Genomic DNA, 57,671 nt, shown 5'->3' on the forward strand with positions numbered 1-57,671 from the left:
ACAGGTATACCGAAGAAGCCACTGCGGACGGGAAGTAATACTTCTCCTGCATGATTTCTATCGAAACACCCCATTTCGGTACGATCTGCTCGTTGCCTTGCTTGATGGTTACATCCGAAGTGACCGAGTCTATCAGGTTTCCGTCCTTGGCATCGTAGTGGTAAACCACCCAGCTTGCCGTATCGATTCCTTTGTACTCTGCTGCTGCTGTTCCATTTCCGGATACACCTGTATAGTCGCGGAATTCACAACGGAAGTATCCTCCTACCACGTTCAGCGGGTCGATTACTTTGACGTTGATCGGGCCCCCGTTGTAATCGTATTCCAATTCGCCTAAGAATCCGTTGGATACAATCGCATTCTCTGATGCCGTTGTCAACTGCAACTCACGACCTCCGTTTCCGGTTCCGTCCAAACGCGTGATGCGAGGCGTAATTCCATAGGAAGCCAGGTGCATAGTTCCCATTGCTTCCGGAGCAGGATCGTGCGGAATCAATTCCAGGGTTTTCACTTCTCCGATTGCCGCTTTCCGGCTCGCTAAAAAGGGCTTTTTCTGACCATCCAACGCACTCGGATCGGTTGGATCATAGGTTTTGTAATTGTTATAGGCATACGAAATCGCCATGTAGTAATAGCGCTTAAAATTGACCAGACGACGATCGCTGGTCGCAAACAAATCTTCCGTCACCCGAAACGAATGCTTGATTCCTTCGTCCGATCCTTTTACTTTTTCAACCGGGAACGAAGCCTGCAGGTTCTCATCAAACTCAAAGTTGACCAGACGTTTCACTCCGTCTTTTATATCGACCTGTGCCACCAAACGCGCTTTGGTAGGATCTTCCAAATCCGAAACGCTCACATTGGATTTGTTCAACTGATAGATCATATATCCCTGAAAACGGTAATGCTTGTCCGAATTTGGGTCGGAAGATGCAATAAACGGATCAAATTCCTCGTAATCTTCGTTCTTATTGTTGGATGCCGAATTATTGGACAAATACAGAATCAATTCGTTTTTTAACTCCTGACCGGTCAAATCCGGAGCATGCGGTCCTTCCAATACGCGGAAGCAATTCTCAAACAAAGCCTGCGCCTTGTCGTCTGCAATTCTCAAGGCTTTCACCGATTCGAACGGATCTCCGCCGGCAGCTCTTGCCCATACCATCCCGACTGTAATGTTATTCACGGCTCCGGGTTTCAGGATAAACGGTCCGGCAGATTGCAGGAAGCGGCGGTCGTAAGGTAAGTTATTCGCCGTTTGCTCCGTCCAGGCTGGCTGTGGAACTCCGCCCGTACCCCATCCGAGAGGATCGGTATCATCGGGAAACATGAAATCGCAGGGAACATTCGGGTTCACGGTCGGATCTGAAATGTGTCCGTTTCCTCCGTAATAAAACGGTGTGTTGTCTTTCCATCGTCCCTGGAGAAAAGCGTAATAATCCGTCGCAGTTGTGGGGTCGGTTTGGTTCGGATTGGCTCCCGCTCCTACATTGATATAATACAGGAAACGGCGCATTCCGTAGCGTTCGTTGTCTATGATTCCATCTCCGTAACCGATTCCGTTCAGTGCTTCTCCCGGCCCGATTCCGTAGGCATTATCCATCGAATCATTGTCCTGGTAAGGTCCTTCAAAGAAATCAACCCCGGCAGCCGGAGGAGTGAGTCCATAACCGTAATACCCCTGGTTATCGGCATCCATCGCGTCGCCGTTGTAGAAATATCCCAAACCGCGGTTTACGTCGCATCCCACGTAATCATCATACGGATCGCCCAAAGCACCATCGACAAAAACCCCGAAATAGGTATTGTACAAGGTCTGCGTTCCGCGGTTGATCAATTCGTAATTGTAGAAGGTCATGTTATTCACCTCATCGTTGGTCGCAAATGCAAAAGCCTGCGCGCGGATTTCCATCCCGATCGGCTCTCCCTGTGATTCCGTGTGGATATTTCCCTTATCGTTCATCACCCACCACATGTTGTAATCTCCGTAAAGAGAGACTCTGCGGTCGGTTTTACAATCTTTGGTTCCGTTGATATCATACCACGGATAATCTCCTTCTTCCCACTCGTAATTTCCGTCTTCATCCCGGTCGAAAAAAGGCGCCAGGTTGTAGTCCTGTCCTTTTGAAACATCACCGTGAGCCGGCCAGTTTTTGATAAAATCAGGTACTTTGTAATTCGGGAAATTGGCATCCTGCAGACTGGTTCCGTTTTGCTGATCCAACACACCGGCATTGTACCAGGCATCAAATTGCTTCACCAAATCTTTACTGGTGATGAAATGATTGTCGTATTTCAGGCATTCAGCCGGATCAATGTCTGCAGTAATATTGGTCAAAGGCCCGGTCCAGTAGTCTTGTCCGGCACGATAACGCAAAGCCGCCAGTTTTAACTGTCCGTTCACATCCGTTCCTCCGAGCCACAGTGCCGAAGTGAAGAAACACATGATTTTGGAGTTCTTGGGAATCTCATATTGCGAGAGATTTTGTCCCGGAATCTGCCACAAATTCCCGGCCGTATGGATCATTGCGCGGACATTATTGTACTCCATCATCGAGCTTTTGTTTGCCGGCGCGCAATTGGCTGCTTTTGTTAAAATCGTCTTTTTGATTTTCTCTTCGTCCTTATAAACCTGGGAAAAGAGGGTATGAACCCCGAAGAGAAAACATAAAACCAATCGAAATTGCATGTTTTTCATAAATAGTTGCGAGTGAATATACTCAAAAATCGAGAGCTAAAAAAAGCATAGGACAAGAGAAACAACAATCCTTGTCCTATGCTCATCTAACCGACTATGGGTACCTATGTTATGTAGCTCGTAGCAGCAAGCTACTTCGGAAGGTTAACGAAAACTAACTTACCTAAAACTAACCTATTATGAAACAACACCTTCCGAATGTAAATTTGGTTTGTCCTCCAACATCAGATTTTTTCTATTTTTCTGATAGAACAAAAGTAAACCCCGGAAGGCTTTCCCGAAATACCCGAAAAGGTTGTTTTTGATTACTCGTTACAGGGTAAGATTTATCACGAAAATGGTTGTTTTAGATCCCGAATTCAACACAGCAACGCATTGAATTTCTTTATTTTAAGAAATATGCTTATCCGGACATCTCATTTTATGCCTTACATCGGTTCCGGTAAGTGTTCACTTTTCCCGCAGATTACGCAGAGGAACGCGGAACTTACCGCATAAAAAGGCGATCTTGCAATCAAGCACATGGCGTCTGGAGGTCCTGCCTCCGCCAGTCTGAATGCTCTTACCGTTTCCAGGAAACCACTTTCTCAAAATCGATGAGCAGCTGATAGATGGCATTGAACTTACTGAAGCTTAATTCTTCGTAGGTATCGTACACATCGTGGTAGTGTTTGTTTGGTCCCATGGTATACATAAAGAATGCCGGAACTCCCTTTTGCGTAAAGAAGTAATGATCCGAATTAGCCGCAGCTCCGCGGGATGCAATTTTCGGAAGGTACTGCTGCTTTTCATTGATCGATTTCAATACTTCGAACTGCTCCGGGAACAAGGTTGCATTCACCACAGTAGCTCCTTCTTCTCCACTCCCCATAATATCGAGGTTAAACAGGAATTCAATGTTTTCGAGCGGAAAAAGCGGATGTTCCGTATAGTATTTACTCCCCAGCAAGCCTGCCTCTTCTCCGGCAAAAGCGATAAAAACCACGTTCACATTGGAAGGATTCTTTACGTAGTAACGGGCCATTTCCAGTAACAGAGCCGTTCCGGAAGCATTGTCATTTCCACCCGGGAAATAGGCTTCCTGTCCCATCTGCCCCAAATGATCATAATGTGCGCTGAATACAAAGTATTTCTTCGATTTCTTTTTCGCCGGAACGTAAGCAATGACGTTTCTCGCCGTGTGGTTAATCGTTTTCGCATCGACCTTGATCTGGAAATTCCAACTGTCCTGCGAGCAGTCCAATGCACTTGATTGCACCTGGATCAATGGATAGCGCTGTTGTTGCTGACTGACGCTCCAGGTGAATTTGGTATTCAGAATTTCGATCACCGGCATGGAACCTCCGAGTTCTTCCGCCAGTTTTTGCGCCATTTTCAAGGTATCTCCTTTCCACTGGTCATACTGGAATGCAAACCCGACGGTTGCTTTTGAGCCGCTCATGGCAGCTTCGCTGATTTTATTTTTGATGAGTTTTCCGTTAAACAAATCCCGCGTTTGAATCTTGTACACTTTCAAACTGTCTTTATAGACCATCGGGCAGGCAGGATCCACTACAAATTCTTTTCCGGGAATGAGTTGCTTACCGTTTACGGCGCATTCCATGCGGTTTGAAAAGACATTTACCTTGAATTGAAACGGTTGAAACGGCGATCCTTTCAGGAATTTACAGCCCATTTTTTCAAATTCCTGCGCCAGGAAAGCGGCAGCAATGGAATCTCCCCCGTTTACGTAACCACGTCCGTGGAATTCCGGGGAACACAATTTCTGAGCGGTTTGGCGGCCTTGTTCCACCTGGGCAAATCCCAGGAATGGCAGTAATAGGAGGAAAGACAGTATTTTATGCATATTTACGCTCTACTTTTTGAACCAGTTCAATTGCCAGCTGGCTGTCAACATCCCAGTGGTACTTTGTTGCATAACTGCTCACCAAAGATCTTGCCGTATCTTTCGATTGAATACCTTCCAATTGATCGATCAGCTGATTAAATTCTTCATTCGATCCGCCGAACAATTCCTGGATGATCTGCAAACGCTCATTGAATCCGAAAGCTCCTTTCAAAGTATCCAGACGCACCGTCATCAGGCGAGCAGCCAGCGTCCCGTCGTTGGAATCCAGTTTTCCGTAGATCGGGTGCAGGTTCCCCAGGTTTTCAATCGGTTTTTCAGCAACCGGCACGGGTGTTGGTTCTGGCTTCACTTCCTGAACAATCACCGGCTCCGGGATAATGATTTCTTCTTCCTCGATTTCCGGTTCTTCGTCCACCACTTCTTCTGCGAGATCAAAAGCCAGTTCCGGCTCTTCCTCCTCTTCCTCTTCAGTCATCCCGAACAAGTCAAACGAAGGTTCCTCTTCGTGGTGATGAGTTACCACCCGCTCCGGATGCACTTCTTCTACTTCCAGTTCGATTACCGGTTCTTCCTTCTGCGTATTGATTCCTGAAATAGCTGGTTCGGAAACCGGATTCCCGTAAACTTTTGTTTCATACGCTTTGTAGCGCAAAACAATAGCGCGCTCATTCAATTGATTCGTTGCCGCAGCGAAAGTTTCCAACTCACCGAGAGTCGCTTCCCCCGATTTGATTTTTCCAAACAGCGCTGCAATTTCTTCGATTAATGCGTGCATTTCCATATTTTCAGTATTTCGGAATTTTTCAACATTTGACAAAACTTGTACACTTGGGCTGGTTTTAGACCCGGGAAATAACAATTTTTGCAGTATAAAATTACAATTCGTGAAAAGCACTTTTTTTTCTTCTTCGAAATAGTTGTTTAAAGTGAATTGTTGATAACCTGAAAAAATGATGTTTTTAGAGCAAATTCCTTCTGAGGCAAGACAAAACGGTTGGATTGAAGTCATATGTGGTTCGATGTTTTCCGGAAAAACGGAAGAATTGATCCGACGATTAAAACGCGTTGAATTTGCCCAACAGAAATTGCTGCTTTTCAAACCCGCTATCGATAACCGCTACCACGAAGAACAGGTTGTGAGCCACAAAGGGTCTTCCCTCGAAGCCATTCCTGTTGCCGACTCATCCGACATTCTCAAACACTGGAAGAAAGAGCGCGTTGTGGCAATCGACGAAGCCCAGTTTTTTGACTCAGGACTGACCGCTATCTGCAACGACCTGGCGAAACACGGAGTTCGTGTGATCGTTGCCGGATTGGATATGGATTACCTGGGTCAACCGTTCGGTCCCATGCCGAATCTGCTCTGTATGGCAGAATATGTCACAAAAGTGCACGCCATTTGCGTTTCATGTGGTAACTTAGCACAATACTCACATCGGACAACGAAAGATGAAGGTCAGGTGCTGGTCGGAGCCGTCGAAAAGTACGAACCTTTATGCCGGAGTTGCTACAATAAAATTGAGCATTGAGACTAAATTATTCGATCGAACAATGTACTGAGATCTTTGAAGCGGAAACGCGGGGTTCTCATCCGGAAATCGTTACTCATGTTTACTTCGACTCCCGAAAAATCCAGCAGGCAAACGGAGCTCTTTTCTTTGCCCTGAGCGGAAGCTCCCGGTCGGGAAGTGAATTCACGGAACAGGCTTACCAACAGGGAATCCGGATGTTTGTGATTCCAAAAAGCAGCACCATTACCTTTCACACGGATGCGGTTTATTTTCTCGTAACAGATCCGTTGGCAGCATTGCAAAAACTGGCGGCTTATCACCGGAAACGCTTTACTTATCCGGTGGTAGCCATTACGGGAAGCGTAGGAAAAACCACGTTCAAAGAATGGATTTTCCACTGCATTTCGGATAAATTCAAAGTCGTTCGCAGCCCGAAGAGTTTCAATTCACAGATCGGAGTAGCACTTTCATTGCTGGAAATGCACGAAAATGCGTCCATTGCGTTTATCGAAGCTGGGATTTCGAAACCCGGAGAAATGAAAATCCTCCGGGACATGATTGCTCCTGACTTTGGTATTTTTACCGCTTTCGGAAAAGCTCACCGCGAGAATTTCGCAAATATCGAAGAACATTTACTGGAAAAGTGGGTGTTGTTCCGCGAATGCAGACAAGCTTTCATTCCATACACCTTTGCAGATTTGGAAAACAGGCTTCCCGGAAATTTCCAGGTTTGCCCGTCCTATGAAAATCATCGTTTCCCTGCGGGATATAGCGGTATGCTTGGCGTTTTGAAAACCTTCCTGGCCTACCTGCAATTTGAACCGGAGGAAATCAAAGAACGCATTGAGTCGCTGCCGACCCTGGCTTTGCGGATGGAAGTGTTTGAAGGAATCAACCACAATACAATCATCAACGACACCTACAACCTTGACCTGGATGCACTCAGCGAGGCATTGATCTACCAACGGCAGCTAGCTCCCGAAAAAAAACGGATTGTGGTCATTGGGTTATCCGAAAAACATGCGCACGAACGACTCGAAATCGAACGCCTGATTCAAAGTTTTGACCCGGATGAATTTCATTTTATCCCGGAAGGAAAGGCCATTCCGTGGGAAGATTTTCACGACTCGGTAGTTTTGGTCAAAGCACACCGTGACCGCGCATTCGAATACGAAGTAGCACGTGGAAAAGCGCTGAAACACCGGACCATTGTGGAAATCAACCTGAGTGCAATCAAACACAATATTGCTTTTTACCAGTCACGTCTGCCGAAAGGAGTGAATATCCTGGCAATGGTCAAGGCTTCGTCCTATGGCTCGGGAGCCGACAAAGTTGCTCCGGCCTTGCAGCAAAGCGGCATCCGGAATTTCGGGGTGGCTTTTGCCGATGAAGGAGTGGAACTGCGCAAAGCAGGAATCGGAATTGCCTCTTCGATCGTGGTGATGAACCCGGATCCGGAACACAGCGATCTCATCATTGAGTACCGCCTGGAACCGGCCATTTATTCGTTTGAGCAACTGGACGAATTCATTACGGCGCTCATCCACAAACAAATTTCCAATTATCCGATCCACCTCAAATTCGACACCGGGATGCACCGTTTGGGCTTTTCACCGAAAGACAAAGAACGCGTACTAGCGATTATTCATTCACAGCCCGAGGTCAGAATCCAGGGAATCTATTCCCACCTGGCAGATGCCGACAACCCGGTTCACAGTGAGTTCACGAAAAAACAGTTGGAAACATTCGAATCGATTGTTTCCTATTTCAGAAATCACAGTTCCGATTCGTTCCGGGCGCACGTCCTGAATTCGGAAGGCTCTCTGAGATACCCGGAGCACTGCTACGACATGATCCGTTTGGGGATTTCGATGTACGGCTACACGGAAAACACCGAATTGAAACCGTTTTTTGAACCCGCAGTTTCCTGGTATAGTTCCATTTCACAGATCAAATCCGTTCCGAAAGGCGATTTTATCGGGTACGGATGCAGCTACGAAGCCATGGAAGACATGAAGATCGCAATTGTACCGGTAGGTTATGCAGATGGATTCAGACGCAGTTTAAGCAACGGTCAGGGTGCTGTTTCCATTCACGGGATCAGTTGTCCGGTAGTGGGGCGCGTTTGCATGGACATGATCATGGTGGATGTCAGTTCGGTGGATGCGAAAATAAACGATCCTGTTGAAATCATCGGGCAAAATCAACCCATGGAAGTATTTGCCAAAGCGATGGACACCATTCCGTATGAAGTGATGACCGGATTATCGCGAAGAATGCACCGGGTGTATATTGAGGAGTAAGTTTCCCGCAGATGGCGCAGATCGTCACACCATGTATCTAATTCAGAGACAAGGGCATTATCTTTCATAAATTCTCAATCCGCTTGCCTGGAAAATCTTTTTGAAGCCATCAATCTGCTGGTGCGACAGGTGTAACTCCCATGGAATGCGGAAGGTTTCAGAACCGACGCATTCAAAGCAAAGTTCAATACATCCAAGTAATTTTTGCCCGCGATAGAACAAAATTGCATTTCTGGGCTGATAACACATCGAGCGGCCTCCACCCAATTCTATCTCATTATTAAGCAAAACACCTACGATCTGTTTTTCCAAAACCGAGTCAGCAACCAATCTTTTCTGAACAAGATCCAAATCAATTCGATCATTCGCAATCATACTTATGAAATCCGACGTGATAATCGTATCTGTGATTTTTCCTTTACGATCGGAAATAATACGCATAGAAACTGTTTTCCTGATTTCGACCAATTCTACCCGGTCGACCTTTTGAAAAAACTGTTCTATCGCAGCAGAATCAATTGGAATGGTATGTTGTGCCTGATTCCAAAACGGGATCATTATAAAAAGTAAAATATGCAGTTGTTTCATAAATAACCTTTGCGTCCTTCGCCTCTTTTTGGTTCATTCGAGTCTAACGGACTATATGTTCTATCTATGTGGTTAAAATTACTCTTTCCGGTAAAAAATCGCTTCTACCCGGCGGTTCAACGATTTGTTTACTTCTGATATTTCGGGAACCAGTTGTTTCCTGTTACTGAATCCTGCTGCCGTCATCCGTTTGTGGTCCACACCGCTTTCAATCAAATAACTCAATACAGCATAGGCACGTTTTTCAGACAAGGGCATATCATCGGCGCAGCAAACGTGTCCATGCAACTTCAATAACAAGGTCGTATCTTCCAGCATGATGTTTCGCAATTGTTCCAGGTTCGCTTGTGATTCCGGGAGAAAATCTGCTCTTCCGCCAACAAAATTGATATTCAGATTGAGTGGTTTATTGAGTTCAAATGCCAGTTTTGGCGCTTCCTTTATTTCCGGTTTTCCGTAGAACAGGATGTCAACCCGGCGGTTCAATTCATCGGGAACAGCCCGGAATCCGGAAGTTTCGTTTGCATTGAGGATTTCTATTTTCAGGGAACGCAATCCCGTTTTCTGCAACACCCGCTTCAAAGCACTGATCCGCGCTGCCGCCAACATCGTATTTCTTGTTTGTGTTCCAATGGAGTCTGTATATCCGACCAAGCGAATATGCGCAACCTTCGAAAGGTCTATTCCATTCAGTTGACTCAGCAAAGCGGCTTCATCCAATACTTCGAAACGATTGTAATCAAACAAAATACTGACAGAATCTGTACGGGCTTCATTCTGAGCATGACTCAGACATACACAGAGATTCAATAAGATAACGAGTCCGATTCTTTTCATAAGCGGTTTTCGGGTAGAACGCTTACGTGTTATTTCGTTACATCCACTTTGGAAATCCAGCGCTGTGCAGCCTCAAAATCGGAGAAGGTTTTCATCGGGATCGGCGGCTTTTTCATTCCGTAGATCAGGTTGATGATAAACCCGGTCAGTTTGTTAGGAGCAATCATCGCCATAGCAGCATAGGTCAAAGGAAGTTCTTTTGCAGCCAGTTCCCGCGTGGGCTTATCCGGAACCGCAGATTTTGCAATGGAGATAATCAGTTTCACCGGCTTGTTATTGTTCAGTGATTTGACCAGCGCCACATTGGAAGCAATGGTTTCCACCGTACGATTCGTTGGTTTCGATGCCGCGTAAATCGTATCTGCATCGATCCGCCAGTACGTTGCCAGTTCGGATTCCCCGACCGGCGGGCCTTGGGTCAATTCTTCTAATGTCATATTCTGTCTGTTCGCAATGAACACAAAACTATACAGACTTTTCATTACATGCAAAGTGATCGCCCGCAGACTTTTATGCAGCCGAAACTATTCGTCAAACACAAAGTCCGATTCGCTCGTGCTATTTCTCAATGGCGAGCAGCAAGCGTTTCCGCCAGCTTCCCCAGCGAAAGTGACCGATTTTTCCACTTTGATGCACCACCCGATGACACGGGATCAGTAACGCAATCGGATTTGCTCCAACAGCCGTTCCTACAGCTCGCGAAGCATTCAAATCTCCCAGATGCTGTGCAATGACTCCGTAGGTTGTTAATTCGGATTTCGGCAGGTTTGCCAGTTCATTCCACACACTCACCTGGAACGGGCTTGCTTTTACGGAAACCGGAAGCACCGGGATGGTTTCTTTTTGCACGAAGTAATTCATCAATGCCTGGTAAGCAAGCAGGTTCAATTCCGTTTGCTCCTCTCTCAATTCGGCTTTGGGATAGGTTTTCTTCAAACGGGTCAGTCCGTGGTCTGTGTCCTCAAAAGTAACCTGGCAGATTCCGAATTCGTGGCTGGCAATGAAAACCGTTCCGAGAAAATAGGGAAAAACGGAATAGGTGATTTCTTCAACTGTTTCCGTTAGGATTTGAATATCCAGGTCGAAAGAGGGTATTGACTTTGCCGAATTTTCTTCCACTACATCGAAAATGGAAATCTGGGCGGGTTGGTGAACCTGGGCCAGGGAAGGCGAAAAAGCATCTTTCACAAAACGTAAGGGGTCTTTCCCGAGATATTCCTGGAACAGGTGCTGGGTTTCCCATTCTCCCAGTTCCACCCGTTTGGACAAATCGGAGAGTGAAATTCCAAGCTGCTGGGAGTCGAGCATCCACCTCAGGGTACTGAAAAGCAATTCCATCCGTTGAAATTGATATGAAAAATCGGTTTCCATTCCGGGGCGAAAGTTAGGGAAAAAGACGACAATTGTCGATATTTTAATTATCAAACAGTTAATTTCTTATCAAAAGAAGGTTGTTGACTACCTGTTGAAAGAAAAATCCCGGCCTCGAAACGGGAACCGGGATTTTTCAGTTTACTTCTTCACGCAGCAGAAATGCTCCCGTAAAGGAATACTGCCAAAAAGAAAAAGGAGTCCCGACTTCTGTCAGGACTCCCCCCCTTTTACTCGGTTTTCCCCGAGTTGCCCGATGATTTAGGTTTTACGTCAGGCTTTGTTATCTTCTGAACGACCTCGGTTTTCTTTTCCGGGTCCATCATTTCCATGAGTTTCAATCCCAGGAGTCCGTCTATTGCGGATCCTCCCTGCTGTCCGTTTCCTCCGATAAGTACATCCGGGATCAATTTGATTTTTCCTTTGGACAACTCTTCGGTGATCTTGAAGCGGGTAAAGTTTTCTCCTCCAAGCGCAGTTACGGCCAGTTCGTACGCTTCTGCGGTGGATTTACCCACTGCGAGGATTTTACTTGCTTCCGCAGCACCCGTTTTGGAAATCATTTCGGATTCTGCATCTGCTTTCAGTTTGATTGCTTCGGACTCTGCTTTTGCACGGGCTCTCGTTGCGTCTGCCTCAGCTAAAGCTCGCATTTTCGTAGCTTCTGCTTCCGCGTTCACTGCCAGTTTCACTCCCGCTGCGTCCCCTTCGGCTTTCTTCACCGCTGCATTTGCAGTGCGTTCCGCGATCTCCACACTTTGCTGTGCCTTTACGATGTCTTTCTGCATGTCGGCAATGGCGGTTTCTTTCTCCATCCCCTGGCGTGTTTCCTGTGCCTGTTTCTGGGTTTCGTAAGTCACCTTCTGCTCTTCGGCGATCTTACGATCCGTGAGGGTTTTCATCAGTGATTCCGGCGGCACGATGTCTCCGATCAGCGTATCTACCGCGTTCACGTTGTATTCGTCCAACACTTTCTTGATGTGTTCTTTTGCTGAATCCTGGCGTTCCTTACGGGTTGTGAGGAAGGCAATCACGTCGCTGTCCTGTGCCGAGTTCCGGAAGTAGTTACCAATCGTCGGTTCCAGTACCTGTGTTACCAGGTTCACCATGTTTCCGAAACGCGCAATGACTTTCGGAGCTTCTGTTGTAGGTACGTGGATGATCTGCGACACGTCGAGGTTGAACGGGAAACCGTCTTTCGAACGCACGGTGATCGTAGACAGGTTTTTATCCAGGTTGTGCGACTCGCTTCGTGCCTGTGCCCAGTTGAGTACCAGGTTGGTTGTAGGAACCAGCTCCACTTTCATCGTGTACTTGTTCACCGGGTATTTCCCCGGGCCAAAAGGTTCCGACCAAACCCCTTTGCTTCCTTTTTCCACGATGTTTCCGTGTTTGAAATCCGTTCCTGTCAGGTCTTTTCCGTCATGCCCGATGTACGAAATAACCACTCCCACATATCCGATCGGAATTTCTGTCATCGGGGTTTCTTCTACCTGGAGTGCCCACGGGTTCAGGTTGTAGGATCCTGCCAGAATGACTGTTGGCTGCAAACCGCGATTTCCTCCATTTTCCAGGAATTTATCGAAATCCTGAAAGTTGTTATGTCCCGTAACAGCTTTTCCTGCAATTTCACCGTGTTCGATCGGTAAGCCGTCCAGGGTTGTTACGATCCCTACCATGCTTTCGCGAATGCGTACCATATCTGTAATCGATATTTGGAACAACATCGTGTTGATACGGTATGAACCTGCAGTGATGTAGTTGGTTTGACGACCTCGCTGTCCGTTGTTTCTCAGGAACATGTCCGCATCCTGGAAGTTGTCGCATTCCACTCTTCGTCCGAGGATGTTCCCTGTCGGGATTTCAGCACCGTCTTTTGACAAAACCAGTCCGATCTTTCCTTCCGGAATCACGGTAAACTGTTCCATCGTGATTTCATACTGCCATACCCACATTCCGAAGTACAATCCCGGAGCAAGAGTTTTCGCCTGGAAACCTGCTTCCCCGTTTGTTGCAACGATTCGTCCGTCAGGAAGCTCTTTATTTTCGCCGAACAAGACGAACTTTTTGGTCACTAACCCGATCCGGTCTTCCGGAACGATCACCATTCCGAAGAGGAATCTCAAAATAAATTTGTAGAGGATTAAGCAAATCACGATTAATCCGATCCACCAATAACTAAGTAATAGTTCTTTCATAGTTTCTATTGTTTAAGTAAAAGTTTGGCACGCTACTTGCCGTTATCAAAGTTAAAAGAAACAGCTTTCAAAACTCCCGGTCGGATCCATTTTTCCCGCGCATATAAACCTGTGTCAGAAGCTTATGCACCGAATCCGGATTCCGAGCCGGGAGCGCCGTTGGCGGCAGGTTGACAGAACGAATTGCTACGCCGAATGGCAAAAAATCCGTTTGGTCAAACTGCCTTGATTTGTTTCTACTACATGATGATTCACTTCAGTATCGTACGATCCGCCGCTGCGGACGAACGTTTCTATTCCGATAGGAAGCTTGAGGGAAGTGGCCGGATTCCGGTGGGCTGTATCGCGAATGTGACATTCACGGAGTAAATGTATATATCTTGCAATATCCCAACCGGATTTTAGGATATTTTGACACTTAAGCCTGTATTTTTTTCACCGGGAAAATGAGCCTCAAAGGCCTGAAAAATTGGGCACTGAACACTGTTAATTAAAACTTTTCACCTTCCGGCAGATTTTGTGATTATTTTTTAATTCGTCCAATTGAAAAGATGTCTTTTCCGGTCGTTTTGGGGTTCTGGACTATGAAATGAATGCTCTTACAAAGGTGATACAAGCGATTTCAGAGAATAAAATAACTCAAGCAGTGAAATGCTTCAAAAACCGGGAATAAACAAAAAAGGCCCTCATTTCTGAGAGCCTTTTCAATGTTATTCTATGGAATCTGCAACTGCAGGAATGCTTGTTGCATTCTCACCAGCGTAGCTGATTCTTATCCGTTCAATGCTTCCGCACCACCTACGATCTCGAGGATTTCGTTGGTAATTGCCGCCTGACGCGCTTTGTTGTAGCTCAGTTTTAAGCTTCGCTGCAATTCTTTCGCGTTATCAGTTGCTTTGTGCATGGCAGTCATACGCGCACCGTGTTCAGCAGCGTGTGAGTCCAATAAAGCTTTGAACAATTGAATTTTCAATGTCTTCGGGATCAATTCTTCTACGATCTCTTCTTTGGAAGGTTCGAAGATGTAGTCTCCTACCTGCTTATCGCTTTCCTGTGCAGTCGGAACAATCGGCAGTAATTGTTCTTCTTTCACTTCCTGTGAAGCAGCGTTGATGAATGAGTTATAGATTACAACTACTTTATCGTACTTCTTTTCCAGGAATGCCTTCATTGCAAAATCAGCAACTACAGACACGTTGTCAAATGATAAGTCAGCGAAGATATCTTCAGCAATGGCCGTTCCGGATGTATTGAAGTACATATCGGAGCGTTTGAATGCATCTTTTGCCTTCTTTCCAAGACATAGCAAACTCACGTTGGAGTTTGGATATTCTCCGGTGATCGCCAAATTCACACGTTTGATTACGTTGTTGTTGAAACCACCACACAATCCGCGATTGGATGTTACAGCGATGATCAACACGTTTTCAACCGGGCGGGATGCTGCTAATGCATTTTCTGAAATATCCAGAGAAGCTGTCAAATTACCCAAAATTTCCTGCAACTTTTCAGCATAAGGGCGCATTTGAGTAATCGCATCCTGAGCACGCTTTAACTTCGCAGCAGAAACCATTTTCATCGCAGATGTAATCTGCATAGTAGATCCTACTGAAGTAATTCGATTTCGTATTTCCTTTAAACTTGGCATAATTCTAATTTAGAATTGAAAAGTGACCTCGACTCCGCTCGGTCAACTTTTCAATTTTCAATTCTTAATTAATATTTTGAAGCGATTTCTTTCGCAACTTTTCCTAGTACGTCTGTATCAGCGTCTTCGTATTTCCCTGCTTTCAGGCGAACCAATACATCTGAATGTTTTGCTTCCAGGAAGTCCAGGTATTCTTTTTCGAACTCTTTCACTTTGCTTACAGGAACGTTTTGCATCAATCCTTTTGTACCCACGTAGATGATTGCAATTTGCTTCTCTACCGGGTAAGGATCTCCTTCGCGCTGTTTCAAAATCTCGAGGTTACGAGCACCTTTGTCCAATACGGATTTTGTAGCTGCATCCAAATCAGAACCGAACTTAGCGAACGCTTCCAATTCGCGGTACTGAGCCTGATCCAGTTTCAATGTACCTGCTACTTTCTTCATGGATTTAATTTGCGCGTTACCTCCTACACGTGATACGGAGATACCTACGTTGATCGCCGGACGGATACCTGCGTTGAACAAGTCACCTTCCAGGAAGATCTGTCCATCAGTAATCGAAATTACGTTTGTAGGGATGTATGCAGAAACGTCACCAGCTTGTGTTTCGATGATCGGCAATGCAGTCAATGAACCACCACCTTTCACGATTCCTTTCAATGATTCAGGAAGGTCGTTCATCTGAGCAGCGATCTTGTCATCAGCGATGATTTTAGCCGCACGTTCCAACAAACGGGAGTGAAGGTAGAATACGTCACCTGGGTAAGCCTCGCGACCCGGAGGACGACGCAATAACAGGGAAACCTCACGGTAAGCAACTGCTTGCTTGGAAAGGTCATCGAATACGATCAATGCAGGACGTCCTGAATCACGGAAGAACTCACCGATTGCAGCACCCGTCATTGGAGCGTAGAACTGCATAGGAGCCGGATCAGAAGCATTTGCAGCAACGATTACCGTGTAAGCCATTGCACCTGCATCTTCCAATTTCTTATAGATTCCCGCAACTGTAGAACCTTTCTGACCTACTGCAACGTAGATACAGAAAACCGGTTCACCGCGGTCGAAAAATTCTTTTTGATTGATAATCGCGTCAATCGCAACCGTTGTTTTTCCTGTCTGACGGTCACCAATGATCAACTCACGTTGTCCACGTCCGATCGGAATCATCGCATCTACTGCTTTGATACCTGTCTGAAGCGGTTCCGTTACCGGCTGACGGAAGATAACTCCCGGAGCTTTACGCTCGATCGGCATTTCGTACAATTGACCAGCGATCGGTCCTTTTCCGTCGATTGGCTCTCCGATCGTGTTTACAACGCGACCAACCATTCCGTCACCAACGTTAACAGAAGCAATGCGGTTCAGACGTTTTACCGTGTCACCTTCTTTTACAGAAGAAGAACGACCCAACAATACGACCCCTACGTTATCTTCTTCGAGGTTCAATGCGATTCCTTGCAAACCACCATCGAACTCAACCAATTCACCGTATTGAACTCCTTTCAATCCGTAAACGCGAGCGATACCGTCACCGATTTGTAAAACTGTACCTACTTCTTGCAACTCAGCTTCCGAACGGAATCCTGATAACTGCTCTCTTAAAATTGCAGAAACTTCTGCTGGTTTAACATCTGCCATGTTTATCCTTTTTTATATTGAAGAGTTACCTCTTACTAACTTGTTAAACGTTGTTTCAATTTATTGATTTGAGATGCTACGGAAGCATCAATCTGGTTGTCACCCATACGAACGATAAATCCTCCGATCAAGTCCGGATCGATTTTTTCCGTCAGTTCAACGGTTCCGGAAGTGGAAGCCTGCACTTTGGAAACAATCTCGTTTTTCACTTTGTCATCCAGTTTTTGCGCACTGATCAAAGTAACCGGGATAATTCCCTGGTGTTCTTTCAAAATGGCATCAAAGGATGCTGCAATCTGTGGTAAATATGCCTCACGGCCATTTTTCACGATCAATTCAACGAACGAAGCTGTTGCTTTATCGAACTGATCAAATACCGCGTTCAATACAGCAATCTTTTTGTCTGCTTTCACGACCGGACTTTCAAGCATCAGCTCCAGGTCGCGGTTTTCAGCGCAAACAGTTGCCATGTACTTCATATCTGCCGCGATAGCCTCTACTTTGTTTTGCTCGATCGCTAAATCCAACAAAGCCTGTGCGTAACGGGAAGCTGATTTCGAACTCTTCATTTCTATCGATTAGTTCAAGTTAATATCACCTGCCATTTTCTCTGCCAACGCTTTTTGCTTCTCATCGGAAGACAATTCTCCACGGATGATTTTTTCAGCGATCTCCAAAGAGATTGCAGCAACCTGCGTTTTCAATTCTGCAATTGCAGCTGTTTTCTCCGAATTGATTGTTGCACGCGCTGACTCAACGATTTTGTTTGCTTCTGCTTTTGCAGTATTCTTCGCATCCTCTACCATTTTCACAGCTGTTTCTTTTGCATCTTTCACAATTGCATCACGCTCCGCTTTTGCTTCTTTCAACAAGTTTTCATTCTGAGCCTGCAATGCACGCATTTCTGCTTGTGTTTTTTCAGCCAATTCCAATGCATCGGTGATTTTCTGTGCACGTGCATTCACGGATGTCAAAATCGGTTTCCAAATAAATTTGGTCAAGATGAACAACAAAAGCAAGAATACCAATCCTGTCCAAAATATTAAGCCTAAATCCGGTGTAATTAAACCCATTGTATTTCTTATTTAGTTTGAATTTTTTCCAATTTAAAAAAGAGCTTGCCGCAACCAACCGTTACAGCAAGCCTTTACAATTACTTCGCGTTTCCTAGTAGACCAACTACTACACCGAAAAGAGCAACCCCTTCGATCAACGCCGCAGCGATAATCATCGCTGTTTGAATTTTTCCAGAAGCTTCAGGCTGGCGTGCGATAGCGTCCATTGCTGAACCACCGATTTTACCAATTCCCAATCCTGCACCTAAAACTGCAAGACCTGCTCCGATTGCTGCGATACTTCCGTACATCTGTATATGTATTAAAAAATTACTAATTAATGGTGCGCTTCTTCCACTGCTGCTCCGATAAACAATGCTGACAGCATGGTAAACAGGAACGCCTGCAAGAACGCTACTAACAACTCCAAAACCGAGATAAACAATGCCATCGGAACGGATAGTGCTCCCCAAGCCATGTTCTGATTAATGAAGATGATTGAAATCAATGCCAATACAATGATGTGACCTGCTGTCATGTTCGCAAACAAACGAACCATCAATGCGAAAGGCTTTGTAAAGATCCCTACGATTTCAATTGGAATCAGGATGATCAATACCGGCCATGGAACTCCCGGCATTGCAAAGATGTGTCCCCAGTAGTTTTTGTTTCCGGAGAACAACGTCACCAACAAGGTTGCAACAGCCAGCAACAAGGTCACTGAAATGTTACCTGTCAGGTTTGCTCCACCAGGAATGATCGGAACCAATCCCAACAAGTTGTTGATGAAGATAAAGAAGAAGATCGTCAACAAGTAAGGAACGTATTTTTTGTATTTGTGCTTGTCGATGTTTTCTTTCGCGATATTGTCCTGAACCATGACGATCAATACTTCCAGGTATTTTGCCAATCCTCTAGGAGCTACCGATCCGTTTTTCTTATAGAAACGTGCTACGCTTGACAGGATCAACAGGATCAAAACCGCCCCGAAGAACAAAGACAATACGTTTTTGGTAATCGAAAAATCCAATGGTTTGATCGCTCCATGAACGTGTCCATCTTCGAAAGACAGCTCTCCGTTTTGCATCTTGTAGATTTTCTCGTGGTACATTGCGTAACCAGCTGCAGGACCAACTCCTTTCACGTAATCTACTGCTGCGTTTGTCTTGTGATCAAGAGAAGACGCATGCTCTCCGTGGTAAAAATGCCTGGAAGAAAACGTTTTCAATCCACCATCAATCAAAATAACCGGAAGGTAAACGGAAGTACTGTTGTGATGTCCTCCCCATAAGTGCCACTCGTGTGCATCCGAGATGTGATGCATGATCATTTCTCCTACCTCAAACTCTTCTTCAGGAATCGTTTCTTTGTGATTAGCGTAAGAAGGGGTTAAAACGAGCATTGCTGCTACTAAGGTAAAAAATCGTTTTGCACTGAGAATTAATGACATCGCGTATTATTATTTAGATAAAACCCTAAATTTTGGCGCAAAGGTAGTTAATCTTTCAGAAACACCAAGAAAAAATTGAAAACAAATGCGTTTTTACCACATTCATGGTAAGCAAAAGTTGGTTCGTGAAAAGAAATGATTTTCAAGCGGTTGTTTTGAGGGGATTTCGGGGAAGGGAAACGGGTTGGGGTGCGTTGATCAGAAAGGTAGCAGGCCTATTTTTTCCACACCATTTTACAAATTTACAAAATGGTGTGGAAAGTCCGGTTTCACTGGGCAAATAGATACAACTTGTCCCGCCACTGCGGGATGTCTATCCATCTTTTTTAGTTAGTTCTTTCGCACTTTCACCAGCATCCAAAGCGCCTGAACAACCAGCATCGCCAGGAAGAAGCTCATGAAGTACCAAACGAATTCCTGGAACGATTCTTTCCAGACATACTTAACGATCAGTACGAAAAACAACACAAGGATCATCTGGATAGCTGTACCCAAAATAAAACGCTGTGCCTGGGATTCTGCACTGGCATTTTTCCCCGACATCATAATGGCAGTGCTTCCGGCGAAGATCCCCAACAAACCGACAATTCCCGCCAAATGATTAGCAGGAATGACCCAGTTCGATTTCATCCCGATCATCACCAGGTAGACCAAAGCAATCACTATCAGGCTCGCAAAAGCCCCGATTCGTTTATTCATCTTCTTTTTCTTTTGACATATTGATCACTTCCCGGATGATGAGATACATAGCCGCCGCAACTCCTGTGAGCGTGCAGATCAACGTGTACATATTTCCTCCGGGATTGTATTTTCCGTCCAGCCAAACTCCTAAAAAAGCAGCTCCGGCAATGATTGCTCCCATCTGGATGGCAGCTCCGCTGAACCGGACGTAGTTCTTAATCTGTTTTTTCGGCTTATCATCCATAACCTCACTTATTTGAATCAATAGTTCTCGTCAAAGAACAGCTGGTACTCATCGAGTTTTCCAGTATCAAATAAGGTAAGCAAATTTTTCTCGGAAATAAACAAAATTTTCATTTTTTGCATATCCAGCAGGTGATTTCGGGTGCGCTTGTAGAAGGAAACATAAGACCCCGCTTCTAGTTCATCCTTGAATGGTTTCACCAGGATCACGTTGTCGTTTTTCAGCACTTTGGAAGTCACATTCAAACGAAGCTTGCTGTAATACTCTTTGTTGAAGTCCACCACCCGCGTTTTCGCCACCACGTTGTTGATTTTGTCCGTCAGGAAGATCATCACCAGCATCGGTTCGCCTTCTGAACGGGTGTAAATGCTTTTCTTCTCAAAATTTACCGGTTCATTTGCAGAATATCCCCCCAGGATGATTCGCTTCATTTCTTCGGCCTTCGCAGACTCCGGTGTTTTCGGGTAAAGTGCAATCAGGGTATCCAGGGTAGGCAGAACGGATTTTTTATCCTCGTACATTTTTGCCTGTGCCATTGCTTTCAGCAGCAGGTATTTGCTTCTGTACGGATTGTCTTTCTCTTCTGCCAGAACAGTGTTCGCCTTCGCAACAACCGGGTAATACAAACCTCTTTCGAAACGATCCAAATCGACCAGGTAAGCTTCCTGCGTGAGCTTTTCCCGTTCTTTCTTCTTGATGAAGTAATCCGGATCTCTCAGGTAACCTGCATAATCGGATGTCGGGTAATTGATCAGAATATATTCCTTCTGCTCCACCGCAGCCTGGTCTTCCGGATTGTGCAATTTATAAATCTGATATGCCGCCATGAGCTTCATATCGCTGTTAAAGTCTTTTTCCAGCATCGTGCGATACTGCTTTTCCGCAAGGGTTGTTTCATTCAACTGCTCGCTGTAAATCCCTCCGGCATCGAAGTAGGCATTCATCATTCTTACACGGGATGCCTGCAAAGCAGAGTCGGACAACGGTAGTTTGGCAACCAGCATTTCCGGCGTCAGTGAATCCAGTACTGTTGCGCCGTTATCAACCGGAGCTTTGGCAGCCGTGGAACTGGTGTCGGATTCATCCGAAAAGCCTGCAAACACAATTTTCTCGGATCGCCTCCAATCGTCCTCGTTTTCACGTTGTCCCCACTGCCGTCTGAATTCCTCGAATCCTTCGTTTTTCGTTTTGTCGTTATTCCAGTAGAATTTATTTCCACCTCCGCTGGCAGCCGCTTTTTTACTTTGGGCCTCCTGCAGTGCAGCCAAACGGATTGCATCCTGGCGCTGGCGTTCTTCTTCGTCTTTCTTCAGTTTTTTGATCACTCCTTCGGCAAATTCCAATTGTTCGGAAGGTGTCAGCTTTGCAATACGCTGCACACTGTCTTCGTACTGAGCCGTTTCGATTGCTGCAACCAGGCTCTGAAGCTTGGATGCTTTATTCTGGATTGCTTCGTAATTCGGGTATGTTTCCGGGATCACTTTTGCACAGCTGTCGTAGTATTTCTGTGCATTCAGGTAATCCTTCTTTGAAAAGCTCATGTCTCCCAGCTTTTCATAAGCCATCCCTTTCTGACGGTTATTTGCAGTGGAGTAAAATGCCGATTTGGTATAGTTTGTCTTCGCGCCTTCTTCGTTGGATTCAATCTGATCCATTTTCCCCAGCGTAAAGTAAATCTGGTCTTTGAACTCCGCATTTTTTGTATCACGAAGCATTTTTTTCAGGTTCTTACGCACCTTGTCTCCACCGGCATTCAATGCATTTTTCAAACTTGCATTGAAGCTCATTTCATAACCTGCATTGTATTTCAATACGCGTTGATAATGGTAAGCAGCTTTTGCGCGGTCTCCCGTCGTTTCGTATAACTGTCCGAGGATGAAGTTCACACGCGCTTTGTCTTTGGATTTTTTCGCGTACTTCAATGCTTTGGTCAATGCTTTGATTTCTCCGTCGATGTCTTTTCGCTTCTCACAAAAAACAGCACGGGTAATCGACACATCGTAACGCAGTTTTTTCGGAAATTTCGCAGGTTCTTTATCTTTCGCCTTCTTGCTCTTTTTCTTTTTAGACTTGGATTTCGATTTCGAGGATTTCGCTCCTTTCGGACTTTTTGAATCTCCATTTTCCATGGATTCCTGTGCTTTCTCCAGGCTGGTCAGTGCAAAATTCGCTTCGGTAAATTTGCCTTGCTCCATGTAGGTTCTTGCCATCCACATTTCTGCGATGTATGCTGATTTGTCTGATGCAAAAAACTTCTTGGTGTATTCGAAATTCTTGAAAGCCAGGTCGTAATCGCGGCGGTAGAAGTTTGCAATCCCGATCGTAATCCAGTTTTCGTCGATCCAGCGGTTGTGTTCTTCTTTTTTAGCAGATGGTTTTTCCATCGACGGCATGGCGTGGCGCTGGATGACCTTGGTACATTTGGAAATGGCGGTATCAATCGGGGCATACATATTTTTCACCTCGTCGTCACTAGGCAGAACCAGGATCGGAAGTACGGAATAGTAATCCTCTTTTTTGTTTTCGCGATAGGTTTTCATCGCTCCTTCCAGCAAGTCATTTGCATTGAAGTAGCCGTTATAGTGTGCCGTTGTACCGTGATACGCCCTGCTCAGCAAGGTGTTCTTCTCGGTAGAACATGCCCATATCAGGGATATGATTCCCAGGTAGATACAAATATGTAATTTCTTCATTCGAATGAATAATCTGCGCCGATGTGATTTAAGATTAACTTACAAATGACAAATATATTGTTTTGAAGAACAAAACAATTCCAAATCCGGTAATTAGATCGCGGGTTGTGGTAAAAAAAGAGGTTTGGGGGCGGTTTTGAGGTAGTCATTTTCCGGATCACCATTTGTACAAAATACGGATAGACATCCCGCAGTGGCGGGACAAGTTGTATCTATTTGCCCAGTGACAGCAAGGGTTTCAGGAAATTCCCAATCCTCTTTTCCCTTTCAGGGTTTCACCACCGGCGCTTTGTCGCCATATTTCTGATGAATTTCCAGGATTTGTTTTGCATCATCGGCATCAATCCCCAAACTGTCAGCAATCTCTTTAGCACGCAGTACCTGGTCTACGGTCAACCCGGTGCTGTCCGTTTCGCTATGCAATGCATTTTTCAGGAAGATCGTGCTTTCTCCCAGAGCCGGAACGGTTTTCGTTGAAACGTTCTTCACCGGTTCATAAAGCAGGGAATTGGCTTTCGTTTTCTGTGGGAAGAAGTTGCTTTTTTCGTCGTAAGACTCGACCAATACTAACAGCACACTCACAATGTAAAGCGACTTAAGCGTGGCAAAGATTACTCCTAAAAACTTATTCAACGGTGACAGTTGAACCACTTTGATCATTTTCTCGACCATTTTTCCACCGAAGTAGATCATGGCTCCCACTCCGAGGAATGTGAGCGTGAAAGCAACAACCGGCAGGTACTCAGAATCCCAGTTAAAGGAAGTTTTCAGCCAATTGGCGGTGTAATCGGAGAAATGAATTCCCACATAAATACCCACCAGGATGGCCAGCAACGTAAACAATTCAATGATAAAACCGTGCTTGAAGCCTTTGTATGCTCCGTAAAGAATCGGGATGAGAATCAGGATGTCCAGGAAATTCATGTTCCAAAATTGGGAAATTCCGATTCGGAATCATGGAGAATGATCAGAAAGATACAAACGTCGGGTTGTTTATTCACGAAGCTGAAGCTATCCGTTTGGGAACGATACAATCCTGACAATCTACTCCGTTACTGTCCCGATCACCCGACAGGATAAAGCGGAAAAAGAAAGGGGCACAATACATTGCGCCCCATCCGTTCTATTCCATTCTGTTTCATTACCCCATATTGGTAAAAATTTGCTGTACGTCGTCGTCGTCGTCGAATTTATCCAGCATTTTTTCGATATCGGCCAATTGCTCTTCGGTAAATTCAACCGGTGTTGTCGGGAAACGCTCCAAATTCGATTTCAGAACTTCAATGCCACGCTCTTCCAATGCAGAACCAATGGTTCCGAAAGCTGTATAATCTCCGTAAATAAAGATTCGGTCATCTGTTACCTCAATTTCTTCACACCCGGCATCGATCAATTCCAATTCCAGTTCCTCCGGATCGAAAGCACCTGTATTTTCCAATTCGAATACTGACTTTCTGTTGAACATGAATTCCAGCTGCCCGTTCGGAACAACTCCACCACCGGCTTTATTGAAGTAAGATTTCACATTGGCAACCGTACGCGTAGGGTTATCGGTTGCACACTCCACGTATACCAATACTCCGTGCGGCCCTTTACCTTCGTAATCTACCTGGGAGAAAGAAGCAATATCTTTTTGGTTGGCTCTTTTGATAGCCGCCTCAATATTGTCTTTCGGCATGTTCTCTGCCTTGGCATTCTGAATAGCAGTCCGCAACTTGGCATTTGTAGCAGGATCCTGTCCTCCTTCTTTTGCTGCCATCGTAATGGCTTTACCAAGTTTCGGGAACAATTTGGACATTTTTCCCCAACGTTTTTCTTTCGCTGCTCTGCGATATTCAAATGCTCTTCCCATTTCAAGTGTTTTATATTGTCGCAAAAATAATCAAAGAAGTTTTAATTGAAAATGCGTCCCGATAATTATCAGAAGGAAAATTGAACAGATGCTGGTGGATGAGGGGAATTAAGACCTGGAGAGACAAGACGCTGAGAGACATGACTGCAAGAGTCAGGACTGAAAATGGAGCGTGTGAATGTGTTGAGACAACAACTCACAGTTCTTGAAGTCTTGACTCTCCCCATCGAAAAGTCCTGCCTCCAATAGTCGCGATTCCTTTTTAACTTCTCACTTTTCAATTTTACCTTATCATAAAGTTAATATATTTACAAAATGAACCTCAGAACGATCATTTTTATGGTTTTAAGCCTGATCTCGTTCGCTACAAGCGCGCAGGACAGTGCGTTCCATCGTCCGGGGTTTCAAACCAAAACCAGTCTGGTCTATTATTATTTCTGGGAGGAAAACGACGACGGCAGCATCTCCCCTTCCTGCATTTACACTCCTTTCAGTTTAAACCGGGTAGTTCTGATTGATCCGGTAAAATCCTCCAAAACCTGTAAACTCAGCGATTCCCTTTTCATGCATGAAGTGGAATCAGTCGGAAGGAGCTACCAGCAAAACAAGGCGGTTTTCACCAAACACAAACAACATCACACCTTTCGGTTCAACGTAAGCTGGCCGGAAAAACCGCAAACGGTCGTCTATATCAAACGAAAAGGCCAGTGGGCCAGTTACCCGATGTCGCTCGTACTGTATTTTGATGCCGATGAATCCGGGAACACACGTTTCAAACAAGCCGCTTCTGAGATTTATTTCGGAACAAATCCCGGAATTCCGATTGTGTACAGTACCTACCGGGTTTATTCTTTCTTTCAACATGATCACCCCGAAAAAACAAAACCTGTATACCAGCACCTGCTTGCTTTTACAGGCGAAGAGTTGAGTGCTCAACTCACAGGTAACCTGATTCCTGAAGCAAAACGCTACCTGGTGTTTGTGAACGGCTACCGCGGACCGAAGTTCGACAAGGAAGAGAGCCGCAATGAAGTTTATATGAACGACCGCACCAATTACTGGTTCAAAATCGACGACCGGTTCATTCAGCGTCTGCATCCCGACACGAGTTTTTACCTCGACGGGAGCTTTTCCGTAAAGACTTCCAATCATTACTCCAAACTGAAATTCGGCTGGAGCTACATCCGTTCCATCCATGCAAAACCGGGCAAAAAATCCGCCCGGAAATATTCCCGGCTGAATCAAAAAAGCAACACGGCGGGTTTTGATTACCGCTATCAAAAAGGCATCACCGCAGGAAAAGCGTTTCTGAATCAGATTCAAAACACTCCGAAAAGCTACCTCGTCAAAGACACCATCGATTTGGTATGTCACAGCATGGGTTATGCCTATACACTGGGGTTGATCGAAACCATCAAAGAGCATGTGGTTCTGGGAAAAATTTACCTGATTGCTCCTGAAAACGGCGGTTACAAAGGGATGGATTGGAATTTGTTTGAAGAAGCCTGGCAATACGGCGCCAACCTGGGAGAAAAAATACAGGATCCGCTGAGCTACCAGGACGGTGTTGCTCCTCAAACGGCTGTTTATGGAATCCTTGCCCAACAGTCCGCCCATGTCGGGAGAATCTTCTCGCCTGCCGGCTGGCCCAATAAACATTTTGTGCATTCACACATGGTCTACAGCTACGACTGGATGTTCGACCGCATTCAAAAAGGACAAGCGGGATACATTCATTAATTCCCAATTGCAAATGCCGAATTACGAATTAACTGTTTTTAGGGAAGTCTTATCACTTTTACATGCTCCGTTCTCCATTAAGAAAGACTAAATCCGTAATTTTGCATTTATGGATTACGCATTGGAATTACGTTACCAAAACCTCATGAAACAATTGGAACCGACTTTCGGCCCGGGCATGGATCTGCAGGCTGTTTTGTTCCTGATCGGCGTGGAGGAATTGGGAGTAGGATATAAAAAATTTAAAAAGCACGAGAAAACCGATTTGATGCACGTGGCAGTCTGCACCCTGCTGGAGCCATACGGGTACTATGCGTTCAAAGGAAGAGATCCCGAAAACTGGCCTCATTTTGATTTTGTTAAAGAACTTCCTCCGCTGAATGAAACGGAGCAGCAGGCTTTTATGAAGGAAGCCATTGTGGAATACTTTGAACACCACGGGTACTCTACCAAAAATGTACAACCTTGATTTAGGCAATAGTGAACAGGCAATAATAACTAGTTAAGAAGTTAGCGGATTATTCACTCTGCTACTAACAGCTATTGACTAATCACTAATGGCTATTGACTAATTAACTATATTTGTTCCACTTTAAATAAAAACTATGGATTTTTGGGTTCGCGCAGCTCAGCTGATTTTATCTCTTTCATTGCTTATCGTATTGCATGAGTTTGGGCATTATCTGCCTGCTAAATGGTTCAATACGAAAGTCGAAAAATTCTACCTGTTCTTCAACCCGTATTTTTCTGTCTTTAAGAAGAAAATCGGAGATACAGAATGGGGATTGGGATGGATTCCACTGGGAGGTTACGTGAAAATTGCCGGAATGGTAGACGAATCTATGGACAAAGAGCAACTGGCACAACCGGTTCAACCGTGGGAGTTCCGTGCGAAACCGGCATGGCAGCGCCTGATCATTATGCTGGGCGGGATCATCGTCAACATCATTGTTTGTTTCGTGATTTACATCATGGTACTGGCTGTTTGGGGCGAAGAAAAAATCGACCAGACTAAAATGGTAAACGGTGTTTCTGTGAATCCGTATATGGAGCAGTTCGGTTTCCGCCAGGGAGACAGAATTCTGACTGTTGACGGCGAAAAATTAGACGAATTACAGCAACTGGGTGGTGAGATCCTGATCTTCAACAAACGTCATTTTAAAGTACAGCACCAGGACGGAAAAATTGAAACGATTGTCCTTCCGGAAGATATCGGAAATAAAATCTGGGAAAACGGTGCGGAAAAGAACACGTTCGGCTTCCGTTTCTTCATGCCTAAAGTAGACAGCGTTTCTAAAAAATTGGCTGCAGGACGAATCGGGATCAAACCGGGAGACCAAATCCTGAAGGTGAACAATCAGACAATTACATTCTACGATGAGTTCCAGTCGCAAATGTATCACAACAAAGGGAAGAAAGTTTCCCTGACCTTGCTGAGCGATGGAAAAGAAATCGGGAAAGAAGCTTTGATCAACGGAGAAGGAAAACTGGGGGTGAATTTCGACGAGAATGATTTCCACGCAAGTTCGGATACCAATGCCGTGTATACACAAAACTATTCGTTCGGAGAAGCATTTGTTTCCGGGTTCGGGAAAGGACTTCGCACGATGTACATGAACGTGGCACAGTTTAAATACGTGGCAACTGCCAAAGGAGCTAAATCGGTGGGAGGTGTCGGTTCGATCGGGAAATTGTTCCCTGCAACCTGGAACTGGCAGGCTTTCTGGACGCTGACGGCGTTTTTGTCTATGATGCTGGCGATTATGAACCTGCTTCCGATTCCTGCACTGGACGGAGGACACGTGATGTTCCTGATTTATGAAATGATTACGGGAAGAGCTCCGGGACAGAAGTTCATGGAATACGCACAATATGTCGGTTTCTTCCTCTTATTAGGATTGATCCTGTATGCGAACGGTAAGGATTTGATCGGGGCGATTACGGGGTAGAAAAGGTTCAATGTATTCAAACGGACTCTGTTTCAAACTATTGAACTTTTCAATTCGTTGAACTTCCGAAGAAAATTAAATTTCAGGAAATACATAAACGGTGGCATAAGTCGAAAGATTTATGCCATTTTTGTAGTGATAAAAAATATGCACATGAGACAATTACTATTATCTATTTTATTCCTTGCGACTGTTGGAGCCTCCGTAGCACAAACCAAGGGACAGATTTCCTACTCCATGGATTTTTCCAGTGACAATCCGGAAATGGCTGCTGCGCTCCCAATGATGCAGGGTTCTACGATGGAACTTTATTTCATGCCCGGAAAATCAAAAGTTGACATGGTTATGGGAGCTTTCATGAAAATGAATACCATCGTTGATGTCAAAGCTGACCAGGGATTGATGCTGATGGAAATGATGGGCAACAAGATGGCTACCGAATTGAAGAAAATTTCTGCTAAAGCAACTGAGAACAAAGAAGAGCCTAAAGTAGAAACAACTTCCGAGACAAAAGACATTATCGGTTTCAAATGTACCAAAACCATCGTTCGCGATGCTGATGGCGGAGAAACCATTATCTGGGTTGCCAAAGATTTGAAGGCTGTTCTTGCAGGACAAAAACAGTTCACTGCAAAAGGAATCGACGGAGCTCCACTGGAATTTTCGACTGAGAAAAACGGGATGACCATCCATTTCATTGCAACGAAGTACACTGAAAACGTTGACAAGAAAATCTTCAGTTTGAAAGTTCCGGAAGGATACACTGTGATGACAGAAGAAGAATTGAAAAACCTGGGAATGTAATTCCTGTTCCTGAAGAAATAAGAAACCCCGGATATTCTCCGGGGTTTTGTTTTTTGTATACGTTCTTGCAAATCACGTGGATTTCCGCAGAACGTTCAAAATGGTTACAACCCGGCTCTTTGCATCTTTTCTTTTTTGTTTGAAACGCTGAGAAGTAAAGAGCGCAAAGGTTTGATCACGTTTTTTAAATATTCTTCAGTTTCATCAATTTCTTGCTAAACGTTCCGGAATTCTTGTGAACCGTCACCATGTAATTGCCCGAAGGTTTTCCGTCGAGCTGAACCGGAACCAGGTGTTCACCCGGCTGGAATTCTTTCGAGCAGACTTCCGATACGAGTGTTCCTGACAGGTCATAGACCCGGATTGTAACGCGTTCATTCGAACAGGTAAATTTGAGCGTTGTCTGATCGGCACATGGATTCGGGAAAAGTGATACGTCGAGCGCTTCCTTGTTTTCATCCAATCCGAGGTTACATGAATCCAGCACCGGGAGAAAGTTGATCGTTTGTTCGAACATTCCCTGGATTTCCTGCGGATCTGCTTCGAACCAATCTTTCAAAATAGACGCGTAGACATCGCGGAAATCAATTTGCATCGGAATACCCGCCTGATCTACGATCGTGTTGGAGATAACCGGATTCGGCCCGATAATGCCAGAACTGACACATCTTCCGAACAAGAACAAGGGTGCTGCATCTCCGTGATCGGTTCCGTCGCTTGCATTGGATGCAATCTGGCGACCGAATTCGGAGAAAGTCATTCCGGCAACCCGGCTTTCGATCCCCAATAAATGTAAATCGTTTTGGAAGGCAGCTACCGCTTTGGAGATTCGCGACAACAAGTTTGCATGGTCTCCCGTTGCAGGAGCACCCGATACTACCTGTGCGTTGTGTGTATCAAACCCGTTCACGTTGACGATGTAGATTTTTGTTTTCAATCCGCCGGAAATCATCTGGGCAATGTAGCGCAGGTTTTTCGACACATCGTCATTCGGGTCATACATCGTGGAAAGCGTATTCCCTGCATTGGCAGCCGCATTGACCTGCGCTCCGTAAGCATTTGCCTGCGTGATGAGCGTGGACAGGTATTCCATGTGTGCTCCGTAATAGGTTCCGTCATTCACCTGACCGGTCTCCACCAGGTTGTAACTATCGAACGGATTATTGATTGCTACTGAAAAGTTGGCCGCCAGTCCCTGACAGGTTGCAGACACTTCATATCCCATACTGATCGCAAACGGATCCGGGTTTTGGGTATTCGGATAAGCATCCGGGAAATTCGGGAATTCCTGGTCGAGGTATCGCCCCAGCCAGCCACGTGTTGCATTCGGATCCAGCATCCCGGAAGTCCAGATGTCCATCGACCGGAAATGGGAACGGTTTTGTTCGGGGTAACCCACGTTCTGGAGAATCGACAACTTTCCTTCGGTAAACAGATCCCGCATGCCGGTCATTGCCGGGTGCAGCGCGTTGTTCGGTGTAATCGTCAGCAGTTGGTTTTGCGGGATCAGGATATTCTGGCGCTGAATCGTCAGGTTGGCATACTGATCCAATGGAATCAGGGTATTCAATCCATCATTTCCCCCGTTCAGGCGGATAATGACCAAAACACGGTCTTCGGCTGCCCGGGAGGTTTTGAATAAATCTTCCGTAACGGCTCCGAATTTAAAGTTCTTTAAAATCAGTGGTGCTCCAATGGATGAAAGTGCAACCGACTGTACAAAATTTCTTCTTTTCATAATTTCTGATTTGAGTCTGCACTTACATTACCTGGAATTCAGGCAACTGAAATAATCGGTATAGCACCAGCTCCACCCGTTGACGCACCGGCGTACTCACCGTGGTATTTCCGGGATCGGCAATATAATCGTTGTATTGGATGGTCCACTCAAAATCCGGCTGGCCGTTGGTCAAAATGGATTTCAACACGGTTTTCTCCACCAAAGAAACGCCTTTGCAGGTGAAGACTGTCAGGATATCGTCAATGACTTGCGGTGCACTGGACGGCAGACTCAGGTTGTCGAGGAAATTCAGCGCATTCAGCTTGAAGGCATTTCCATTGACCACAATTCCATTCGTAACGGTCATATAAGCCCCCAAATCGAAGCGCAGTTTCAATAAGCTCGAATTCGCCCACAAACGAGAAAAGGCAGGAGTTTGGTAATAGGCCGTCCAACCGCCCACACTCGGCGCCCGCAGGTATTCCATTCCCATCACTTGCGACAGGTAGTACACATTCAGGTAAATTTCGTAATTCACCGGAACGCTGTAGTTGGGAACGGAACCAGAAGCATTCAGCATGGAAAACAGGACCTCCAGCGGATTTTTAATGATGGCTCCACGTACCGAAATATCGTAGAAATGTTCACTTTTCAGCAATTGCTCGATGACCGGAAGCACTTCAAAATTGTTTGAAGTCAGCGTGGCAGCCATATCCGCAATCACCGTACTTTCAACATTCGCCGTAAGGTCGTAGTTGACAAACCAACGGTAAATTTTCCGGCACAGGTATTTCGCCATGTTTGGCTGGCTGAAAATGATGTCGATGTAATTGGCATATTCCAGGTCGCCGGCATCCGGCACGGTAGCGGAACCGAAGTAGGAACTCAGTGTTTTACTCGAAGAATCATGCAGCACCGAATAAAACACATTCGACGGCTGGGAAGCGGTGGAACTATACAAATCCAACACTGTCCAACCCGTGAGGATTTTTGCTCCGGCAGCCACATCGGCCTCAGTATAATTGGAATAATCTCCGGGACCAACCTGCGCTCCTTTTCCTACCGTAAATAATTCCAGCAATTCACGGGCGTAATTTTCATTCGGGGAATACAGGTTGTTTGTTGCTCCATTGAGGAAAAGCAGCATCATCGGGTCGGTCGTCATGTCTTTCACCAGCTGCTTGAAATTTCCCAGGCAGTTTTGGCGGTATTTTTCATGCATTCCGTAAACAGCCTTCGCTTCGTTTGTTCCATCCACACCAAAGTGGTTTCCCCAGAACAAACACATTTTCTCGCGAATGCTTACATCTGGCTGATTGATTCGCTGCATGAACCAGGCTCCCAGTGAAAAAAGCCGTGCATTATTAGTCGGCCCTGCGTTGCTGGCAGGATAGACATCGTTTACCCAGGTTGAACCGATCGGGGTCACGGCTTCGTCGGCATGAAAAGCCAATGGAGGTGAAACACCAGGGATAGTCAGTAGTTGTGTTACAGTTGCATTCATCCCGTTATTCACTGCGGCTGTGATCTGGCTCAAAGTTGGGCCGAACATGGTTCTTCTCAACAAGTGTGCAGCTTCGGCTTTTGTCCAAGTCCCGGTGTAGGGAGTTAAACTCAATGAAACGGGCTCCTGTACGTTTTCTTCAGGAATCATAATAGTACGTTTTAGCGACCGGAATGTACTACAAAAAGTCGGAACAGGCAATGTACACGTCACAATTTGCTATTCCCGGTTCATAACCGGTAAACAGATTGTTCAAACAACAACCGCACTTAGTACTTGATCACCGAAATAGTTGCCAGGCTTCCCGATTCGTCCTGAACCCGCACCAGGTATGTACCGGGTTGCCAGTTTTGCGCTTTCACGATTGTTGAAGTACTTTCCAGCATGCCGTTTGTAACCTGGCGTCCGGATAAATCATAAACCACGAATGTCATATTCGCCACTCCCTGTATGGTAAAATCCGCGTTCCCGGGGTTCGGATAAATGCTGATTTGATCCTGTAACAAGTTTTCCAGGCCAAGCGTACAATTATTCAACGCATCAAAGGTCGGATTCGTGAACGTAAAAGTACCGCCGTCAGGACAACGGGCATACGAAATATCTTGCGTTTGTGACCCGAAATCTACCTGGTCGTAGATCGTTGTTCCATCCGAAAGAATCACCGACTCTCCGGAAGCGCTCAACTTGAAATTCGTGTGCAAACCACTTTGTTCCGTGTCATTATCGGCCCAGAAAATCAACACATCGTGCGCATTGATTGCCGTTCCGACCGGAATCTGCCATTTGGTCAAGTTGGTCACATCATCCGAGAGATACAAACCGGATAAATCTTTTGCCGTTGCTGTCTGATTGTACAATTCCACCCAATCATCGCTTTCTCCGTTCGAATCATAAGCGGTTGACCCATTATCCGCCATCAGTTCATTGATCAGGATATCTCCTGAAGCCGGCAGCGGAATAGCCACATGCAGTACATGAAATTCGTGCTCCGCACGCGCAGGGCTAAACACTCCGGCGTTCGTATTCTGAGCATAGATGTAGTACTCCATCGTTATACCGCTGAGAACGACATCCACTCCATACACCTGATCTCCGGCAGCGCCGTCATGATGCATCCCGTCGTCAAACATTTGAACGCGGTTGAAGCGCAGCGGATGTTCCAGGCGATACCCGAGAAATACTTCCGATTCATTTGAACACGTAGCTGTAATGGTGACTGTCTCACCATAAGCAGGAGCATTGTTACTTGTAGCATATGCTGTAATAACCGGCGCCGACAGCAAATAATCGGAATTGGACTGAAAATAGGTGACACGCGCATCCATCAATTGCTGGATTCCGGGGATGGAGGTTCCTCCTCCCGGGCCTCCGCCGCTTGTTACCGAAGTTGTCAATCCATTCTGGAATTGTGTGTACGTATAAAATTTATACGGATCGGCCTGTACGGAAGCATCGATTGTTGTGCGCAGGGAATTTGCGGTCGTGAGGTAATCTCCCGAAACAAAAATCTCTTGCAAAATGGTTCTGAGATGCGCCATGTACATGCGCTTATAGGTCGGATCAGCAAGCATTTTCACAATCAGGGGATGATTGGAAGACGTGCTGTTCGAAAAAGGGTCGAGTGTTGTTGCTGTGTAGGATTGTCCCTGTGCCGGTCCACCCGGAAATCCGGCAAAGCTCATGTTCAAATCCCATACGGTTGGAACAAAGCGGTCGTTGAGGTCTTTGTACACGTAATAATTCTGACGAAATGCCCCGGAATAGGAATCCAGGTTCACCAGTACATTGTTGTATGCAAGCATCCAAAGCGCACGGTCTACATCCAATTTGGATTCGATGGCTGAAAAATTGTTGTTGAGTGTATTGGTCAAATTCACCAGGTCATTCCATCCGTAATCCGACTTCAATTCGTAGCCGCTGGCATAGAGGGAACTGTCTGTACCCAGGTATTTCAAATCCGGGCTGCCACTACTTCCCGGGCCTGCTCCACCAACCGGGTTACACTTGAAGAACGAACCGTCGGAGGTATAGTAATGATCGCCGTTAAATTTCTTGTTGATGGATTCGGCATTGGAGTAGACCCCACGCAACGTTCCGTTGATGTAGACATTGGCGAAGTTTGCTTTGGGACAATCCATGTACTGTTCCAAAATCGCGTAGGAAAGCACTTCACGAATCATGGAAGGATCCTGGTAACCGTTCTGGAGTTTGATATCTGTGTAGCCTTCGTAATCATAACTTCCATGTACATAATCCAGTTCGATGTGAATCGGATTCTTGTTGTAGTTTTGGTTGTAGGAACTGTTTCCCTTGTATTTTACCCCCACACTGTCATAGGTAACACCGTTGATCCGGACGGAATCTGCCAGCAAATAGTCTTCTGTTGTCGTGGCAAGGGCATCCAGTTGCGCATCCCAGTCTGAAAAACCGAAGAATATCTCGATTTTCTGAACGGTTGACCGGTCGTACAATCCCTGTGCAAGAGCATTGCTACCAAAAGAGGCGCTGATAAGCACTAACAGTAAAAGCGTTTGTTTCATGTTGTAGTTTTCCCTTTGATTTCATTTATTACCAAAGGTTTAACGAATCATTAAAATAACATGAACTAACTATCTTCCCGGGAAAAAGACTTGCCTGTATCTGTGTTCACAAACGAAATATTGCGTTTCAAACCACTAAACCTGGTACGTTTGACAGCACTTCCCTTGAAAACGGATTGAAAAGTAAGCTCATCCAATTCCAGCCATTCTTCGCGGGAAAAATGGAGAATTTCATCTTTCGCCCGGAAATCGGTTTCGTTGTGTGGTTTGGAAAACCGGTTCCACGGGCACACATCCTGGCAGATGTCACAGCCATAAACCCAATTTTTCATGTTTCCGCGAAACAACTCCGGTAAGTCAGAATCACGAAGTTCGATCGTTGCATAGGAAATGCATTTCGACCCGTTGACGATGTAAGGTGCTTCGATGGCTTCGGTCGGGCAGGCATCGATGCAGCGTGTACAGGAACCGCAGTAATCTTTGATCGGTCCGTCGGGTTCCAGTTCCAGGTCGCAGATGATTTCCGCCAAAAAGAAAAAAGAACCGGCTTTCGGCTGAATCAGGTTTCCGTTTTTACCAACCCAACCTACCCCGCTTTTCTCTGCCCAGGCTTTTTCCAGGATCGGTGCGCTGTCCACAAAAACGCGTCCTTCGATATCCCCGATTTCTTCCTGAAGTTCGGAAACGAGTTGGCGCAATCTGGCTTTAACCACATCGTGGTAATCTTTGCCGTAAGCGTATTTGGAAATTTGAAAGGTATCTTTCCGCTGGGTGTTTGGCGGGAAATAATTATATGCTAACGAAATAACGGTCTTTGCTCCGGGAACAAGCTTCCGGGGATCGAGGCGCAGATCGAAGTGATTTTCCATGTAGGACATCTTTCCCTGCTTTTCGGCTTTCAGCCAATTGGCCAGGCGAGGCTCTTCCGAAGCCAGAAAATCTGCTTTGGAAAACCCAACTGAAAGAAAACCGAGGTTTTCAGCTTTTGTCCGAATGAGTTTCTTTAAACGATCCTGTTGCATGATTTAAAACAACCCGCCTTGCTGCCAGCCCATATCGAACCCGAGGTGCTTGAATGCTTTTTCGGTAGCTTTTCGTCCTCTAGGTGTCCGCATCAAAAATCCTTCCTGGATTAAAAAGGGTTCGTACACTTCTTCCAGGGTTCCGGCATTTTCCCCGATCGCCGTGGCAATCGTTGTCAACCCGACAGGTCCACCTTTGAATTTGTCGATCAGGGTTCTCAAAATCCGGTTGTCCATTTCATCCAATCCGTATTTATCTACGTTCAATGCATCCAGTGCGTGCTGGGTAATAGCCAATGTAATTGTTCCGTCTCCCTTCACTTGTGCAAAATCGCGTACGCGGCGCAAAATGGCATTGGCAATACGGGGCGTTCCGCGGCTTCTCCGCGAAATCTCAAATGCGGCCTGCTCCTGGATCGGAATATCCAGCAACTCTGCCGATCGCTCGATGATGGAAGCGAGTGTTTCGACGTTGTAGTACTCCAGGCGGGAATTGATCCCGAAACGTGCTCTCAGAGGCGCTGTAAGCAATCCTGAGCGCGTGGTGGCACCAATCAGGGTAAATGGATTCAAACTGATCTGAACCGTGCGTGCATTCGCCCCGGAATCGATCAGGATATCGATACAGTAATCTTCCATCGCCGAATAGAGGTATTCCTCCACTACCGGGCTTAAACGGTGAATCTCGTCGATGAAGAGGACATCTCCTTTGCTCAGGTTGGTCAGCAACCCGGCCAAATCACCCGGTTTGTCTAAAACAGGACCACTTGTGACCTTAAACCCGACATTCAATTCGTTTGCAATGATGTTTGCGAGAGTCGTTTTTCCCAATCCCGGCGGACCATGCAATAATACGTGATCCAGGGGTTCATCGCGCTGCACCGCTGCTTTGACGAAAATTTCGAGGTTTTCAACAACCTGCGGCTGACCGGCGAAATCATTCAATAATTTCGGGCGCAGGACTTTGTCGTATTCCTTCTCCGGATTCGATGCCTCTGATCTATAGTCGAATGATTCTTCCATATGTTACTGACAAAAATACAAAATAAGCACTCATCTTCGTGAACCACATAGAAACATAGAACACATAGTTTTTATTCTTGCAGTTCCCGATATAGTGAATTAACGAGTGTCTTTTGTCCTTCACGAAAAATACTCGTACAATTAAAATTGATGAGTACACCTTTCGGTGAGCCTAACAGTTTCATATATGTCAATAACTGGGCTTCAAATAGTGGTTCAATAGCTTTCGAAGCTTTCAATTCTACAACTATGGAATCTGCCACATATAAATCACAACGTAATACTGTTTCCAGCCTTTGCTGATCATAAACAACAGGAACTGCCATTTCGGTCTTGAAAGGAATATTTCGACTTGCCAATTCAATCTTCATACACTCGTGATAAATACTTTCCAGTAAGCCCGGCCCTAATTGTTGATGTACTTCTATAGCAGCACCAATAATATCATAAGTCAATTGATCCAAATAAGATTTTGTCATAATAATAAGAATAATGGTTTGTCTATATAATATAATAAAAATTGTCAACGTATTGCCTATGTGTTCTATGTTTCTATGTGGTAATTAAATTCTATCTATTTCCAAGCAACATAAACAATACCTGCACAGGGTAAAAAAAAACACATAGACCACAGAGCTTGCTGTTTATAAAACTTTACACAATATCCCTTAGAACGGTTCTATTGTGTACTATGCGCCTTCGCTGTAGCTTGTCCATCGCTAAAGCTACTGGCGACACGCGATCAGCGTAAGCGTTGTTCCTATGTGGTAAAAAATAAAAAATCCCCACTCGTTGCCGAATGAGGATTCCAATTTTATGCTGAGGATCTTAGTGATCTCCTTCTTCGCCTTCCATAAGCGGAACGATCTGAGGAATGAAGTCCTCTTCTGCTCCTGGCTTAGAGTAATCGTAAGGCCAACGGTGAACTTCCGGAATTGCTCCTGGCCAGTTTCCGTGAACATGCTCTACCGGAGTCGTCCACTCCAATGTATTCGATTTCCAAGGGTTTTGAACCGCTTTCGGACCACGGTAAATACTGTAGAAGAAGTTGAACAAGAAGATCAACTGACCGAATGCAGCGATGATTGCAAATACTGTAATCACTACGTTCAGATCCATAATCATTTCCTGAGAGTTTGCATTGAAATCTCCATATACAGAGTAATCGTAGTAACGTCTTGGCGCCCCAGCCAATCCAACGAAGTGCATTGGGAAGAATACCCCGTAAGCTCCAACAATCGTCACCCAGAAGTGAGCATACCCCAAACGTGTGTTCAACATACGTCCGTACATTTTAGGGAACCAGTGGTAAACTCCGGCAAACATTCCGAATACTGCTGACATACCCATTACAATGTGGAAGTGAGCTACTACGAAATATGTATCGTGAACTGCGATATCCAAGGCAGAGTCAGCAAGGATAATACCTGTTACACCACCTGTGATGAACGTGGAAACCAATCCAACGGAGAACAACATAGCAGGAGTGTAGATGTTGGATCCTCTCCAGATGGTTGTAATGTAGTTAAACACTTTTACCGCTGAAGGAATCGCAATCAACAAGGTTGTAAATACGAATACGGAACCGATGAACGGGTTCATACCTGTAACGAACATGTGGTGACCCCATACGATGAACGAAAGGAAACCAATTGCCAGGATCGAACCGATCATTGCACGGTAACCGAAGATCGGCTTGCGGGAGTTCGTAGAGATTACTTCCGAAGTAAGACCCAATGCCGGTAACAATACGATGTATACCTCCGGGTGACCAAGGAACCAGAACAAGTGCTGGTACAACAATGGTGAACCTCCGTGGTTTTCCAACATTTCAGAACCTACGATGATGTCAGAAAGGTAGAAAGAAGTTCCTGCCAAACGATCCATCATCAACAACAAGGCTGCAGATAACAATACCGGGAAAGACAATACCCCTAAGATTGCAGTAACGAAGAACGCCCAAATGGTTAAAGGCATGCGCGTCATCTTCATTCCTTTTGTACGCAAGTTCAAAATCGTTACGATGTAGTTCAATGAACCCAACAAAGAAGAAGCGATGAAGATACTCATGGAGATTAACCAAAGTGTCATACCCAATCCGGAACCTTCGATTGCCTGTGGCAATGCAGAAAGCGGCGGGTAAACTGTCCATCCTGAAGATGCTGGTCCTGTTTCGATAAACAAAGAGAACAACATGATCAAAGATGAGATCAGGAACATCCAGTAAGATAACATGTTCAGCAAACCGGAAGCCATATCACGTGCACCAATCTGCAACGGAATAAGCAAGTTTGAGAAAGTTCCGGATAATCCACCTGTTAATAGGAAGAATACCATGATCGTACCGTGAATGGTTACCAATCCCAGGTACATACTTTCTTTCAACACTCCTCCGGGAGCCCAGGTTTCACCTAAGAAGAACGACAGGAAGTCGGAAGGTTCACCAGGCCAAGCCAATTGAATACGGAACAGGATAGACAATAACATTGCCACCACTCCCATAAATACAGCAGTCAAAAGGAACTGCTTTCCAATCATCTTGTGGTCCTGACTAAAAATGTATTTAGAAATAAAACCCTCTTCATGGTGGTCATGTCCATGAGCGTCGTGATGTGCGTGTGCTTCGTGAGCTGCCATGATTTTATTTTTTACTTATTGTTTTATGAATTACTTGCTTGCTAAGGTTGCTGAATCACCAGCTGCTGCTGTTGCAGTTGAATCAGCCGGAGCTGCTTTTGGTTTCCCTACCGGGTAAACATTTCTGAATGTCTTACACTGGTCAGCTGCTTTCGGATCAAACTTGGAAACGCGTGCATACCACTTGTCGTAAGCCGGTCTGTCCAATACCACAACCATCAACTTCATTTTGTAGTGAGAAGAACCACAAATCTTGTTACACATCAACACGTAGTTGAACTTCGGATTATTCATTTTGTCACGCATCTCCGATGTGGTAATCGAAGGTGTGAACTTAAATCTCGTCGTTTGTCCCGGTACGGTGTTCATCTGAGCACGGAAGTGTGGGAAGTAAGCAGAGTGAATGACGTCTTTTGAACGGAAGTTGAATTCGTAATCCTGTCCTTTACACAAGTACAAAGTATCATTCGCATTGAAAACGATATCATCCAATGCACGTGCATCCAATGCGCTGTTGTGACGTGATTTCAATTGGTACAGCATACGAACCATACGTTCTTTCGCCCCCAGATCTTTTACCATCAAAGCGTGGTCTTCCGGTGCGAAGATCAATTTCGGATCGTTCAATTTTGTCTCCAAAGCACGGATTCCGGTTGAACTGTTTTCCATACTGTCGATCGCATCCTGGATCGTTTTTGTTGTCAACAAAGCCAACGGGTTGTTATCGTTTGTCAATTTGTAATCGAAGTAACCTAATGTGTTATCATCTCCGGACATACGAACTGTCCAGTCAAATTGCTTGGAGAACAACTCGATTCGGATAGCTTCTTTGGAAGCATGATCGGTTTGCTCGTTCCATGATTTCAAACCAAGGATGATGATCACCGCCAGAACCACTGCAGGAACTACCGTCCAAGCTAACTCCAAACGGTTGTCATGCGGGAACCAGTATGCTTTCACTCCCGGTTTGCGTACATATTTGAATGCAAATCCGAACAACAAAGCGTTTGTCAGGAAGAATACTGCTGTAATGATCCACAAGTTCAGATCCAGCAACGAGTCTGTTGCTTTACCATGAACAGATGCTGCTTCACCGCGTCCTGAAAAACCATACTCAGTGAACAGGTAAATCACAGATGCGAAGAACGCAAACATAAACACCAGCAATAAGGTTGCATTCAAGCGGTTATCGCGGTTTGGAATGTCCTCCTCACGACGGTTTCTTAATTTAGAAGAAAGCTCGTACATGCGCACCAGCTGTGCGATTGCAACTACTCCTAAAATGATAACTATTAATACGATTAACTTTGTCATGTTTTTTATTTTATCGTAACAACAAGTGCCTTATTAAATTTCGTGGTGAATACTTTCGTCCAGGAACGGGTGATTAACAGGCATCAATGGTGCTTTAGTCAAGTTTGTCAAGATGATTCGGATAAAGAATCCTAAGAACAATAAAGCCATACCAATTTCCATAGCTCCGATGTATGCATGTTTACCCATCGAACCTCCCATGACCATCAGGTAAGCGTCTACCCAGTGACCAGCGAAGATGATAACTCCAACAGCAGTCAATACACCAGCGTGGCGTTTCGCATCACGAGACATCAACAACAACATCGGGAATGCGAAGTTGATGAAGAACATTCCGAAGTACAAACCTTTGAAATCCTCAATACGCGTCAAGTGGTAAGTAACCTCTTCCGGAATGTTTGCGTACCAGATCAGCATGAACTGAGAGAACCACAGGTAAGACCACAGGAATGAAGTAGCGAATGTCCATTTTCCTAAATCGTGGATGTGGTTTTCGTTTACTTTATTCAGGTATCCTTGTTTCTTCAGGTACAAAGTCAATGTTACCAATACAATCATAGTAGAACACCACATTCCAGCGAATACATACCATCCGAACAAGGTTGAGAACCAGTGTGCATCGATTGACATAATCCAGTCCCAAGCAGAAGTGGAGGAGAACACTGCGAAGAACACCAGGAACAAAGCTCCTTTTTTGTAATTCGCAAAGTGAATCGCTGTTCCACCTACTCTATCTTCTTCCAATGAACGCATTTTGAATCCTCTCCAGAAGATGTAGTAAACGCCCATGTAAGCTACCGTTCTGATCCAGAAGAACACCTGGTTCAAATAAGCAGACTTTTTCACTAAGATCGGATCGTGCTCCACATGTGCATTGTCCATCCACACATAGATTCCTCCACCTTTCATCAAAGAAAGAGTCAACAAGGTTACCAGCATCAATCCGATACCGTAAGGCAAATAACCAGCTACTCCTTCAATCACACGCTTCACGGAAGCATACCAACCTGTTTCAGTTGCGTACTGTAAAGCAAGGAAGTACAATGCTCCTAAACCGATTGCGAAAAAGAAGAAACTATCTACCAACAGGTTTCCTAAGAAACGTGTTTGGAAGTGATCACCTCCATGGCATTTAAATTCGATCCAAACACCTAAACAGATGCCGATAACTCCCAACAACATCAGGACTACCGTAAGGGATTTTGCTTTTGATGAAATCTTGAATTCCATTTTTATTCGTTTTCTATCTTAGTAAATATTACTTTCCTGTTGTATCAGCAGCAGGTTTTGTTGTTCCCCATGCAGGAAGTCCGTTTGCATCAAACGTTCCGTAGTTGGAATCCTGGAACTTTCTTACGTAGTGAACCAAGGTCCAGATCTCCTTCTTGTTCAGCAAAGATGCATGGGATCCCATCATACCTTTACCGTAATAGATTGAGTAGAACATTTGTCCTTCAGCGATAGTCAAACCAGACAATACTGCCGCACCGGAATAAGCTCCGGAAGCAACCATCGGTCCGTTTCCGTCACCTTTCTCACCATGACAGTGATTACAGTTGATCGCGTACAATGCCTTCCCGTCTGCGAACATCTTATCGGCTACTTCTTTTGAAGTCAGCTTCAACGGGTTCACATCAGCTGCAGCCAATTTGTATTCGTAATCCGCATCTTCGTTGGAAGACAAGTCATACTGATACAAACCATGAGTTTCTGCAAACAACCTTCCCGGCAGGCGGTGGTATGGAAGCAATGTATGAACAGTTGCCGAATCTGTACCATAATAAGGAATTGCATAACGCGGCGGAACCATTGCGGAACGATGCATTTTCAACTCGTCATTGATCTGGCCGCGAACTTCACCATAATCAACATACGGTTCAATCGCAGGAGAACGATACATATCAGGCATGTATTCTAAACCTGCACTATCAGGATCAGTAGTACACGCTGCAGCAAGCAACGCTACTAATGAAAACTGTGCAAATGCCTTGAATTTTACTTTCATCTGTATTGGTCTTTAAACGCTGTAAGACTTACTATCTACAGTTAATTAATGAATATCTTTTTGATCTACTTCTATCACTCCTGTCTCATTCAACATGGACATCAATTCTGTTTCAGAAAACTGGCTGTTTTGAGACAAGCGCAATTCCATTACGAATTTATCATCTGTTGTACGAGGATCCGGGTTCGTTGCCGGCATTCCTGGCAATGTCTTATTCAACAATAAGTATGTGATTGCCATTCCGTGAGCCGCACACAATACGGTGAACTCGAACGTGATCGGAATGAAAGAAAGAACGTTATCCAAATAAGTATCATTCGGTTTACCACCGATGTTCATTGGCCAGTCATGAATCATAAAATAGTTCATTCCCAGGGTTGCCAATGTCGTACCGGTCAAACCATACAGGAACGCCATGATTCCCAAACGTGTCTGTTTTACACCGATGATTGGATCAATACCGTGAATCGGGAACGGAGAAAACACGTCAGCTACTTTAACTCCTTTAGCGACTAACTTCTTTGCACCATCTTTCAGTACATCGTCGTCGTCATACATTGCATAAATTACTTTCTCTGCCATGTTTCCTATTAATGATTGTGAGTATTATCGTGGTCATCGTGTCCGTGACTATGACCGTGTTTTGCAAAATAAGGGTGAACCGGAGCGGTGTCGTTCTTGTAAGATTCACCGGAAGACTTCAGGATTGTTTTCAATTCGTTCAACGCCAATACCGGGAAGAAACGAGCAAACAACAAGAAGAATACAAAGAACAATCCGATCGTTCCTACATACACACCTAAGTCAATGTGGCTTGGGTAGTGCATAGACCAGGAAGACGGCAGGTAATCTCTGTGGATAGATGTTACGATAATTACGTAACGCTCGAACCACATACCGATGTTTACCACGATCGAGATGATGAATGTAAACAATAAGCTTCTGCGCAATTTGCGGAACCACATCAACTGAGGGGAGATTACGTTACAAGTCATCATCGACCAGTATGCCCACCAGTATGGTCCTGTTGCACGGTTAAAGAATGCGTATGCTTCGTACTCTACACCGGAGTACCAGGAAATGAACAACTCGGTGATGTATGCCGTACCTACGATGGATCCGGTTACCATGATAACGATGTTCATGTACTCTACGTGTCTGGTGTGGATGTATGCTTCCAGCTTCATCGCCTTACGCATTACCAGCAAAAGTGTTTGTACCATCGCGAATCCGGAGAATACCGCTCCCGCTACGAAGTACGGAGGGAAGATCGTGGTATGCCATCCAGGAATTACCGAAGTAGCAAAGTCAAAAGATACAATGGAGTGAACCGAGAATACCAATGGAGTTGCAACACCTGCCAAAACCAATGAAACCAATTCGAAACGGTTCCAGTGCTTAGCGCGTCCTGACCATCCGAAAGAAAGGATGGAGTACATCTTCTTAGGAATCGGTTTTTTCACGCGGTCACGGATCGTAGCGAAGTCAGGAATCAAACCGATGTACCAGAATACCAGTGATACGGAAAGATACGTAGAGATCGCAAATACGTCCCATAAAAGCGGCGAGTTGAAGTTTACCCACAATGAACCGAATTGGTTTGGCAACGGAAGAGTCCAGTAACCTACCCACAGACGTCCCATGTGAATCAACGGGAACAAACCTGCCATGAATACCGCGAAGATGGTCATCGCTTCCGCTGAACGGTTGATCGCCATACGCCATTTCTGACGGAACAATAACAATACTGCTGAGATCAGGGTTCCGGCGTGACCGATACCTACCCACCATACGAAGTTGGTGATATCCCAAGCCCAACCGATGGTTTTGTTAAGACCCCAAACTCCGATACCTGTACCTAACAGGTAGAAGATACATCCTACTCCGTATAATCCGATAATTAATGCGATACCGAACAAGATGTACCACATGCGTGGTGCTTTATCCTCAATCGGCTTACATACGTCATCAGTAATCTCGTGATACGTCTTGTGACCTAATATGAGGGGTTCACGAATTGCAGCTTCCTTATGCATTAGACTTTATTTTTAGCAATTAATGATTTGACTTACTTTCCTGTTTCTCCGCATGAGCTCCATGTGAACCATGGTGTGCTTCAGCTACCAATTTGTCCAGATCAGCATTTTCGTTGTTACGAATTTTCACCTGGTACCAAACATTTGGCTTCACTCCGACCTCTTCCAAAGCCTGGTAAGAACGCTTATCTCCTGATACTTTACGAATCTTAGAGTTTACATCATTCCAGTCTCCGAATACGATTGCTCCTGCAGGACAAGCATCTGAACAAGCTGATTCGAAATCGCTGTCCTGAACTGTTCTGTTCTGAACTTTCGCCTCCAGTTTCACTGATTGGATCTTCTGAACACAGAAAGAACATTTCTCCATCACACCACGTGTACGAACCGTTACATCCGGGTTCAATACCATACGACCTAAATCGTCTTGTGCCGGGTTGATTTCAGTAAATTTCTTGTAAGACGGGTAGTTAAACCAGTTGAAGCGGCGTACTTTGTACGGACAGTTGTTCGCACAGTAACGTGTACCGATACAACGGTTGTATGTCATTTGGTTTAATCCTTCATTGGAGTGTGTTGTTGCAGCAACCGGACAAACCGTTTCACACGGAGCGTGGTTACACTGCTGACACATCATCGGCATGTGAACTACAGCCGGGTTTGCAGTAGGGAATTCAGATGCTACGTAATCCAAGTGTCCTAAAACAGGATCTTTACGTGTTCCTACAGCTGCTTCTTCGCTGGAAGCAAAGTAACGGTCGATACGCAACCAGTGCATTTCACGACCTCTTCTTACTTCGTCTTTACCAACTACAGGAATGTTGTTCTCTGCCTGACAAGCGATGATACAAACACCACAACCGAAACACTGGTTCAAGTCAATAGTCATTCCCCAACGGTGACCGATGTTTTCTACCGGATGTGCATCCCACAAGTCAAACTCAGAGATCGGAACTTCACCTTCATGTGTATGCAACACGTGTTTGTGGTTGTAAGCTCCCGGCTCTTCATTTTGGTAAATGTCCAAAGTCGTTTCTCTCACGATGGAGTTACGGGACATTACTGTATGATGAATCTGCGTTGCTGCGATCGGGTAAAGATCAGATCCTGCTTTTGCAATGGAACCTGATACGTGGTTTTGGTAAGCCCCGTTTTCCCAAGTCAGGAAGCGGAATGCATTTTTACCAACTGCTACACGATTTCCTTTTTCGTCTGTTTCGAAACCTCCGTATTGTTTTGTTACGAAAGCTGCGTTACCGATTTCCTCATTTCCTTCTCCACGTCCGTAACCCAATGCGATACCGATTGTACCCGCAGCTTGTCCCGGTGATGGATAAACAGGAAGTGTGATGGATTGGCTTCCAACTTTTACAGTTGCCATGTTCAATCCGTGCTCCTGGTCGAAAGTAGTTGCGTAACCTTCTTTCGTCATCGTCTCAGGAGACATGGTAATGTAGTTATCCCAAGTCACTTTAGAGATCGGATCCGGCATTTCCTGCAACCATGGGTTACCAGCCATATCTCCGTTTCCGATTCCTGCTTTTTGGTACAATACTACTTCAAGAGCTCCACCCTTCGGCAATTTACCCGCAAGGCCATTCATTGATGCTTCGTTGAATGTTACTGGAGCCGCAGGCATCACAACGTCTTCGTTACAGCTATTGTGGATAGCCATTTCAAAGTAAGTAGCGAAATCTGCGTATTTTTTCTGGTACGGGAATCCGTAAACTTCCCAGTTTTTAGAGATGTATTCGTAGGCTACACGGGAGTCTTTTCCTCCGCGTTTTGCCTTACCAGCCCATACCAACACAGATTCCATTGCAGGAGCGGTGTCGAACAATGGACGGATAGTAGGCTGAGCGATTGCGTAGTGACCAGCTTTCGGATTGTAGTCCATCCAGGACTCCAACGCGTGGTGGTCAGGTGCAATGTATGTTGCTTTAGAAGCTGTTTCATCTGCGTATGAAGACAATGAAACGCTCAATTTTACTTTTTCAAGTGCCGCAGCAAACTCTTTACCGTTCGGTAAGTTGTAAACCGGGTTTGTTCCAAGGAAGAATACGGCATCCGGTCCTTTTCCTGCGATTACGTCAGCAACGAATTTCTGCATTTTCGCATCTTCGGACTGGAACAGTTGGATTTGCTTGTCGAAACGGATTGTTTTTCCGTAAGCTCCCAACACATTGTTCAGTTTGTTTGTCAAAATCTGAACCGCTTTGTTATTGGAATCTGTAACAACCACTGACATTCCTTTGGAAGCTTTCAATGCTTTTACAGCTGCATCAGCTACTGCTTGAGCTTCTTTCGGCAAAGCAGAAGCAACTCCTGCATTTACTCCGAATTTACCCAGGATGTAAGACAATACATTTGCCTGCTCACTCGGCTTGATCATTCCGCGGTAATCTGCGTTAGATCCGGTGATAGACATATTGGATTCAAACTGGAAGTGTTTGCTCATCCATTCTCCATCCGGGTTACGGCGTTTTCCGTAATCAGCAGAGAATGCGTTTCCAAGCAACCAGGTGCTCAGGAAATCAGCACCGATACTTACAATCGTTTTTGCCTGAGTGAAGTCGTAATCCGGAATAGCTCTCATTCCGAACGTTTCCAGGTTTGCTTCACGCATTCCGTTGTAAGAAATTGCGTCGTATTGAATGAAATTAAAGTTCGGGTGAACAGTTGCCATTCCTGTAGCATCTTTCGTTTCTCCGTAGATGCTTGCAGACAGGTCTGCGATTGCTCCCTGCATGGATGGCGAAATAACAGTGTTCGCAACAAATGCTACTTTCCCGTTTGATTTCTTGATATCAGCCAAAGCAGCTTTCACTGCTCCATCCAGTTTATCCCAGGAAATATCTTTTCCTTTCGACTGAGCTGTTTTCAAACGAGCGTTATCGTATAAAGAAAGTACCGAAGAAACAATCTGAGGAGTCAATGCTCCCTGAGTGAATCCGAAATCACGGTTCCCTTTGATATAAATCGGTCGACCCTCACGTGTTTTCACAACGATGCTTGCGTATGCGTTACCATCGTAATAGGTGGACGCGTACCAGGTTGCAACACCCGGATTTACGTTTTCCGGTTTGATTACGTAAGGAATAGCTTTAGTTACCGGAGCCTCACATGCAGCCACTGTAGCAGCGGCAACACTGAATCCCAGGAATTTCAGGAAGTCACGACGCGCCGTAGATGTCTCTGCAAGCTGGTCGTCACTTAAGAATTCGTCAACAGAAACAGACGGAGAAAACTCACGATCTCTTGACTCAACGAACGCAGGTGTTTCATGCAATTCATCAAGACCTTTCCAATATTTTTTTGACATAGCCATAATCTTTGTTCTACTGTTCGAGATTGATTAATAGTGACATTTAGCACACTCCCAACCACCTAATTCTTTAACCGTTATTTTCTTATCCTCAAGGAACTTATTGTACAATTTTCTGTCTTTCAACAAACGGTTATGTATTTCGTTGTAATAATTGTTTCCTTTTGAATCCAGTGATCCTGCTGAGATTTCTTTCTCTGCGTGACACTCGATACACCATCCCATAGTCAACGTTGCTTTTGTCAACGGAATGTTTCCTTCTACTTTGTTCAACTCTGTTACCGGCTGAACTTTTGCAGTTTCGTTCATTTTCGTCATATCTCCGTGACACTGCTTACAGTCTACACCTCCTGCAACTACGTGTTGCTGGTGATTGAAGTAAACGTGATCAGGCAATACGTGTACTTTGTTCCAGATAATCTCCTTTGTTTTACCCGTGTAAACCTGTTTCGCCGGATCCCAACCTGCAGCTGCGTAAATCTTCGCGATTTTCTCTTGCTGCTCCGGAGTATTTCCGTTGATCTGCTTGTGACAGTTCATACACACGTTCACAGTAGGAATACCAGCAGTTCTTCCGTCAATTGCGGAGTTGTGACAGTATTTACAGTCGATTCCGTTTTTACCTGCGTGAATATCATGCGGGAATTCGATCGGTTGTGACGGATGGTAATCTTCCAATACACCGATGGAGTAAAGGGAAAGGAACAAGGACACGATCAATGAGATCACGATCACCAGACCTCCGATACCAACGTAACGTTTGTATTTCCAAGCCCATGATTTGAATTCCTGTCCGAAAGACAAGTCATCATTAACAGGCTGTCCGTCGTGTTCTCTTGTAGCATTTCTCAACTGGCGGCGAACTCCACCAACAGCCATGATAATCACCACAAAAACAACCCCCATCAGGATCCACACCCAGGACAAACCACCTTCTTCTACTTCAGCTGTGTCTCCACCAGCCACGTCACCTCCACCAGTTTTAGCAGCAGCAGGATCCGGTTGCGCATCGATGTAGTCAAAAATCGCATCGATTTCTTTCGTTTTCCCAGCCAGATCCGGGAACGTGTTCATCGCGGTAGGCTTTGTTTCAGAAACCTGTTTTGCATAAGGATCTGAAGCAGCCGCAACACTCCAGTTAGCTACCCATTGATAAATGGAACCTTCTTTTGCTCCACCGGACGCCCATTTTTCGCGGACATGAAACAGTTTTGGACCAGTACCATCCTTATGTGGCTGGTGACAAGTCGCACACTTTGCTTTAAATAAGGCTCCACCGTCTACTTGAGCGAAACTATCAAATGCACCAACAACAAACAGGGTTGAAAGCGCACCGATACACCATTGTTTTATACTTCTAAACATCTGATTATTAGATATTTTTGTTCCTACAATAAGTTGTCAATACTATGTTAACACAGCAATTAACGTTGGCAAATTTAGAAGAATAAGCCCATTCTGTGACAGTTTTATGACAATTTCTGCCCCTGATTTTTTAATTTAAAATGATTCTAAATAACTTTATTCTTTCACATTTGTTAACAATACCCTAATTTGCTACAACTTACATCGCAAAACGGGGCTTTCAGGCCTATTTTCCGGCACGATTTTTCTGAATGAATTCAATAGATTCAGACAAACGGAATCCCTTCAAAAAAACAACTAACTTTGCACAAAGCTTTTGGATATGAAAAACATGATTTTGCTTGCTTCTTTTATCGGATTTTCCATCGCGGGAAATGCTCAGGTAACGATTGTAAAAGACAGCCGGATTGATGAGTTGGTGCGCGCTCAGGGACAAGCAATCCCACCTGCAACAACACCTGAAATCAACGGTTACCGTTTACAGCTGACTTTTGACACCAGTAAAGGAACGATTGACGAGGCGAGATCGCGTTTTGCAGCCATGTTTCCGAAGGTAGACACCTACGTGGAATTCATTGCTCCGCACTACTTTTTGAAAGTGGGTGATTTTAGAACCCAGCTGGAAGCAGAAAAAGTAAAGGCAGCAACTACACAGCAATTCCCGACTTGTTTCGTCGTGAAAGAGAAGATTAATTTACCGCGGATCGACCAATAATTGCCACTTCTCGATACAAAGCCTCCATTCTTTCGGCTTCACTCGAAATGACAATTACATCATGTGTCACCCCGAGTTCGGAGTGCAACGGAGAGTATCGAGAGTTGACCAGGATATTATTTCCCCGGCAATTTCCGAATCTTTTCAACCCGTAAAACGAATTGAAAAAGGTTTTCCCTTTTAACTTCTCCCTTTTCACTTGTCAATTTATTGCGGTGACTGAACGGAGTCGAAGGCACGGGCAATTGACTTTCCAGCAACGTATCCACTCGAAACACAGCCCTGGATTAAATATCCGCCGGTCGGTGCATCCCAGTCGATCATTTCGCCGGCAACAAAAACATTCGGAAAACGATTCAATTCACCTGATTCGGAGATTTCAGAGTCTGCTACGCCCCCGGCACAGGAAATGACTTCTTCCAGCGGACGAAAACCTTTGATTCCAACGGCAAATTCCTTGATTGCCTTTGCCAATTCTTTCGGGTCGGTGAAACGTGCTTTCGAAACGAAATTTTTGATCCAGAAAACGGCAACTTCACCCAATTTCAGTTCTTTTAATCCCTGGGAAGGATTTTTCGCTTTTTTCAGGATTTCAACTACGCGTTGTTGCGTCATCTGGGGCTTGAAATCGATTTTAAAGACTGGTTTTTCCATCTTGCTCAGTGCACGGTTGATGGCATATGCCGGCTTTCCTTCCAAACCATAACTGGTACAAACCACGTCTCCCGCACAACGTTGATCGCCGCACGAAAGCACCACATTTTTGAGGATTTTCCCTTCCAGGTCTCCCAGCCAGTTGTCATACAGCTCCAACCCGGAATTACTTGCCCGGAATGGGTTGATTTGAATACCTTTTTCTTCAAAAAGTGTCGTCCAGACACCATCTGAACCGGTAACCGGCCAGGATTTTGCCCCCAATGCCAACACCAGGCAATCAAAGGGAATTTGCCCGGTCTTTCCGTTTTCTTCTACTTCAATTGCTGTTTCACTGAAGTTCACCAGGCGGCAATTCAGGCGGAATTGCACTTTCGGTTCCAAATGCTGTTTCCAGGCATTCAGCACCTGAATCGGCTTGATCTCATCCTCCGGGAAAATCTTACCGGAAGAACCCACTTTGGTTTCAATCCCGATCCGGTTCAGAAATTGAATGAAATCTTTGTTCGAGAACTTCCGGATAGCTTGTTTGATCCACACGGAGTCGTATTTTTCCAGTAATTCGGTTTTACTTTCCGAATGTGTAAGGTTGAACCCACCGTCTCCGGCCACGAGGAATTTCCTCCCGACACTGGCTTTTTGATCCAATAACAGGATTTCACAATCGCTCTTCAGCAATTGCGTTGCGGCCATTAGCCCTGCAGGACCACCGCCAATAATAATGATGCGCTTCAAATTAACGGTAGTTGATGGTAATTTTTTGCGCCAACTCTTTTGCTTTATCCGTAATCTGTGCCACTTCCTGGTCTCCGGAATACAATACCACTGCCATTCTGCGGTATGGTCTCGTGGTCGGTTTTCCAAAAATGCGCACATCCGAACCGGCTTCTTTCAACACGTCTTCCAAACCGAAAAATGTAGGTGCGTTGTCCGATTCACGATCTGCCAGAACCACTGCACTTGCCCCGTTTTTCAACGAAACGATAGATGGAATCGGCAACCCGAGGATGGCACGCGCATGCAATTCAAATTCGCTGAAATTCTGCGTTCCCGCCAGGGTAACCATTCCTGTGTCGTGCGGACGCGGTGATAATTCGGAAAAATAAGCTCCTTCTTTCGTGATGAAGAATTCAACTCCCCATAATCCGGATCCTCCGAGCGCTTTGGTTACTTTCGCTGCCATTTCCTGTGCTTGTTCCAGGTGTTCCGGATTCATCGGCATCGGTTGCCAGCTTTCCTGGTAGTCTCCCCGCTCCTGGCGGTGACCGATCGGCGCACAGAACAAGGTTTCACCGTTATTTTGAGTCACTGTTAACAACGTAATTTCGTAATCGAACGGAATGAATTCTTCCACGATCACTTCTTTCAAATCCCCGCGGGAACCTTCGATGGCGTAGGTCCATGCTTTGGAAATATCTTCCTGCGAACGCACCACGGATTGTCCTTTCCCGGAACTCGACATGAGCGGTTTGACCACGCACGGAATGCCGATTGCAGCAACTGCCTCTCCGAATTCTTCTGCGGTTTTCGCATAACGGTAATTGGCCGTTTTTACTCCGAGGTCTTTGGCCGCCAAATCGCGGATTGCTTTCCGGTTCATGGTGAAATTGGCTGCTTTAGCCGAAGGGATCACCTGGAAACCTTGTTTCTCGTACTCGTAAAACCGTTCGGTGCGAATGGCTTCAATTTCGGGAACAATCAAATCCGGACGGTGTTTTGCAACGATTGCATCAAGGGAAACCGCATCGAGCATGTTGATGACTTCAAATCCATCCGCTACCTGCATGGCCGGAGCATTTTCGTAACTGTCAACCGCAATCACGGTCTGACCCAATCGTTGAAGGGCAATTACCAGTTCTTTGCCCAGCTCACCCGAACCCAGGAGTAAAATTTTCTTTTGCATGCCACAAATTTAATTGAAAATGTATAATGGATTATTGAAAAGAAAGAGCCCAGACTTTTAATAAGCAAGACTTCAGGAGTCAGGACTGGACGACTAGGTATTCTGTCTTGTCTCTTGACTCCTGTCTCCTGAAGTCTTGCCCCCACCCCTTCTCTTTCATAAAAACACCTCCTCCAATTCACAAACGCCGCACTTTTTCAAGTATTTACCGCAAAAAACAATAAACTTGTGTTGAAAAACATACTGGTTCTCAATATTAATTATATTTGAACTTACTATGAAGGGAAAATTAACAGATATACTGCACTCATACCGTGGGATTTCGCTCGACGAACTCTCCCGTGCTCCCCTCATGAACCGGGTGGATGAAAAGTTTGCTTTTCCGCTTGAAAAACTGGAGTTTTTCCTGCTTTCCATGTTGCCTTATTACGATGTGCTGAATATTGACGGAAAGGTCATTTTCGATTACACCAGCCAGTATTTTGACAATGCGGATTACGATTTTTTCCGGGATCACCACAAATCGATTCCAAACCGCTTCAAAGTGCGCATCCGCACCTACCTCGACAGCAATAAGTCGTACCTGGAGGTAAAAGAACGTATTAAAGGGCGAACAGATAAAAACCGCATCGATATTTCCGGTTTCACTTCTTCCTTTTCGGACGAACAACTTTCGTTCCTGTTCGGGCAACTTCGAAAACAAATCGAACTGCAGCCGGTCATGATCAACAATTACCGCCGCATTACACTTGTGAATAAACACGCCGAAGAACGGCTGACCATCGATTTTGACATTACCAACGGCACACTGGACGATCCGAACTACAAAAAACAAACGCTTTCTTCGATTGCGATTGCAGAATTGAAACAACCCAAACTAGACCGGAATTCTCCGTTCTATCAATTGATGAAACGGGAATTGATTCGTCCGTTCCGTATTTCCAAATTTTGTTTCGGGATGATTGATTTGTATGATGAAAACAAGTTGAAATCGAACCGGTTCAAAGAAAAAAAACTACTGATACAAAAACTAATAAACAATTCATCACATGCTTCTCTCCCATCAGCCGGATTTTAAATTATTCGGCATCTCCTTTTTCAACGAAGACCTGTATGCCCTTCTTTTCAGAATGACCGTGAACCTGATCGTACTGGTGATCCTCATTCGGTTCATGTATTATTCCAAAGCACGAAGAAAAGATTATCTCTTCACCTATTTCCTCATTGGAATGATTACGTTTTTCCTGTGTTTCGGTTTGAAAAAACTGGATATCGACACCGGAATGGGTCTCGGCTTGTTTGCCATTTTCGGAATCCTGCGCTACCGCACCGAAGGCATTGAGATCAAGGAAATGACTTACCTGTTCCTGGTGATCGGGTTATCGGTGATCAATGCACTGGCTTCGAACAAGATTTCGCTGGCAGAAATGGGGTTGATGAACGGCTGTCTGATCCTGCTCACCGCCGGACTGGAATATTTGTGGCTGCTCAAACACGAAACGCGCAAGATTATTATTTACGACCGCATTGACCTGATTCAGCCGGAAAAATACAACGAGCTGATGGAGGATGTTCAGAAACGCACCGGGTTAAAAATTAACCGCGTGGAGATCGGGAAGATTGATTTCCTGCGGGACGTTGCACAAATCATGATTTTCTACGACGGAGATATTCAGTCGTTCGGAACGGGCTCCGGGCCGAGTGATCTGGAGTAAAATAATTGCTGTCAGGACTTCATGAGTCCTGAGCCAGGATAAAAAAGGTGCCTTCGACTCCGCTCGGGCACCTTTTTCAATATATTACCAATTGATCTTTTTCTTTTCCTTAGCGGGTTTCGCTTCTTTTGCTTTGGTGGGTTCCGAAAAATGAACCGCCAGTCCGAAACGGACATTCAAGGCGTTGAACCACTGCTTGTGCGGTTCCTGTTTTGCGAAGATGTTCGTTACTCCCAGCGAATACGCCGGAATGGCATATGCAGAAAGGTAGCGGTTGAAACGGTACTGCAAACCTGCGGAAAACAACACGCTCAATCCTACCGTATTCAATTCTTCAATACTCCTGGAATCCGTTGTGGTGGAGTTGTTCTTGGAATCCGTTACGGTTGTCTTGGTTTTCAAACTCAATGGAATAAACGGCTGAATTCCCGCACCGGCTAAGAACTGAACGCGCTTTCCATAAGTAAAATACAACTGAACGGGAATTGCCAGCATGTTGTATTTGCGGTCATACGTAAACGCGCTGTCGTTGATCGTGGATTTGTATGCATACGATTCACCGTAGCGATCATAGGATAACCCCGCTTCAATGGTCAGGAAACGGTGGATACGGTTCCGGATTCCGGCCTGGTAAGTCCAGCGGTTCACCATCTGTTCATCGGCACGGGTTCCAAGCGGTTTTCCAAACAAATCTCCGTTCGGCTCAATGCGGTGTGAACCGAAGCTGTAGCCCGCACCTAAAAAAACGGTGAAATCCATTAAACCTTTATCCAGTTCAGATTGCTTATCTGCGGCCTTATTTTCTGTCTCTTCCTTCTTTTTCGGATCAGATACTTTTCCGGTAGAGATTTGAGCAAAATTGACAAAAGGGCTAAAAATTAATAACGTTAGGACTGTTAATTGTTTCATGAAAAGCTTATTTTCGTAAGAATGTAAAGATACACTCTTTAGTTAAAAAATTGGTTATACTTAAAATACCCACGATGTCGAAAAAAGAAAAATTGCCAAAAAAGAAGAAAAGTTTCATCCGCAGACTTTTTAAGTGGACGGGATTAACCATCTTGTTCCTGCTCATAGCAATCATTGTTATTCCGATCATTTACAAGGATGAGATCAAGGAATTGGTGCTCAAGGAAATCAGTAAATCATTGAAAGCTGATGTCACAATCAGAGATTTCGATTTAACCTTCCTGTCGACCTTTCCCAACGTCACTATCCAGTTGTATGATACGAAGGTAACAGGTAGAACGGAATTTAAGGGCGTAGAGTTGGCAAATATCAAAACTATTGAGGCACATGTAGGATTATGGGATGTAATCGGTGGAGATGAGATCAAAATCAGGGAAGTACATATCTCCGATGCCAAGTTTGATGTGCGCGTGGATCCGGAAGGAAAAGCCAATTATGACATCGTGATTCCGACTGAAGAACAACCAGCCGATACGGAACCTTCAAAGTTCAAATTATCGTTGCAGGAATACTCTTTGAGCAACATTCAATTGGTCTACGACGACCAGGCTTCGGACATGTATGCCAATATCAAAAACCTGAACCATACCGGAGAAGGTGATTTGACCGCTGATGTGATTGATTTCGTGACGAGCACCCAGATGGATGAGCTGACGTTCGAAATGGAAGGACTGAGCTATTTGTCGAAAGTGAAAACAAACGCAGATGTGAACCTGTTGATGGAATTCAAGCAAGATGACTCCAAATTCACCCTGAAAGAAAACAGCTTTGCACTGAATAACTTCAACCTATCGTTGGACGGATTCTACCAAATGCTGAAAGACCACGACCAGATGGATTTGAAAATGAATACCAAGCAAATCAGCTTCAAGGATTTATTGTCACTGGTTCCGAGTTTCTACCAAAGTGGCTACGAAAGCATGGTGGCGAAAGGTGATCTGAAACTGAAAGGGGAAGTAAAGGGCCGCATGGACGACAAAAACCTTCCGGGATGGGATTTCGGACTGAATGTAAAACAAGCTTCGATCAAATACCCGGATCTTCCGGGCTCTATCAGCAACATCACGGTGGACGCCGGATCGCAATTTGAAGGTGGTTCGAACCTGGATAAAATGACAATCGACGTGACGAAGTTCCACTCTGAATTTGTAGGAAACCTCATTGACGCAAACCTGAAACTGCGCAACCCGATGACCGATCCATTGATTGATTCCAAAGTGAAGGCAAACGTGAACCTGGCAACGATCGGGAAAGTGATGCCGCTTGCGGAAGGTGAATCCTACAAAGGAAAACTGAATGCAGATGTGTCCCTGAACGGACGCATGAGCGCCATTGAAACGGAGCAATACCAGAAATTCAATGCCCTGGGCGTAATCGAATTGTTTGATTTCCTGTATAAATCCAAAGACCTGAACGAGGATGTGAATGTGAAAGACCTGACTTTCCGTTTCAGCCCGCAGAACCTTTCCCTGGAAAAAATGAATGCTACGATGGGTAAATCGGACTTTGCCGTAAACGGGAAGATCGACAACTACCTGGGTTATTTATTCGGAAACAAGAAGGAAGACCAATTGCTGAAGGGTGCGTTTAACTTCAACAGCAACAACCTCGACCTGGATCAGATCATGGGTGTTTCTACGAGCACTTCTACGGCAAGTGCGGCTGCATCTGCAGAACCTGCTCCTGTAGATCCGAATGCGGAACCGCTCCTGATTCCTGAAAACGTGGATTTCAATCTGAATACCAACATTCAGAAATTGCGCTACAACGGGATTGATGTAAATAAGATCAGCGGAAATGTGAATATGAAGGAAGAAGTGGCTTCCCTGAACGGACTGACGATGAGCACCATGGGTGGAACCGTTGGTCTGAGAGGAAGCTACAGCTCGAAGGATCACAACAAACCGGCTATCGACCTGGGCTACAACCTGAAGGAAATCGATATCCAGGAGATTACTTCGCACTTCCTGACAATTGAGAAACTGGCACCGGTTGCCAAGTATGCAAAAGGAAAATTCAGCTCGAGCCTGAACCTGAAAGGTGATTTGACCAAGGCTTTGGAGCCGGTGTACAACACCCTGACGGGAGACGGGGACTTGTTTACCAACCT

The 57,671-nt window shown here is 45.2% G+C and carries 47 protein-coding genes (1 of these 47 running past the window's edge); 11 read left to right on the top strand and 36 right to left on the bottom strand.

Annotated features, from left to right (window positions below; translation table 11 throughout):
* The 3 genes from ABDV94_RS19230 to ABDV94_RS19240 all read right to left on the bottom strand — a co-directional run.
* The coding region (locus ABDV94_RS19230) for a T9SS C-terminal target domain-containing protein (protein WP_343748850.1) at positions 1-2,689 on the bottom strand (2,689 nt) is incomplete at its 3' end.
* 571 nt (positions 2,690-3,260) lie between these two features.
* On the bottom strand, positions 3,261-4,544 hold the full coding sequence (locus ABDV94_RS19235) for a M20/M25/M40 family metallo-hydrolase (RefSeq protein WP_343748851.1): 1,284 nt from the start codon (positions 4,542-4,544) through the stop codon (positions 3,261-3,263).
* Positions 4,537-5,322, bottom strand: coding sequence for a hypothetical protein (locus ABDV94_RS19240; RefSeq protein WP_343748852.1), 786 nt, complete (start codon positions 5,320-5,322; stop codon positions 4,537-4,539). The genes ABDV94_RS19235 and ABDV94_RS19240 overlap by 8 nt, the downstream gene beginning before the upstream one ends.
* Before the next feature lie 178 nt (positions 5,323-5,500).
* Here ABDV94_RS19240 and ABDV94_RS19245 point away from each other — a divergent pair, with 178 nt between their 5' ends.
* Both ABDV94_RS19245 and alr read left to right on the top strand, forming a co-directional pair.
* Positions 5,501-6,076: a thymidine kinase gene (locus ABDV94_RS19245; protein ID WP_343748905.1), complete on the top strand. Its 576-nt coding sequence runs from the start codon at positions 5,501-5,503 to the stop codon at positions 6,074-6,076.
* Positions 6,073-8,361, top strand: coding sequence for an alanine racemase (alr, locus tag ABDV94_RS19250; RefSeq protein ID WP_343748853.1), 2,289 nt, complete (start codon positions 6,073-6,075; stop codon positions 8,359-8,361). Before ABDV94_RS19245 ends, alr begins: the two co-directional genes overlap by 4 nt.
* Before the next feature lie 57 nt (positions 8,362-8,418).
* Here alr and ABDV94_RS19255 read toward each other — a convergent pair whose 3' ends face one another.
* The 5 genes from ABDV94_RS19255 to ABDV94_RS19275 form a co-directional block, all read right to left on the bottom strand.
* Positions 8,419-8,949 (bottom strand): hypothetical protein, encoded by a 531-nt coding sequence (locus ABDV94_RS19255; protein ID WP_343748854.1) that lies wholly within the window; start codon positions 8,947-8,949, stop codon positions 8,419-8,421.
* Positions 8,950-9,027: 78 nt separating this feature from the next.
* Positions 9,028-9,786: an OmpA family protein gene (locus ABDV94_RS19260; RefSeq protein ID WP_343748855.1), complete on the bottom strand. Its 759-nt coding sequence runs from the start codon at positions 9,784-9,786 to the stop codon at positions 9,028-9,030.
* 29 nt (positions 9,787-9,815) lie between these two features.
* A complete protein-coding gene (locus ABDV94_RS19265) occupies positions 9,816-10,223 on the bottom strand; it encodes a hypothetical protein (protein WP_343748856.1) in 408 nt (135 codons plus the stop codon).
* 121 nt (positions 10,224-10,344) lie between these two features.
* A complete protein-coding gene (locus tag ABDV94_RS19270) occupies positions 10,345-11,124 on the bottom strand; it encodes a methylated-DNA--[protein]-cysteine S-methyltransferase (RefSeq protein ID WP_343748857.1) in 780 nt (259 codons plus the stop codon).
* 263 nt (positions 11,125-11,387) lie between these two features.
* The gene (locus ABDV94_RS19275) at positions 11,388-13,355 is read right to left on the bottom strand and encodes an SPFH domain-containing protein (RefSeq protein ID WP_343748858.1); all 1,968 of its coding nucleotides are present in this window, start codon (positions 13,353-13,355) and stop codon (positions 11,388-11,390) included.
* A gap of 195 nt (positions 13,356-13,550) precedes the next feature.
* Here ABDV94_RS19275 and ABDV94_RS19280 point away from each other — a divergent pair, with 195 nt between their 5' ends.
* Complete coding sequence (locus tag ABDV94_RS19280) at positions 13,551-13,724, top strand: hypothetical protein (RefSeq protein WP_343748859.1); 174 nt, start codon at positions 13,551-13,553, stop codon at positions 13,722-13,724.
* Between the two features lie 403 nt (positions 13,725-14,127).
* Here ABDV94_RS19280 and atpG read toward each other — a convergent pair whose 3' ends face one another.
* The 11 genes from atpG to ABDV94_RS19335 form a co-directional block, all read right to left on the bottom strand.
* Positions 14,128-15,003: an ATP synthase F1 subunit gamma gene (gene atpG / locus ABDV94_RS19285; protein WP_343748860.1), complete on the bottom strand. Its 876-nt coding sequence runs from the start codon at positions 15,001-15,003 to the stop codon at positions 14,128-14,130.
* 68 nt (positions 15,004-15,071) lie between these two features.
* On the bottom strand, positions 15,072-16,646 hold the full coding sequence (gene atpA, locus ABDV94_RS19290) for a F0F1 ATP synthase subunit alpha (protein WP_343748861.1): 1,575 nt from the start codon (positions 16,644-16,646) through the stop codon (positions 15,072-15,074).
* 35 nt (positions 16,647-16,681) lie between these two features.
* Positions 16,682-17,215: an ATP synthase F1 subunit delta gene (atpH, locus tag ABDV94_RS19295; protein ID WP_343748862.1), complete on the bottom strand. Its 534-nt coding sequence runs from the start codon at positions 17,213-17,215 to the stop codon at positions 16,682-16,684.
* A 9-nt stretch (positions 17,216-17,224) separates the two neighbouring features.
* Positions 17,225-17,719 (bottom strand): F0F1 ATP synthase subunit B, encoded by a 495-nt coding sequence (locus tag ABDV94_RS19300; RefSeq protein ID WP_343748863.1) that lies wholly within the window; start codon positions 17,717-17,719, stop codon positions 17,225-17,227.
* An 80-nt stretch (positions 17,720-17,799) separates the two neighbouring features.
* On the bottom strand, positions 17,800-18,012 hold the full coding sequence (gene atpE / locus ABDV94_RS19305; protein ID WP_124747783.1) for an ATP synthase F0 subunit C: 213 nt from the start codon (positions 18,010-18,012) through the stop codon (positions 17,800-17,802).
* 26 nt (positions 18,013-18,038) lie between these two features.
* Positions 18,039-19,151: a F0F1 ATP synthase subunit A gene (gene atpB, locus ABDV94_RS19310; protein ID WP_343748864.1), complete on the bottom strand. Its 1,113-nt coding sequence runs from the start codon at positions 19,149-19,151 to the stop codon at positions 18,039-18,041.
* 330 nt (positions 19,152-19,481) lie between these two features.
* Positions 19,482-19,850, bottom strand: coding sequence for a hypothetical protein (locus ABDV94_RS19315; RefSeq protein WP_343748865.1), 369 nt, complete (start codon positions 19,848-19,850; stop codon positions 19,482-19,484).
* The gene (locus ABDV94_RS19320) at positions 19,843-20,076 is read right to left on the bottom strand and encodes an AtpZ/AtpI family protein (RefSeq protein ID WP_343748866.1); all 234 of its coding nucleotides are present in this window, start codon (positions 20,074-20,076) and stop codon (positions 19,843-19,845) included. Before ABDV94_RS19320 ends, ABDV94_RS19315 begins: the two co-directional genes overlap by 8 nt.
* Before the next feature lie 17 nt (positions 20,077-20,093).
* Positions 20,094-22,769 carry a hypothetical protein gene (locus ABDV94_RS19325; RefSeq protein WP_343748867.1) on the bottom strand — a complete coding sequence of 892 codons (2,676 nt, stop codon included), beginning with the start codon at positions 22,767-22,769 and terminating at the stop codon, positions 20,094-20,096.
* A gap of 267 nt (positions 22,770-23,036) precedes the next feature.
* Complete coding sequence (locus ABDV94_RS19330) at positions 23,037-23,693, bottom strand: CvpA family protein (RefSeq protein ID WP_343748868.1); 657 nt, start codon at positions 23,691-23,693, stop codon at positions 23,037-23,039.
* Positions 23,694-23,910: 217 nt separating this feature from the next.
* Entirely contained in the window at positions 23,911-24,621 is a 711-nt protein-coding gene (locus ABDV94_RS19335; protein ID WP_343748869.1) for a YebC/PmpR family DNA-binding transcriptional regulator, read from the bottom strand.
* A 315-nt stretch (positions 24,622-24,936) separates the two neighbouring features.
* Between ABDV94_RS19335 and ABDV94_RS19340 the strand changes: the two genes are divergently transcribed.
* The 4 genes from ABDV94_RS19340 to ABDV94_RS19355 all read left to right on the top strand — a co-directional run bounded on the left by ABDV94_RS19340 (position 24,937) and on the right by ABDV94_RS19355 (position 29,114).
* Complete coding sequence (locus ABDV94_RS19340; protein ID WP_343748870.1) at positions 24,937-26,361, top strand: hypothetical protein; 1,425 nt, start codon at positions 24,937-24,939, stop codon at positions 26,359-26,361.
* A gap of 109 nt (positions 26,362-26,470) precedes the next feature.
* Complete coding sequence (locus ABDV94_RS19345) at positions 26,471-26,830, top strand: hypothetical protein (protein ID WP_343748871.1); 360 nt, start codon at positions 26,471-26,473, stop codon at positions 26,828-26,830.
* A 136-nt stretch (positions 26,831-26,966) separates the two neighbouring features.
* On the top strand, positions 26,967-28,310 hold the full coding sequence (rseP, locus tag ABDV94_RS19350) for an RIP metalloprotease RseP (protein WP_343748872.1): 1,344 nt from the start codon (positions 26,967-26,969) through the stop codon (positions 28,308-28,310).
* 153 nt (positions 28,311-28,463) lie between these two features.
* Positions 28,464-29,114, top strand: a complete 651-nt coding sequence (locus tag ABDV94_RS19355; RefSeq protein WP_343748873.1) for a hypothetical protein — start codon at positions 28,464-28,466, stop codon at positions 29,112-29,114.
* A gap of 184 nt (positions 29,115-29,298) precedes the next feature.
* Here ABDV94_RS19355 and ABDV94_RS19360 read toward each other — a convergent pair whose 3' ends face one another.
* From ABDV94_RS19360 to ABDV94_RS19425, 14 genes are all read right to left on the bottom strand, one after another.
* The gene (locus tag ABDV94_RS19360) at positions 29,299-30,852 is read right to left on the bottom strand and encodes a DUF1501 domain-containing protein (RefSeq protein ID WP_343748874.1); all 1,554 of its coding nucleotides are present in this window, start codon (positions 30,850-30,852) and stop codon (positions 29,299-29,301) included.
* 22 nt (positions 30,853-30,874) lie between these two features.
* Positions 30,875-32,488 carry a DUF1800 domain-containing protein gene (locus tag ABDV94_RS19365; protein WP_343748875.1) on the bottom strand — a complete coding sequence of 538 codons (1,614 nt, stop codon included), beginning with the start codon at positions 32,486-32,488 and terminating at the stop codon, positions 30,875-30,877.
* A 119-nt stretch (positions 32,489-32,607) separates the two neighbouring features.
* Complete coding sequence (locus ABDV94_RS19370) at positions 32,608-34,878, bottom strand: CotH kinase family protein (RefSeq protein ID WP_343748876.1); 2,271 nt, start codon at positions 34,876-34,878, stop codon at positions 32,608-32,610.
* A gap of 65 nt (positions 34,879-34,943) precedes the next feature.
* Complete coding sequence (gene queG / locus ABDV94_RS19375; RefSeq protein ID WP_343748877.1) at positions 34,944-35,900, bottom strand: tRNA epoxyqueuosine(34) reductase QueG; 957 nt, start codon at positions 35,898-35,900, stop codon at positions 34,944-34,946.
* A 3-nt stretch (positions 35,901-35,903) separates the two neighbouring features.
* Positions 35,904-36,923 (bottom strand): Holliday junction branch migration DNA helicase RuvB, encoded by a 1,020-nt coding sequence (ruvB, locus tag ABDV94_RS19380; protein WP_343748878.1) that lies wholly within the window; start codon positions 36,921-36,923, stop codon positions 35,904-35,906.
* Between the two features lie 71 nt (positions 36,924-36,994).
* On the bottom strand, positions 36,995-37,402 hold the full coding sequence (locus ABDV94_RS19385; protein WP_343748879.1) for a GxxExxY protein: 408 nt from the start codon (positions 37,400-37,402) through the stop codon (positions 36,995-36,997).
* A 349-nt stretch (positions 37,403-37,751) separates the two neighbouring features.
* Positions 37,752-39,560, bottom strand: a complete 1,809-nt coding sequence (locus ABDV94_RS19390; protein WP_343748880.1) for a cbb3-type cytochrome c oxidase subunit I — start codon at positions 39,558-39,560, stop codon at positions 37,752-37,754.
* 30 nt (positions 39,561-39,590) lie between these two features.
* Positions 39,591-40,874: a cytochrome c oxidase subunit II gene (locus tag ABDV94_RS19395; RefSeq protein ID WP_343748881.1), complete on the bottom strand. Its 1,284-nt coding sequence runs from the start codon at positions 40,872-40,874 to the stop codon at positions 39,591-39,593.
* 33 nt (positions 40,875-40,907) lie between these two features.
* On the bottom strand, positions 40,908-42,104 hold the full coding sequence (locus tag ABDV94_RS19400; RefSeq protein WP_343748882.1) for a quinol:cytochrome C oxidoreductase: 1,197 nt from the start codon (positions 42,102-42,104) through the stop codon (positions 40,908-40,910).
* Positions 42,105-42,132: 28 nt separating this feature from the next.
* A complete protein-coding gene (locus ABDV94_RS19405) occupies positions 42,133-42,879 on the bottom strand; it encodes a cytochrome c (protein ID WP_343748883.1) in 747 nt (248 codons plus the stop codon).
* A 45-nt stretch (positions 42,880-42,924) separates the two neighbouring features.
* Positions 42,925-43,461, bottom strand: coding sequence for a DUF3341 domain-containing protein (locus ABDV94_RS19410; protein ID WP_343748884.1), 537 nt, complete (start codon positions 43,459-43,461; stop codon positions 42,925-42,927).
* Positions 43,462-43,469: 8 nt separating this feature from the next.
* Positions 43,470-44,915 carry an NrfD/PsrC family molybdoenzyme membrane anchor subunit gene (gene nrfD, locus ABDV94_RS19415; protein WP_343748885.1) on the bottom strand — a complete coding sequence of 482 codons (1,446 nt, stop codon included), beginning with the start codon at positions 44,913-44,915 and terminating at the stop codon, positions 43,470-43,472.
* A gap of 19 nt (positions 44,916-44,934) precedes the next feature.
* Positions 44,935-48,237: a TAT-variant-translocated molybdopterin oxidoreductase gene (locus tag ABDV94_RS19420; protein ID WP_343748886.1), complete on the bottom strand. Its 3,303-nt coding sequence runs from the start codon at positions 48,235-48,237 to the stop codon at positions 44,935-44,937.
* A gap of 33 nt (positions 48,238-48,270) precedes the next feature.
* A complete protein-coding gene (locus ABDV94_RS19425) occupies positions 48,271-49,605 on the bottom strand; it encodes a cytochrome c3 family protein (protein ID WP_343748887.1) in 1,335 nt (444 codons plus the stop codon).
* A gap of 322 nt (positions 49,606-49,927) precedes the next feature.
* Here ABDV94_RS19425 and ABDV94_RS19430 point away from each other — a divergent pair, with 322 nt between their 5' ends.
* Positions 49,928-50,320 carry a hypothetical protein gene (locus tag ABDV94_RS19430; RefSeq protein ID WP_343748888.1) on the top strand — a complete coding sequence of 131 codons (393 nt, stop codon included), beginning with the start codon at positions 49,928-49,930 and terminating at the stop codon, positions 50,318-50,320.
* A 207-nt stretch (positions 50,321-50,527) separates the two neighbouring features.
* Here the strand turns inward: ABDV94_RS19430 and ABDV94_RS19435 are convergent, their stop codons facing one another.
* Complete coding sequence (locus ABDV94_RS19435; RefSeq protein ID WP_343748889.1) at positions 50,528-51,709, bottom strand: TIGR03862 family flavoprotein; 1,182 nt, start codon at positions 51,707-51,709, stop codon at positions 50,528-50,530.
* Between the two features lies 1 nt (position 51,710).
* Positions 51,711-52,877: a formate-dependent phosphoribosylglycinamide formyltransferase gene (purT, locus tag ABDV94_RS19440; RefSeq protein ID WP_343748890.1), complete on the bottom strand. Its 1,167-nt coding sequence runs from the start codon at positions 52,875-52,877 to the stop codon at positions 51,711-51,713.
* A 277-nt stretch (positions 52,878-53,154) separates the two neighbouring features.
* On the opposite strand from purT, the gene ABDV94_RS19445 reads away from it, so the two are divergent.
* Together ABDV94_RS19445 and ABDV94_RS19450 are read left to right on the top strand one after the other, a co-directional pair.
* Positions 53,155-53,955 carry a polyphosphate polymerase domain-containing protein gene (locus ABDV94_RS19445; RefSeq protein WP_343748891.1) on the top strand — a complete coding sequence of 267 codons (801 nt, stop codon included), beginning with the start codon at positions 53,155-53,157 and terminating at the stop codon, positions 53,953-53,955.
* Positions 53,927-54,592, top strand: a complete 666-nt coding sequence (locus ABDV94_RS19450; RefSeq protein WP_343748892.1) for a DUF4956 domain-containing protein — start codon at positions 53,927-53,929, stop codon at positions 54,590-54,592. The genes ABDV94_RS19445 and ABDV94_RS19450 overlap by 29 nt, the downstream gene beginning before the upstream one ends.
* Positions 54,593-54,676: 84 nt before the next feature.
* On the opposite strand, the gene ABDV94_RS19455 is transcribed toward ABDV94_RS19450, so the two are convergent.
* The gene (locus ABDV94_RS19455) at positions 54,677-55,501 is read right to left on the bottom strand and encodes a hypothetical protein (RefSeq protein ID WP_343748893.1); all 825 of its coding nucleotides are present in this window, start codon (positions 55,499-55,501) and stop codon (positions 54,677-54,679) included.
* 74 nt (positions 55,502-55,575) lie between these two features.
* On the opposite strand from ABDV94_RS19455, the gene ABDV94_RS19460 reads away from it, so the two are divergent.
* Positions 55,576-57,671: the 5' portion of an AsmA-like C-terminal region-containing protein gene (locus ABDV94_RS19460; protein ID WP_343748894.1), read on the top strand. It continues 814 nt past the right edge of the window; only the first 2,096 of its 2,910 coding nucleotides appear in the window; it begins with the start codon at positions 55,576-55,578; its stop codon lies beyond the right edge, outside the window.

The organism is Fluviicola sp., from assembly GCF_039596355.1.
Taxonomy (GTDB): domain Bacteria; phylum Bacteroidota; class Bacteroidia; order Flavobacteriales_D; family Crocinitomicaceae; genus Fluviicola.

Bases quoted from the DNA above. Each gene is read 5' to 3' on its own strand.
- ABDV94_RS19235 (WP_343748851.1), bottom strand. From the start codon at position 4,544: ATGCATAAAATACTGTCTTTCCTCCTATTACTGCCATTCCTGGGATTT.
- ABDV94_RS19240 (WP_343748852.1), bottom strand. From the start codon at position 5,322: ATGCACGCATTAATCGAAGAAATTGCAGCGCTGTTTGGAAAAATCAAA.
- ABDV94_RS19245 (WP_343748905.1), top strand. From the start codon at position 5,501: ATGTTTTTAGAGCAAATTCCTTCTGAGGCAAGACAAAACGGTTGGATT.
- ABDV94_RS19255 (WP_343748854.1), bottom strand. From the start codon at position 8,949: ATGAAACAACTGCATATTTTACTTTTTATAATGATCCCGTTTTGGAAT.
- ABDV94_RS19260 (WP_343748855.1), bottom strand. From the start codon at position 9,786: ATGAAAAGAATCGGACTCGTTATCTTATTGAATCTCTGTGTATGTCTG.
- ABDV94_RS19265 (WP_343748856.1), bottom strand. From the start codon at position 10,223: ATGACATTAGAAGAATTGACCCAAGGCCCGCCGGTCGGGGAATCCGAA.
- ABDV94_RS19270 (WP_343748857.1), bottom strand. From the start codon at position 11,124: ATGGAATTGCTTTTCAGTACCCTGAGGTGGATGCTCGACTCCCAGCAG.
- ABDV94_RS19275 (WP_343748858.1), bottom strand. From the start codon at position 13,355: ATGAAAGAACTATTACTTAGTTATTGGTGGATCGGATTAATCGTGATT.
- ABDV94_RS19280 (WP_343748859.1), top strand. From the start codon at position 13,551: ATGGCAAAAAATCCGTTTGGTCAAACTGCCTTGATTTGTTTCTACTAC.
- atpG (WP_343748860.1), bottom strand. From the start codon at position 15,003: ATGCCAAGTTTAAAGGAAATACGAAATCGAATTACTTCAGTAGGATCT.
- atpA (WP_343748861.1), bottom strand. From the start codon at position 16,646: ATGGCAGATGTTAAACCAGCAGAAGTTTCTGCAATTTTAAGAGAGCAG.
- atpH (WP_343748862.1), bottom strand. From the start codon at position 17,215: ATGAAGAGTTCGAAATCAGCTTCCCGTTACGCACAGGCTTTGTTGGAT.
- ABDV94_RS19300 (WP_343748863.1), bottom strand. From the start codon at position 17,719: ATGGGTTTAATTACACCGGATTTAGGCTTAATATTTTGGACAGGATTG.
- atpE (WP_124747783.1), bottom strand. From the start codon at position 18,012: ATGTACGGAAGTATCGCAGCAATCGGAGCAGGTCTTGCAGTTTTAGGT.
- atpB (WP_343748864.1), bottom strand. From the start codon at position 19,151: ATGTCATTAATTCTCAGTGCAAAACGATTTTTTACCTTAGTAGCAGCA.
- ABDV94_RS19315 (WP_343748865.1), bottom strand. From the start codon at position 19,850: ATGAATAAACGAATCGGGGCTTTTGCGAGCCTGATAGTGATTGCTTTG.
- ABDV94_RS19320 (WP_343748866.1), bottom strand. From the start codon at position 20,076: ATGGATGATAAGCCGAAAAAACAGATTAAGAACTACGTCCGGTTCAGC.
- ABDV94_RS19325 (WP_343748867.1), bottom strand. From the start codon at position 22,769: ATGAAGAAATTACATATTTGTATCTACCTGGGAATCATATCCCTGATA.
- ABDV94_RS19330 (WP_343748868.1), bottom strand. From the start codon at position 23,693: ATGAATTTCCTGGACATCCTGATTCTCATCCCGATTCTTTACGGAGCA.
- ABDV94_RS19335 (WP_343748869.1), bottom strand. From the start codon at position 24,621: ATGGGAAGAGCATTTGAATATCGCAGAGCAGCGAAAGAAAAACGTTGG.
- ABDV94_RS19340 (WP_343748870.1), top strand. From the start codon at position 24,937: ATGAACCTCAGAACGATCATTTTTATGGTTTTAAGCCTGATCTCGTTC.
- ABDV94_RS19345 (WP_343748871.1), top strand. From the start codon at position 26,471: ATGGATTACGCATTGGAATTACGTTACCAAAACCTCATGAAACAATTG.
- rseP (WP_343748872.1), top strand. From the start codon at position 26,967: ATGGATTTTTGGGTTCGCGCAGCTCAGCTGATTTTATCTCTTTCATTG.
- ABDV94_RS19355 (WP_343748873.1), top strand. From the start codon at position 28,464: ATGAGACAATTACTATTATCTATTTTATTCCTTGCGACTGTTGGAGCC.
- ABDV94_RS19360 (WP_343748874.1), bottom strand. From the start codon at position 30,852: ATGAAAAGAAGAAATTTTGTACAGTCGGTTGCACTTTCATCCATTGGA.
- ABDV94_RS19365 (WP_343748875.1), bottom strand. From the start codon at position 32,488: ATGATTCCTGAAGAAAACGTACAGGAGCCCGTTTCATTGAGTTTAACT.
- ABDV94_RS19370 (WP_343748876.1), bottom strand. From the start codon at position 34,878: ATGAAACAAACGCTTTTACTGTTAGTGCTTATCAGCGCCTCTTTTGGT.
- queG (WP_343748877.1), bottom strand. From the start codon at position 35,900: ATGCAACAGGATCGTTTAAAGAAACTCATTCGGACAAAAGCTGAAAAC.
- ruvB (WP_343748878.1), bottom strand. From the start codon at position 36,923: ATGGAAGAATCATTCGACTATAGATCAGAGGCATCGAATCCGGAGAAG.
- ABDV94_RS19385 (WP_343748879.1), bottom strand. From the start codon at position 37,402: ATGACAAAATCTTATTTGGATCAATTGACTTATGATATTATTGGTGCT.
- ABDV94_RS19390 (WP_343748880.1), bottom strand. From the start codon at position 39,560: ATGGCAGCTCACGAAGCACACGCACATCACGACGCTCATGGACATGAC.
- ABDV94_RS19395 (WP_343748881.1), bottom strand. From the start codon at position 40,874: ATGACAAAGTTAATCGTATTAATAGTTATCATTTTAGGAGTAGTTGCA.
- ABDV94_RS19400 (WP_343748882.1), bottom strand. From the start codon at position 42,104: ATGGAATTCAAGATTTCATCAAAAGCAAAATCCCTTACGGTAGTCCTG.
- ABDV94_RS19405 (WP_343748883.1), bottom strand. From the start codon at position 42,879: ATGAAAGTAAAATTCAAGGCATTTGCACAGTTTTCATTAGTAGCGTTG.
- ABDV94_RS19410 (WP_343748884.1), bottom strand. From the start codon at position 43,461: ATGGCAGAGAAAGTAATTTATGCAATGTATGACGACGACGATGTACTG.
- nrfD (WP_343748885.1), bottom strand. From the start codon at position 44,915: ATGCATAAGGAAGCTGCAATTCGTGAACCCCTCATATTAGGTCACAAG.
- ABDV94_RS19420 (WP_343748886.1), bottom strand. From the start codon at position 48,237: ATGTCAAAAAAATATTGGAAAGGTCTTGATGAATTGCATGAAACACCT.
- ABDV94_RS19425 (WP_343748887.1), bottom strand. From the start codon at position 49,605: ATGTTTAGAAGTATAAAACAATGGTGTATCGGTGCGCTTTCAACCCTG.
- ABDV94_RS19430 (WP_343748888.1), top strand. From the start codon at position 49,928: ATGAAAAACATGATTTTGCTTGCTTCTTTTATCGGATTTTCCATCGCG.
- purT (WP_343748890.1), bottom strand. From the start codon at position 52,877: ATGCAAAAGAAAATTTTACTCCTGGGTTCGGGTGAGCTGGGCAAAGAA.
- ABDV94_RS19445 (WP_343748891.1), top strand. From the start codon at position 53,155: ATGAAGGGAAAATTAACAGATATACTGCACTCATACCGTGGGATTTCG.
- ABDV94_RS19450 (WP_343748892.1), top strand. From the start codon at position 53,927: ATGCTTCTCTCCCATCAGCCGGATTTTAAATTATTCGGCATCTCCTTT.
- ABDV94_RS19455 (WP_343748893.1), bottom strand. From the start codon at position 55,501: ATGAAACAATTAACAGTCCTAACGTTATTAATTTTTAGCCCTTTTGTC.